This is a genomic window from Acinetobacter sp. YH01011 (assembly GCF_013420785.1).
GTDB classification, from domain to species: domain Bacteria; phylum Pseudomonadota; class Gammaproteobacteria; order Pseudomonadales; family Moraxellaceae; genus Acinetobacter; species Acinetobacter towneri.
Genome location: NZ_VOYG01000005.1, coordinates 57672 through 115342 on the forward strand (window position 1 = coordinate 57672; position 57671 = coordinate 115342).

Here is a 57671-nt window from a genome sequence, read left to right on the forward strand (position 1 = left end):
TCCACTACACCCTGCTCCATTCAGTTGTAGAAGATGTGCCATCATTGATAAATCATACTTTACACATCCCAAAGAAAAACTTGATGTAAAAAAACAAAAGCCCAAAAGTTTTTCACTCATGGGCTAAGAATTGAGTTGAATCAACAATTAACTTGCTCTGATTAAATGATAATTTTGCGAAGGTAAGGGATTGCTTTTAAAGTATTCACGATTATTTTCTGTTGCAATCGCAATTTTGTTTTTATCCATAATTAAATTATGGTCTTGATCAACATTATAGTAAAAGTTCACCCCAGAGGCGCGTGCCACCACAATTTGATGCGCGTCTTCATCATAGAACCATAAATCTTTGCGGTATTTTTTTTTATTGTCGTAACTGATTTGCCCCGCATTGACAAAAATACGATGCGCTGTCCCATCAGGCAATAAGGTCAGAATATAATCGACTTTTCCGCTTTCGCACATAACAAACTTATCTTCACAGCTAATCTGAATGGTATAGCGTCCCACATAAGTCAGATGATTCTCGGGAATATGATGTTCCGTTGCAGCCGTTTGTATGGGTGCGATTGCCTGCCCTGCCACCTCAGTCAGTCTTTTGGTTTCTGCCTGTTCTGTATATTTTTGCACGGCAGCTTGCTCAAGTTGTGAATCATCGCATCCAAGCAATGCCACTGCACTCCATATTGAAACTGCGCAAATATTTGATTTAGCTGACACACTATCCCTCATATAGAGTGACCAGACTGAATACTCAGTCCTATTCAAACCACTGAATAGGCAGCTCGATGTAAGCCATGCTTTTCCTCAATCCTTTGTGGTCAAGCGCTTACTCTGCCCATCGCTTCTTTAGGATATTTTAGGTGGATGCTGGTTTAAGCAACACCAAATGTTACATAACTTTACTAATTGCCTTGCTTACCGCCCTTTAAAAACCCAAGTGCATCACCATTTTTATTTTATATATAGATGATGTGCTGTGAAGCTAAACATCAGCCTGTATTTATTTTGAATTTTAGATCTCTTAAGGAGAATTAGATGGCCAATGTTGGTTTATATCGCTCTAACCGCTCAAATATGATTGCTGGGGTCATGGGTGGTATTGCTGAACGTTTTGGTTGGAACGCAAATTTACTGCGCTTAATTTTTGTGATTGTTTCCGTGATGAGCGCTGCCTTTCCTGGCATTTTGGTGTATTTGGTGTTGTGGTTGGTGATCCCTAAACAAAACCAGTCGAATACAACAAACTATACTCAGGGCTACACAAGACCTGTGCGCACGGTCAATCCTGATCAAGACCGATAAACGGTATTGAAATTTGAAAGACTGACCATATTTAAAGATTCATAGGCTTGAATCATTTACCGATTCACTTGTAGACACCACCCTATTCACACAACTTTCTTCTTTTTCGCTACGATTGCTCCCCCAAGCATCGTAGCTTTTTTTTGCCTTTCAACCTGCAATATATTTTAAAAGTCACAGCATTTCAGGATTGAGTCGTGTTGAATACACATCGACAATGCGAGTCTATTAATTGGTCTTTACAGCAAGCTGTTGATTCAAGACGGCAATCATATCGGCACGGCTAATGATCCCCACCAAACGCTGCTGCTCTACCACAGGAATGTAGTTAAAAGAGCGCTCGACAAAGTACGGCACAAGGTCTTGAATACTTTGTTGCGGTTGCACCGTGACCACTTGGCGTAACATGATATGTTTCACTTGATGTTTCCAGCTATACGGCAAATCTGTTGCGTGTTTAAACCATTCCACTACTTCATACAGCGCCAAAGTTCCAACCAAATGTTGCTCTGTATCAATGACAGGTAAACTCATTAAATTCATGTGTTTGAATTTTTCTAAAGCACTGTGAATATCCTCATCTTGCTGCAAACTGACCACATCTTTACTCATAATATCGGCACAAGTCAGTGCTTGAGTTTGTCGTTCACTGGCTTTGTGTTGCGCTTCTAAAATGATTTTTTGTAAGTCGTATTCACTAATATCTAGCAACTGGGTTTGTGCATCTAAAACATCTTGAATATCTTGCGGCTGAATAGTGGCTTTTTGAGTAGGCGTTGGGTCTTGGGTACGTTGATTCAACTGTGGCGTTTGAGGATAAGGCTTGCCAATCATGCGGTTAAATACAATTGCAATCACCATCAGCAAAACTGAATTAAGCAGCACAGGATAAAAGATGAAGTGATAACCCAGCTCACGCACGGCATCTCCGCCAAGCACTGCGGTAATGGCCACTGCTCCACTCGGTGGATGCAGCGAATCGGTGGTCATCATCAAGAAAATAGATAAAGCCACAGCCACACTAAAGGCTTCGGTTAAATTTGGAATATATAAAGCACAGCTCACGCCCATAATTGCTGCAATACTGTTCCCAACTACAATATTCCACGGCTGCGCCAAAGGACTGGCAGGCACAGCAAACAACAATACCGAAGATGCACCCATTGGCGCGATATACCATGCGTTAATATCGCCCAACACCCACCAACTGATCAGGGAAGATAATGCCAAACCCAATAATGCGCCCAAACCACAAAGTAGGCGTTCTTTTAACGGCAATACTTTAAAATTGGGTTTCAGCGTATTCAGCCAATCAAGTTGTGAATGAAACACGGGCAGGCAATCCAGTGGTGACAATTGGACAAGATTATAAGGCAATCATTCAGTAAGATGTATTTGTTTTATATCTTTCATTTATCAGTGAATTTGTAAAACCCCAAACAACCAACCGCTAGTTGTGCTTTAACCTTTGCCAGCACCCCGCAAAATCCTTATAATTGAGCACAATTTTTCTCTAATTTTAAGTGGATGACCATGAGTCGCGCCATATCGCATATTGATACCTTTCAAGGCTTAATTCTTGCCTTACAAAACTACTGGGCGGAGCAGGGCTGCGTCGTTTTACAACCTTACGATATGGAAATGGGTGCAGGGACATTCCACACTGCCACTTTCCTACGTGCTTTAGGTCCAGAAACATGGAACGCGGCGTATGTACAACCATCTCGTCGTCCTAAAGATGGTCGTTATGGCGAAAACCCGAACCGCTTACAACACTACTATCAATTTCAGGTGGTGCTGAAACCAAACCCAGACAACATTCAACAGTTGTATTTAGATTCTTTAAAAGCAATTGGAATTGACCCATTGGTGCATGACATTCGCTTTGTAGAAGATAACTGGGAATCTCCAACTCTTGGCGCTTGGGGCTTGGGTTGGGAAGTATGGCTAAACGGCATGGAAGTGACTCAGTTTACTTACTTCCAGCAAGTCGGTGGTGTTGAGTGCTACCCTGTAACAGGCGAAATCACCTACGGTCTTGAACGTCTGGCAATGTACTTGCAAGGTGTAGACTCAGTTTACGACTTGGTTTGGACTAAAGGACAGTTTGGTACTGTAACGTATGGCGATGTGTTCCATCAAAACGAAGTTGAACAATCGACCTATAACTTTGAATACGCACCTGTAGAAAAAATGTTTGAACTGTTTGACTTCTATGAAGTAGAAGCGAGCCGTTTAATTGCAGCAGAATTACCGCTACCTGCTTATGAGCAAGTGATTAAAGCATCTCACTGCTTTAACCTCTTGGATGCGCGCGGTGCAATTTCTGTGACTGAGCGTCAGCGTTATATTTTACGTGTCCGTACTTTGGCACGTTCTATTGCACAAAGTTATGTGGCTGCACGTGCAAAATTAGGCTTCCCAATGGCTGAACCACATTTACGTGATGAAGTCTTGGCACAATTAAAAGCACAGGTTGAAGCGGAAGCCAAAGCGCAAAATACTGAGGAAAGCAAATAATGTCTAAACATACAGTTTTATTTGAACTCGGTTGCGAAGAACTCCCACCGAAAAGCTTAAAAACCTTACGTGATGCACTACTTGCAGAAACTGAAAAAGGTTTAAAAGATGCAGGCTTGGCTTTTGATGCAATTGAAGCCTATGCAGCACCACGTCGCTTGGCACTTAAAATTGCTAATGTTGATGCCGCACAAGCAGACACACAAAAACGCTTTGACGGCCCTGCTGTTCAAGCTGCTTACGATGCCGAAGGCAAACCAACCAAAGCCCTTGAAGGCTTTATGCGCGGTCAAGGCATTACTGTAGATCAAGTATCTACATTCCAAGCAGGTAAAGTTGAAAAAGTGTGCTACTTAAAAGACGTGAAAGGTCAAAGCCTTGATGCGTTATTGCCACACATTTTACAAACAGCATTGGACAACCTGCCAATTGCAAAACGTATGCGTTCTGCTGCAAGCCGTACTGAATTTGTGCGCCCAGTAAAATGGGTCGTTTTACTTAAAGATCATCAAGTAATTGAAGCAACGATTCAAGACCATCAGGCAGGTAATGTCACTTATGGACATCGTTTCCATGCACCTGAAGCAATCACCCTTGCACATGCAGATGAATACCTTGAGAAGTTAAAAGCAGCGCACGTTGTCGCTTCTTTTGAAGAGCGTCAAGCGATCATTGATCAGCAAGTAAAAGCGTTGGCAGATGAAGTTAATGCGATTGCGATTGTACCAAGCGACCTACGTGATGAAGTAACTGCATTGGTTGAATGGCCTGTTGCCTTACGTGCCAGCTTTGAAGAGCGTTTCCTTGCTGTGCCGCAAGAAGCTTTAATTACCACCATGCAAGACAACCAAAAGTATTTCTGTTTGGTCAATAGCGACAACAAATTACAGCCTTACTTCATTACCGTTTCAAACATTGAGTCTAAAGATCCGACTCAAATTATTGAAGGTAATGAGAAAGTGGTTCGTCCACGTCTGTCAGATGCTGAGTTCTTCTTCCTGCAAGACCAGAAACAGCCATTAGCTTCTCGTAAAGAGAAACTGGCCAACATGGTATTCCAGGCACAACTGGGTACTTTGTGGAACAAGTCTGAACGTATTGCTAAACTGGCTGTCGCACTTGCTCCGATTACGGGTGCAAAAGCTGAAGATGCTGAAAAAGCTGCCCTGCTTGCAAAATGCGACTTAACTTCTGAGTTAGTAGGTGAATTCCCAGAACTTCAAGGCATCGCGGGTACTTACTACGCACGTCTTGAAGGTGAAAATGACGAAGTTGCAGAAGCTTTAGGTGAGCAATATTTACCTAAATTCGCGGGTGACGTTCTGCCTAAAACCAAAACGGGTACAACGATTGCCCTTGCGGATCGTCTAGATACTTTAACTGGTATTTTCGGTATTGGTCAGGCACCTACAGGTTCTAAAGACCCATTTGCGCTACGTCGTTCTGCCATTGGTATCCTGCGTCTAGTGACTGAAAATGAACTTGATGTATCTATCGAAGACCTGATCAAGCTGGCATTGGCTGCTTATGGCGATGTATTAAAAGATCACGACAAGACTTTGGCAGATGCAGTCGCATTCCTTGAAGGTCGTTACCGTGCGAAATACGAAGATCAAGGTGTTGCGGTAGATGTGATTCAAGCCGTTCAAGCTTTATCACCAAAATCTCCACTAGATTTTGATAAGCGTGTGAATGCAGTAAATCACTTCCGTGCCTTGCCTGAAGCGGCTGCATTGGCTGCTGCAAACAAGCGTGTTGCCAACATTTTAGCCAAAGAAACCGCGCCTGAAGGTACTGTCGTTGAAGTAAACTTGGTAGAAGATGCAGAAAAAGCATTATTCGCTGAACTTGCAAAAATCACACCTGTGGTTGAGCCATTATTGGCAGCAAAAGACTACACCACTGCACTTTCTCAATTGGCTGCATTACGTGCGCCTATTGATGCCTTCTTTGACAGTGTCATGGTGATGGCAGATGATGCTGAGTTGAAAGCCAACCGCTTACGTTTACTCGCGCAGTTACGTGATTTATTTACACGTGTTGCAGATGTAAGTGTGTTGCAGCACTAAAGTCTTAATTACTTGTAAATTAAAAGAAACCCCGCTATAAATTAGTGGGGTTTTATTTATGTGGGTAAAAATGAGTAAGTTAGAAAAGGGTGAAATAGCTCTATTTAAATATAATAAATTAAGATTTTCTTTTGCAAATTTAAACGCTGGTGATCAACAAATATTAACTAGTGATCCATGGTCGTTAATTAACTCACATCTCCAACAAAAAATATCAAAAAGCCGTGGTGAAAATAAAGTTTTTCTCGAACGTGCATTATATTTTTCTTCTCTTGCAGAGTCCTTTTACAAAGCAGCTAATAGTGTCTTACTGCCTACAAGAGCCACTCTTTTATACTATGGAATGCTCAACTTAGTTAAATGCTTCCTTTCTTATAACAAAATTGAGCTTGAAACAGTTCATGAGCATCATGGCTTAAACTTACCTCTTGGCACTGAAGGAGTAATTCAGGTAAAACCTAAAACCAATGAAGGCGTGAACATATTTGCTATATTTTCAGAAATACTTGGTAAAAAAATTAATCACCCATTAAACATAAACTTTCGTCAAGCTGTAACAAATATTCCTGAAATTCACAGCCTCTGTCATAGCTTAAACTTAATAAATAAAAGAAAACTTTTACCCATTAATGTAGAGATTCTAACCAATTCAGAACACAATAAATTATTTACTGAAGTGATAATTGATAATGAACAAAAAACAAAAGTGGATATAACTAAGTTTCTCAAGGAGAAACGACTTAATTATTTTAAAGATGGATTCCCTCGTGAAGGAAAAATTGTATATAGATCTAAATACAGAAAATCATATACAAGAGAAAATACAAATACAATCTATCAAAATATCTTAAAAGAGTATTGTCAATTTGACATTACGCCAATCCTAACCAACACAGGCTACCGCTATTATGTTGATTTAAAAGCAGCTGATTTACCTCATCTATCCTACACGTTGTTATCCATGTTTTATCTTGGCACGGTAGCACGTTACAGACCTAGTGAAGCCAATGAACTATTGCAGGGTACGTTAAGACCTGTAGTAAGTGAGTTTGTAAATATTTCACCCAATCAATTCCTTTATCAATTATGTTCTATCTTATTAGAAAAAGAATGCGTAATGCCTTTTTCATCTATTACCCCTATGAGTACTATATAAATCAGGAATAAACACCTCCAAAGAATACTATAGGCATTTCACTTCAGATTCCCTATACTCAACCTAACAACACTCAACAAGAAAACGAGCTTATGAAACTTAAAACACTCATTTTATCGGGTTTAACTTGCCTTTCTCTTAGTGCGTGTACTTCTGCACCTGTTATTCCGCAGCTTACTGCAGGTGTTTTACAAGAAGTGAAAAATATTGAAGTTTACCCAGACACTGTCAATAACAGCGCCAAACTCACAAAATTTATTGATAAATGCGTGATCGAATTTACAGGCACACTGCAAGCAGGTCGTTCTATTGAACAATGGGCATTTAAAGGCAATGCATTAATTTCAGCTGGTTCTGCAACATTTGCACAAGATGGGACTAGCATAGCAACTCACTTTGACTTGCATGATGCAACTGTGCAAAAGAACTTCATCACCTTACGCAACCATTTTCATAAAGATGCGCTTGCACAATGCAACTAAGCTAAAAACAGCTTTGAATGTATCTTGATGTAGCAAGATTGTTGGACTTTCAATATAAATACAGCATCGCTTGATATTTCAAACTAAGATGATAAAAGCAGTGTAGCCATTGCTGCCCTGCTTTAACAACTCTCCAGAGTAACAAGACCCACAATTTTATGTGGGTCTTCTTCTTTAAGTCTGAAACTCTGCCATAGTTTCAAGCACTTTAAAGTCTCAAACACTGTAAATTTCACCTAAAAACACATCATACTTGCGAAAAATAAACACTGCAGATCATCTAGGCTTTATACAATGCAGTACATTCCATTCAAAACCTTTCAACGACCAGTATTCGGCATCCTAAGAGGCACAGCACAATGAAAAAGATCAATATCAGCATTTGTATTGGACTATTGTTCAGTAGTGCTTCGGTGTGGGCACAAAGTAGTGCTGCACAAACTCAAAGTAATAAACCAATTCAGCCTTATGCAGACAATCCAAACCTCTTACATGTTTGGGCATATAAAACTCAGGAAGGTGTGATTCAGGCAGCACAAAAAGTCGGTGAAGTAACCGAAAAAGGTATTGAAAAAATTCGCCCATCGGCACATCAAGCTTTAGACAACGCCAAACAATTGGGCAGTCAGGGTGCGGCTCAAGCCAAACATACTGGGCAGCAACTTGCCAACAATGTAAATACTAAAATTCAGGAAACCAAAGAAGTGATTACAGGACAAAGTGATCATGCCGTGCCTATCTATCAAGCACCATTAAGCGCGCCTTCGCAGAATATCGCCCCTGCAGCCACCATTGCCGCACCTACTCAAGAAGCACAGACTCAGACTCCACCAAGTACAGATACTGAAGAAGAAATTAAAGTGATTAAGCTATAATTTTTTTGATTTATTGGTTTGCTCAAAATTATAAAAACAACTCAGTGCAAATAAAAAAGCCTGCATTTAATCTGCAGGCTTATTCATGTGATAGCGTATCGATTTTTGAATTTGTCGGAATACATAAGCGCCTAATCCCAACAATACCAACAAACCTAAAGCAAAAAATAGATAAGCCTTCGGCTCAGGCGCATCTGCAAACAAAGTCGCAGATAAAATGAAACTGGACAGCAAAACAAGCACAGCAGGCATCAACAACTTGGTCATACATACTACCCTTGGAATGATCAACAAAACCATGTTTTAAGATCATCTTAGCCCAATGGCAAAACAATACAAGTGTCTAAAATTTAAACCTTCTAAATAATGGATCAAACTTTGCAGCTTACTGTTCCAGTTCTAGGGTAAATTTGGCAGTATCTGGCAAATCTTCCACAAAGTCGTTGCCGCCAAACTCATCACTGCTCAGGTTCAAATCTTTATAGCTCAACACAAAATAGTCGCTATATTTTTTCAATATTAATGGGTGCATGCCTGCAGCAAGTGCATCTTGTTCTTTGCATAGTTTCATGACATGACGATCATTCATACTAATTAAATAGCGTTCATCATTCAGATAAATTTGCACCAAACCACTGCCCTTTGCATAAATCGGAATCAGGAATTTATGGTTTAAGGCAATTGCATGTGCGGCATAGCTCTCAATTTTTTGGCTGATGATGTTAAACACCAAACCATGACCAAAATGGTCGAGCAAGACATTACGATTTTCATACGGTAACTGAATTTGTAAGCCAAGTTTGTTTAAATCGTGCTGATCGACCTGTTTATTGCTAAGCAAGGAGCGAATCAGGTTTTGTTTCAACTTGGCATCAAAAAAGTTACTGTCTAGCTGTAAGTTATTGTATTTTAAAATACGACCTAAAGACCAGCGATGGTTCGGCAAGACATTTTCAATCACTTTACGATAGTAAAACTTGCTGTTTTTTTTCACCTTGCGAATTTTTTGGTAAAAGAACGGCGCATCAAAAGGATGGGTTAAAAAGTCATTCAGTAATTCAGAGTTGGCTAAAATCGCAATTGCATCATGCCCTGTAAATGGCAAATGTAAGGTATGTAAATGCGGAATTAAAGGCTGAATTTTTAAATAATGCCCACGATCTTCAGCATAATATTGGTCATAGACCACAATATATTCACGCTGTGCCGATACATCTTGCGCTTGAATGCGCATATTGGCATTTAAGTCTGCATGATAAAACATGTTATAGCGTGGGTCATGAATATCTTCAGGGTCAATTGAATATTGCGGCACCAAAGCCACAATGCGGTTTAAATCCAGCAAATTGGAATATTTAATTGCCGCATAGCCACCCATTGAGCCGCCATAGCCCACGCGAATTTTAAACAGAGCAATCAGGTCTTGAATGGCTGCCAACATGGCACGCATAGAAGCTTCAGGAAACCATGATTTTTCCTTAGGCATGACCCCAATCACATTAAAATGAAACTTTTCCAGTGATTTTTCGGCATTAATAGACGTTCCTTTGGCCCGTGTAATTAAATCGCCAAAAGAAAAAATCAGCTCCTGAGATGAGCCTTTCATGAAAATAGCGCGGATATGTCCGTCTTCAAAAATTATGTGTTTGTCCATTCCCACACCGGCGCCAAGGCGCTGAATTAAACCGTTACTTTAAACTTGAATACCCTGTACGCAAGTCCAAAAGTGAATATGTTATTTTATAGATGCACAGCAGATTAAAAATCGCAAAATATGACACAATCTCTACATCCTGCCGCACAACAAGGTTTTGCTTTAGGGGCAAACCTATATCAACAAGTTCGTCCCAGTTACCCGCAAGAAGTCGATGTTTTCCTGCAAGATCAGCTCCAAGTTCCACTTAATAGCAATATTGTAGACTTGGGTTCTGGCACAGGAAAGTTCCTGCCACATTTGCTCAAACTGACAACTCAGCTTATAGCGGTAGATCCGATTGCCAGCATGTTAGCCGAATTAGAACAACTTTACCCACAAGTTAAGACAATTCAAGCACGAAGTGAGCAATTACCACTGCACGATCAATGTGCAGATTTGGTGAGCTGTGCGCAATCTTTTCATTGGTTTGCCAATCTGCAAAGTTTAAAGGAAATTCACCGAATCTTAAAACCGCAAGGTCATTTGCTGTTAATTTGGAATCAACGTGATATTTCAGTCAATTGGGTCAATGCACTGGCACAGATGATTTTGCCTTTTGAGGGCGATACACCGCGTTTTCACAATCAGGACTGGCGTCAGGTATTTGCCGATACAGATTTATTCCAACTTACTCACGAGCAGAAATTTCATCACACGCATGTTGGTACAGTTGAACAAGTCGTGTCTAAGCGTTTGCTTTCGACCAGTTTCATTGCTGCAATGCCAACTGAACAGCAACAACAACTCAAAACACAATTTGAACAATTAGTATTAGAATATACGAATAAGCATGTGCAAGATGAAATTGAATTTCCCTATTGTACACATTTGTATGTCTATCAAAAAGTTGAATGAGAGGGAGCAAATAAATGCAAATAACCTTTAAACACGCGATTGCTCCCTTAACAATTTTTTTGGCGTTCTCCCTCAGCGCTTGCGAGCGCAGCAAAGTAGAACATGCAGACAAACTCAGCCCTGAAGATCAAATCATGCAAACTCAGGTCGAGCAAGCCGCGATTCAGCCCTTTGAAATGACTGCGGATGACCCGCATGATATTCAATTGCTGATGGATTATGAACAACGCCATGACCAAATGAGCAATGATTTGGAAGATGAGTTAGAACGCTTGCATGAAAGCCAACAACTCGATGCTGCATTTGCACAAAATCGCCTGCAGGACAACATTCAATCTGCCTTGAGTATGCTCAAAGAACTGGATTTAAAGACACCGCAAGGGCGTTATATTCAAGGCCTAATGAGTCATTATTGGGAACAGCAAGCGCAATATCTAGCAACTCAAAATACAACTTCTGCACCTTATCCTGTCAGTAAAGAACAACGTCAGCAAGGCTTAGCAGACTTGCTACAGGCGCAGCAACAACTAGAACATTGGCGTGGGCAATATCCACAACTTGATGAATAACGTGTTTTACGGACGCTGCTGTAAATACTGATGCACTCCTTCAGCGGCAGCGCGTCCTGTAGCAAAACAGGCTGTCAGCAAATAGCCGCCCGTTGGCGCATCCCAATCCAGCATTTCACCACAGAGAAAAACGTGTGGATTGGAATTTAACTGCAATTGTGCAGATAAAACCTCACGTTTGACTCCGCCCGCACAGCTAATTGCTTCTTCAATAGGACGAAAACCCTTTAAAGGCACCGTTAAATTTTTAATCTGCTGCGCCAATTGCATAGGTTGCTGCCAAAGGGCTTTATCCACCAACTCACGCACGACTGCAGACTTCACGGCATCCAAACCTGCCTTACGCCAAATATTGCTTACAGACTGTTTTTTGGAAGGTTGCAACTTTTGGTAGAGTTGCTCAACGGTTAAATCGGGTAGCAAATCGAGTTGTAACTGCAGCGGTTGTTGAGCGTGCTGCAACTGTCGCAATGCTCGCCCTTGCTTATAAATTAAGCCACTTTCCAAACCATAATGGCTAATCACAATATCGCCCATGCTCGCTTCAGCGCCTTTCACCCATGCTTGCACACGTTTTAAAGGTTGTCCAAAAACTGGCTGCATATAGTTAGACCAGTGACATTCCACCCCTGCATTGCTGGCTTGGAAAGGCTGAATTTCATTGGCAGATAACCAACGCTGCCATGCACCATCACTACCCAATTTCGACCACGACACTGCCCCACATGCCATCACAATGGCGGCAAATTGCTGTTGTTCAATGTGACCTGTACTTAGATTTTGAATACTGAGTTGATTATTATTTAAATCACATACCTGATGCCGATAATGAAACTGCACGCCTGCATCAACCAAGCGTTTTAACCATGCGCGCAGCAAAGGTGCGGCTTTCATTTCTTGTGGGAAAATCCGCCCCGATGAACCTACATAAGACTGAATCCCTAAACTCTGCATCCAGTTTTGAATCCAAGCCGCATCCCATTGTTGAATCCACGGCGCCAACCATTCCGTCTGATCATAACGCTGAACAAATTGTGCAATCGGTTCGGCATGTGAAATATTCAGACCTGTTTTACCCGCCATCAAAAACTTACGTGCCGCGGAAGGTTTTTGCTCATAGACATGCACATCATAGGCATACTGACTCAGCACTTCGGCAGCCATTAGCCCTGCTGGTCCTGCTCCTATAATTGCAATGCGCTGTTTCATGCCTGTTTACTCAGTTGTTGCACTTGAGTCTGCAGAAACTTTCGCCTCAACTGCAGCAGGTGTTAAAGTTGGCTGCTGTCCTTGCAAAGGCTGAAAATCATCAAAACGGGTTGTATAAGCCGCAGGTTTGGTGATCAGCAGTTCCTGACAACGCTCACCACGTGCTAAATATTTGATTTCAAAGTGAGTGCGTGCTGAATCTACTGGAACATCCTGCTGAATAAATGGCAATTTCCACACTTCAATCAGCTGTTGCTGTGCTTCTGCAATATATTCAGGAATATTACTTACTAAAGTAATACTGCCGCCTGCTTTTAAACGCGACAATAGAAACTCAAAAAACGGCATATTCAACCAACGCTGGGTGGCATTATGTGGTTCTGGATTCGGATATAAAATAAAGAATTGCTCGACTTGAGCAGGAAATAAAGCATGCACAATCCATGGAATCGCATCGGCATGAACAATCTGTAAGTTCTGCTGACCTTCAAGCTGATGCTGTTTTTGCATCGCCAAAAATTTTTCACGGGTGCGCTCAATTGCAATCAACTTGTGCTCAGGATGCTGCCCACTAAATAATAAAGCATGCCTGCCTTTTCCCGCACCAATTTCAACACAAATCGATTCATTGGCAATGGCTTGAAAATCACGAGGGGCATGCATACGCTGGGCTTGAAATTGACGAATTGGCATAATCAGATCAAACTTACAAAATTCGGCACAAGTCTACCAAGTCAGGTGCTATTTGCCTAATCCAATCCTGTATTTTTCATAGGAGTTCAGCATGCCACGTACTTTCCCTTGCCCACGTTGTGGCGAAGCTACACAATGGGAAGACAATCCTTTTCGTCCATTTTGTTCCGAGCGTTGCAAGTTAATTGATTTAGGCGCATGGGCAAATGACGAGTATCGCTTACCCACCCAAGATGCTCCGCAAGCAGAAAACTCTGAGGAATAAGCAATAAATTTCCACGCCAAATATTGCCTAAAACTACACACAGTTTCATGGAATTTTTCACATTTTTAGAAAAATTATTCAAAATTTAGTTGTTCTATAATTGCTTTCAGCAGAATTAGCACAGGTTATACTTTGCACTATTCGTGACTCCGTCACTGCACATAACAATAAAGAAAGCAAAAAAATAACCTAGGAACATTTCACCATGGAAATCATGTTAAAAGGAATTGTAATGCTGTGTATTTTACTCTCTACCAGCAGTTTAGGCTTTGGACTGTACGCGCATGATTTACTCATGCTGTGCATAGGCATCTTACTGACAATTTTCACAATGCTGTTTGCAATTGAAAGCAAACAAATGCTGAATAATCCCTTTCGCAAATAAAAAAGTCAGCGACTGCTGACTTTTTCTTAAAGCATAAATACACACTGCTTTTAACCTGCTTGCCCCGCCACAAAAGGGTTGTTCTGTTTTTCAAATCCAATGGTACTGATGGGACCATGCCCCGAAATAAACTGAGTGTCATCGGGCAAACTAAAACACTCGCGCTGAATTGAATCTAATAATTGTTGATGATTCCCACGTGGAAAATCGGTGCGTCCAATCGAGCCTTTAAATAGCACATCGCCTGTCCACAAGACGCCATATTTTGCATTATAAAACATCACATGGCCTGGGGTATGCCCTGGTGCATAACGCACTTCAAAGCTTTCTTGACCCAATTGCAGCACTTCACCACCCTCTAACCACTGTGTAACCGTGACTTGTTCAGGGATAGGAAAACCATAACGTGCAGACACTTCTTGCAGTTGATCTAACCAAAAAGCATCTTCTTTCTGTGGACCAATCACAGGAACATTCCAGTAATGTTGCAACGCACCAACAGCCCCCGCATGGTCTAAATGTCCATGAGTGAGCCACAAAGCTTTCACCGTTAAACCCAACGCTTCAACTTCGGCTTTCAGCTTTTCAGGCTCACCGCCTGCATCAATCAAAATTGCTTCTTTGCTTTCTGCATCCCACACAATCGAGCAGTTTTGCTGAAAAGCGGTGACGGGAACAATTTTGACTTGCAACATGGTGGCGAACCTCAAAAATTAATGGCTTAGGTTAAGCTTTACAGCATCAAGATTAGCTTGAAGTAAATGTTTGAGCAAATCCAAATGATCGGCACGAGTATTCAGTGCAGGAATATAGGCATATTCTTTGCCACCTGCTTGTAAAAACAATTCTGCGTTTTGAATTGCCAATTCTTCTAGCGTTTCCAAACAATCTGCAGAAAAAGCAGGACTCATAATTTGCACCGACTTCACGCCCTGCTGTCCCCATTCTTCAAGTAAGACATCGGTATAGGGTTTGACCCATTCCTGTTTGCCAAAACGTGACTGGAAGCTAATTGCCCATTGTTCATCATTTAAATTTAAAGCATCGGCAACCAATTGTGCAGTGATACGGCAACGCTCGGCATAAGGGTCGCCCTTATCAGCATAGGGTTGTGGAATGCCATGAAATGACATCAATAATTTTTCTGCCACACCATGTTCGGCCTGAAAGTCACGTACACTTTGCGCCAAAGCCTGAATATATAAAGGATGCTGATAATAATCACGAATGATCGACAGCCCAGGTAAATTACGTTGCTTCGGAATCCAGTGGGCAACGGCATCGTACAAAGGCGCAGTGGATGTAGCTGAATACTGCGGGAACAGCGGAAATAAAATCACATGATCAGGTGGGTTTTGACTCAAACCTGCCAATGCTTGCTGAATCCCAGGATTGCCATAGGTCATTACAGGCACAATCTCTAATTCAATATCTGAATACTGTGGTATCAACTGTTGCTTTAAAGCCGCAACCTGTTGCAACAAAATTTCCCGCATGGGTGAATCTTGCTGCCATACCATAGCATAAGCATGTGCAACACGCTTAGGACGAAATGGCAAAATGAATAAGTTCAAAATGATTTGCCAAATCGGTTTGGGAATTTCAATCACGCGCTGATCAGACAAAAACTGCTTTAAAAAACGGCGAACCGCTGCTGCAGTCGGTTCATCAGGCGTACCTAAATTGGCTAAAAGAACGGTTACTTTGGGTTTTGCTGTAGACAACATCCAGCCCTCGTGTCTGATGATTGAGCCCGACTACTTTAACAGTTTTTTCACTCTGTATTGAGAGATTAATACGGTGTTTTAAATGAATAAACCCGATCGGTATCTAGCAAATTGCTCTCTAAAAGTTTTTGCGCTTTTGCCGTGGTTTGCCACAACATCCGCTGACGATCATCACGCCCCGCCTGCACAATCCAGTCATTTTGACGCATTTGCATTTTAATCTGATGCAAGGCCCGAATATTGATTTGGGCACGTGCAACTGCATGCGCACGTGGCATGATCCGACGTGCATCCTCCAAACCAGTTTCATTCAAATATTCATTCATGCGTTTCGAAAAATATTCTTCAGGGGTTGGATGAATAAAAGTATTGCCTAAAATTGCCAACAACTGCGCCCAACTTAAACTTCGCTCAACTTTCAGCTCTCTAAAGTTACCATCCTGATAGGCATGCATGCGATATTCAAAACGATATGATTCATTCATCGACACTTTAGATACGCTTAGAAACGGGTCTGCTTCGCGCTGTCCCACATCGGTTTCCAGCTGACGTAACTTACTTTTTAAACGTTCAATTTCATCATGCAAAGCTTGTGTATTTTGCGGGCGCACCCAACCAGAAGTCGGATAACGCTCTAGCATTTGCGACATATTAAAGCGGACAGCAAGCTCTAAATCACGCAGAGTGCGGTAGCTAAACACCTGATCGACTTCTTGTTGTAATAATTTACGGAACTCTTTGAATTTTTCACGCAATTCAGGTTTTTCATCATGTAAAGATGAATCACGTGAATCTGGGTCTTCGTGCATAAATACAATGATCGGCTTTTGCTTGGTGACTGCATAAATATACTCTAAATGCATATACCCCACGCCCGACACCGATTGCTCACCGTACTGGCTGCCCAATAGAATCACCACATAATCACAATCATCAATTTGACGGCGTGCAAATGCAGTGCTGAGTGGGGTACGTTGTTCTAAACCCCACGAAAAAAAACCCATTCCCACCAATGTTTGTGCCAAGATCACTCGTTCTGGCTGCATATCTGCCCCAGACGTCGAGATAAAGACCTGATAGCGCTTATCGAGCATTGGTTTCCCCTCTCCTATTGCCATTACAAGTCGGTCACCGTCTACTTGTAATGCCTTTCCCCAATCATAAAAAAATTATCTTAAAGTCAGTCCACAGTACTCACATTTGCGATACTCCAAGAAATATTGCCTGGAATAAGATGCTGCAACACGGGCTTTAATTGTTCTGCATTGTTCCCGCTGACATAACACGCAATTTGTAAAGTATCTGCCAAACTTTGTTCAAATAATAACTCATTTTTAATTAAAATGCGGGAAGTTTGACGCGCAACGGCAATTCCTGAGTCAATTAATGTCAGTTTCTGACCAAAAATGGACTCAATCGCAGGTTTTAGGAAAGGATAATGGGTACAACCGAGCACCAAATAGTCCGCGCCCTGATCGACCACAGGTTGCAAACTCTGCTGTAAGGAACTTAAACATGCCTCACTCATTTGCGCCCCTTGCTCAACAAAAGGCACTAAATCTAGATTGGTGACATTCAAGACTTGCACTTGAGCAGGAATCGCAAAACGCTGCATCACATCTTTAATAAGTTGTCCGCGAAAAGTCGCAGGCGTCGCAAGTACAGCCACAGTTTTGCTTTGGCTATTTAATACGGCAGGCTTTAAAGCAGGCACTAAACCAATAATGGGAAAATCTTCGCCGTAATGATCGCGCAGATAATCTAGACTAAAAGCAGAAGCAGTATTACACGCCACGACCGCAACTTTACAACCTTGTCGATATAACCATTCGATTGCAGCTGCAGTGAGTTCTCGAATATTTTGATCATCACGTGGGCCATACGGCACATGTGCAGTATCGGCATAATAAAGGATGCGCTCATTGGGCAAATATTCTGCAATTTCAATGGCAACTGACAAGCCTCCTATGCCCGAATCAAAAATACCAATTGGCGCACTGGCTTGTGCTTTTGGCATGGCTTGATTTAAGGGAGAAACAGGATGAATGGCTGTCATAGCAAGAGATTCAGCAATACAAAATGGGATGAATAAAGCTTAAACCTCAGCTGCTTAAATGCAAGTGCAAATCACCACTTTTCAACGATAAAATCGTTTCGCCCTGCGCATTTTCACTCAGCTCGCCCAATTCCACCAAATGTAAAAAAGCCGCACGCTGAATCAGGGCATTAATACCAAAACGCACATGCACATAAGGACGCAGCTCACCTGCATATTCACGCATAAAAATAGGATGCTCGGCATCAACAATCACAATATCCTGATGTGTAGTGATAAGTTGAATATAATTTTGCTGTCCGATTTCGACCACATCAACCTGATTGATGAACAAAGGCTCATCTTCTACCTGGATTTCAATTTGTTCCACTGGGGTTTTTAAATAAAACTTGCCCTGCTCTTTCCATAACACACTAGAAAACAGATCAACCAATGCCTGACGTTTGATCAATTGACCTTCGTGCCACCATTCTCCATTGGCTTTGACCAGCAAATCCATTGCTCCACAATGCTTTGGATGCCATTGCTCCAAAGGAGGGATTGATCTTTTGTGACCTGACTGTCCAGTTTTTATATATTGTGCAATGTGCATTAAATTTTTATTATCAGCCGTAGCTACATTTTCTGTCGGTTTGATTGAATTATCGTCATGCTTCATGCTGCAGTACCTTACTGACGGAAAAATAATACGATTCAGCCAATTGGCTAAGACTCGGTTTAAAACTATACTAGCTCACAATACTTACCCATACTGTAAAAGACACGATTAAATTTGTGTCTGGCAACTAAAAATACTCATGGCAGCACCGTTGCTTGATGCGGTTGCCACCTTCAATTATATGAGGAGTCCTACATGGAACACATCGAACGTGAATCGATGGAGTTTGACGTAGTCATCGTAGGCGCAGGCCCTGCGGGTCTTTCTGCTGCGATCAAAATTCGTCAACTTGCAATTGAAAACAATTTAAATGATCTGTCCGTTTGTGTGGTCGAAAAAGGCTCTGAAGTTGGTGCGCATATCCTTTCGGGTGCAATTCTTGAGCCTCGCGCCATCAACGAGTTATTTCCTAACTGGAAAGAAGAAGGTGCGCCTTTAAATGTGCCTGTGACTGAAGATAAAACTTTCTTCTTGATGTCACCTGAAAAAGCTCAGCAAGCACCGCATTGGATGGTGCCTAAAACCATGCATAACGATGGTAACTACGTGATCTCGTTAGGCAACGTGGTGCGTTGGTTAGGTCAAAAAGCCGAAGAATTAGAAGTTTCTATTTTCCCTGGCTTTGCGGCATCTGAAATTCTTTACCATGCCGATGGTACGGTTAAAGGCATCCAAACTGGTGACATGGGCATTGGTAAAGATGGCGAGCCAACGCATAACTTCACACCGGGTTATGAACTACATGCCAAATACACCATTTTCGCAGAAGGCTGTCGTGGTCATTTAGGTAAGCGTTTAATCCAGCAATTCAATTTGGATAAAGATGCCGATCCGCAACACTACGGGATTGGTATTAAAGAACTTTGGGAAATTGACCCTGCAAAACACAAACCAGGTTTAGTCATGCACGGTGCAGGCTGGCCATTAAGTGAAACAGGTTCGTCAGGCGGTTGGTGGTTATACCACGCAGAAAACAACCAAGTGACTTTGGGTATGATTGTGGACTTGTCGTATACCAACCCACACATGTATCCATTTATGGAAATGCAGCGCTGGAAAACTCACCCTCTAATTAAACAGTATCTAGAAGGCGGCAAGCGTATTTCTTATGGTGCACGTGCTGTGACCAAAGGTGGCTTTAACTCATTGCCAAAATTCACCTTCCCAGGTGGTTCTTTAATTGGTGATGATGCAGGCTTCTTAAACTTTGCCAAAATCAAAGGCTCTCATACCGCCATGAAGTCTGGCATGCTTTGCGGTGAAGCAGTATTTGAAGCGATTGCTGCAGGTGTCGCAAAAGGCGGTGACTTGGCGATTGCTCGCGTAACTGAAGGCGAAGATTTCTTTGTGAAAGAGCTAACGGCTTACACTGAAAAATTCAACAACAGCTGGCTGAAAGAAGAACTTTATAGCGCACGTAACTTTGGCCCTGCAATGCATAAGTTTGGTCAATGGATGGGTGGTGCGTTTAACTTTATCGACCAGAACGTGTTTAAAGTACCATTTACTTTGCATGATTTAGTGCCTGATTTCAGCGCACTCAAAACTGTAGATGCAACCAGCTTTAAACCGAACTATCCAAAACCAGATGGCAAGCTGACTTTTGACCGTTTATCTTCAGTGTTCGTATCGAATACCGTACATGAAGAAAATCAGCCAGCACACTTAAAGTTGACAGATACCTCTATTCCAGTGAACGTAAACTTACCTAAATGGGATGAGCCTGCACAGCGCTACTGCCCTGCGGGTGTTTATGAAATCATGGAAAATGATGATGGTTCAAAACGCTTCCAGATTAACGCAGCCAACTGTGTTCACTGTAAGACTTGTGACATTAAAGACCCATCACAGAACATCACTTGGGTAACACCTGAAGGTGGCGGTGGTCCGAATTACCCGAATATGTAATTGCGAATCGCAATTGAGAAACCCAAAAGCAGTGCCTCGGCACTGCTTTTTTATACACAGTTTACAAAATTACCAAGGTCTCATAATCCCTTACATTTTTCAGGTATTTCTCTATTCAAAAGCAGGCGATTGAATAACTTTCCTTGTTATGCTGTTTTTGCTTATTTTTTATCTTTTCTATTTTTAGTTTTTTATTTCGTTTTTTTCAGACTTGAACAACCGAAAATGTTGTTTTGTCAGCTTTTATACAATGCTATTCGGCATTTTATGCAGCACTTAGCACGGTAGCAAAATGTTGTAGATGCTGACTAAAACTGACTTGAGTGGAGTATAAAGCAGTACTTTGAGTTTTATCTTGCTCAAGCATTTGGTTGTTCTTCTTATTTTCATTAGAAGAGGAATTCCAACATGCTTAATTTAACAGACACCCTCAACCAACTTAAAAATGTGCAGGCACAACCTGCAGTCAGCTTATTTCTACCCACACATCGTACCTTTCCAGACAATCAGCAAGATGTGATTGCTCTTAAAAACCAACTTAAACAACTCGAAGAACGCCTGTTGGCAGACTATGACAAACGTCTGGTGGCACAAATTTTAGAACAGATTCATCATCAAACCAAAGATTTGAATCCCAACTACCATTTAGACAGTCTGGCTATTTTTGCCACAGCCGACAGTGCACAAGTACTGCGTCTGCCATTCCCTACCCAAGAACGTATTGTGATTGATCAACAATTTTCAGTGCGTGATTTTATTCGTGAGCTATCTTATGCAGTGCAATACTATGTGGTAGTGATCAGTCGTGAAGTTGGACGTCTGATTAAGGCCTCCAATGATCGTGTAATCCATGAGTTATCTGTAGATGACAGCGACTTGAATGAACGACTGCCACATGGTGCATTTCCTGTTCAAAATGATAACTTATATAGCACCAGCGGTGCAGAACGTGCCACAGCCGCCAATGAAGACCGTTTACTCAAAGAGTTTTTAAACCGTGTCGATAAAAATGTGCAAACTGTACGTGCCAGTGAGCCATTGGGCTTGGTCATTGTGGGTGATCGACGCAATATCAGTTTTTATGAATCTATTTGCGACCAACCCAATGCCATTATTTTCAGTGTAGATAACGTCACTCAGCTAGAACAAGGCAGCGCACAACACATTATTGACAGTATTCAGACCGAGCTAAAAAGCCATCAACAACAATTGCATCAGCAACATGCGCAGCAACTGGATGAACTCTATGCCAGTGACCGTGTTGTGACCGATCTGCAGCAAATTTATCAGGCAGTGTTGCAAAATAATGTCGATACTTTATATGTTCAACAAGGCTACATGCAGACAGGTTGGGTCGATACCGACCAGCAACGAATTTATCTAGATCAAGCGCACGCACCTGACAGCGCACAAGCCACAGACGATGTGATCAACCATATTATTGATGCAGCACAGCAACACGCTGCCAATATCGTATTTATTCCTGCCGATTATTTACAGTCCAAAGCACCACTGACTTTAATGAGTCGCTATGCGGTCTAAAACTCAGTCCATTTGACTGTGATCTAAAAAACAGCCATGCAGATTTATCTACATGGCTGTTTCAATCAAGATTCAAACTTCTCATTCATACGCAAATCTACGCTTTTTCATGACTTTCTCATGAATAAAACGATCAATTAGAATCGAGTCGTTACCGCCAACTGTACCCGATGACTGTCGCTATGTGATCGCCCGCTATATTCATAATTCAAATTGAGAAAACTATGTTGTCCAAAGTGAAGTTGTGAACCTAAGGCAGCATGATATTGACCTTGATCGGCATGCCATGCATCAAACTTCAGTTTCTCCGCTGTGCCTACATAATGGGTATCTAAATATGCTTTTTCCTGAATCGGTTGGCTGTAATACAAGCTGCCTTGCAATTGCCATGCTGGATTCAACTGGTAATTGGCTTGCAAACCTGCACCAAAATTCCAGCGCTGCATCACCAAATCATCTAAGCTGTTGACACCATCCTGCTGAGTTTGTTCGGCATGAACATAATGTTGGAACGAAGCGTCTAAATACGGTTGAATCTGCATTTTTTGACTGAGTGGATAGCTATAATCTAGACGCAAACCTGCGGCATACATTTGTCCATCAAACTGTATTTTTTGTGCTTGAGCATGACCACGCTGCGCGTCAACATCCACCTGCATGCCTTTTAACCATGCCGCGACACTTAAATCACGATTAAGCTGCTGTGCTGTCCCCATAGTTAGTGCATAGGCTTTGCTCTGACTGCTATTTTTTGAGCCTGTTTGTACGGCATCATCTAAGTTCAGTTGACTGAAATCGGCCTGCGCTGCCAAGGTCATCCCTGCCAGTTTTGTTGCCACACCAACACCTTGATGATGACTACGGCGCTCACTATTTAAGCCGACATAATCCATATCATAACTTTGGTAATCACCCGAAAACCAAAGCTGTTTGGGTTGTGCGGTTGCCAAACGCTGTGCAAACTGACGTTCTTGCTTGCTGCTTTCTTCTGCGACATTTAAAACGGTATTGGCATAAAAACTTGGATCAAGTTGATGAAACAGTTGATTCAATGCCTGCGTAGAAACTGTACTTTCAGCAGCATTGCTATAACGTATAGTTTGAGCAAAATTGTTAAATAAGCGATTGGCAAAAACTTTTTCAGCATCTTCCAGCGTTTCTAACTGTTGTTTCTGATCAAGACTTGCTAAAACTACATCTAAATTACGGGCAACCTGAGTACGTCCTTCAAGTTCAGCAGCAAGAGCCGCCACCGTTTCAGTCGATTTACGCTTTGCCGTAATCACCACATCGGTATTGATTGTATCTGCCGCACGTACAGGCTCGCCCGTTGCATTCAGTTCAGGACGATAACTAACTTGTGTCAACTCAAATAATGGATTGCTTGAGCGATAAGCATCGAACTCACGCTGTACGCCTTGTTGCGCACGTAATACGGTAGTTTGTGAACCTTGTGCAGTAATAAGTGGCTGATCAAGTGGCACTTCATCAAACAGGTTCAAAGTCCCTGCCAAATTGGCGGTTCCCGTTACCGTCAGCAAATTGCCAAAACGTGCTTTAAAACCCGCATGTTGCTGCTGATCTGCAGCAATCTGCATCGAATAGTTGCCTGTGATGGTTAAATTGCCTTCCTTTCAAGAAATGCACTGCCTGTTTCGACTTCTAAAGTGTTTTGTGAGGGTTCAAGTTCTTGAATCGTACTACCCATCTCAACTTCAGATGTATCTTGTGGTACTTCAATATCTTGAATTGCACTATCGACCAAAACGGTGTCGGTTAAAGCAGGCTCTACTGCAGGTGGAGCTACCACATCGACTGGTTGCTCTACTTCTGACGGAGGTGATTCAAGTGTAGGTATCGTATCAGGCTGATTGACATCATTATTTTCTAAAACGGTAGCATCATCGCTAGGTACAGCATCATTGCTGTCTAAAAGTGAATCTTCAGTTGGTGATGTATTGCCATGATCTGTACTGCCACCACTCAAACCACCACCATTGGATGATACATCGCCATGATCTAGCTCTAAATTCACAGGAGGTTGATCGGTAATGGGGGCAGATGGTGCGACAGGTTGCTCTACTCCGCTGCCAATGCCTTCATTTGTAGTCGGTTGATCTTCTTGGCTGACATTTTCTGCCCCCAACACATCAGTGACTTGAACCGTGCTTGACTGAGAGCCTGAACCCGATGAACAGCCTGAGATACTCATGGCCAATAAACACGCCACACTCAGTGGCTTTAAAGAAAAGTTTTGCTTTTTATCTAAAATCATACCGTACTCAATCAAAATGATGATAACGCAAGATTTATTGATGATTGATCACGTAAAAAATTAAGCAGATTTTGCTCAGTCTAAATGGCATATTTTTTTAAGATAAAGACAATCAGTTAAGCCCCCCAAAATTATTTTTCTTAACTTGACTACTTTAATGCGACAGCTTAATCAGCTTTTTCAGCCTTATAAAACATAAACACTGCCATATAACATTCAAACCAAGCAAAACCCCAAATCTGCTTAATTTTATCCCCAAATGTTCTGCAATCGAACTCAATAAACTGATCGCATTATAGGCTAATTTTTCCATATATTAAAAAATATTTAAAATAATTTTGTTAAAAATCAATAATTAAACAATAGACTAAACTCACACTCTAAAAATTATTTCTTATACAACACACAGAGCTTTGTTAGATTTTGCACAAGCACACAACTTGCCCTATAAATGCAGAAAAGTTGAAAAGTCCCTTAAAAAATGTGTAGCAGATAACGCAACTCGTGGATCGTTTCGCCATTTTTTAACTCAAACTGTGAAGCAGGTTGGATTGATGCAAAATTGATGAAAAATTAAAAATAAAGTTGAACGTCATGGCTAAAAACACAAAAGGCATATTTCAACTTGCATGAAATGCAAATGAAATATGCCTATATGGATCACATGACTATTTTATCGTGTTTAAATTATAGTGTTCTAAAAGTGCTGAGGCTAATTTTTGCCTATTAGCCTTTTTTCACCAAATAATGAAATTCTTTATTGCCTTGCTCATCTAAGCGTTCTTCTTGCAATAACAACTCATGCCCCAAATGCATGCAAAATTTTGGAATATCCCAAGACGTCGAATTGTCAGTTGCAAACACTTCAACCACATCGCCAGACTTAGATTTGCGAATGGCTTGATGCAGCATCATCACAGGTTCAGGGCAACGCAAACCGCGGGTATTCAGTTGAATACTAGGTGTGACAGGAAGTTCAGACATGCACAGACTCGATATTAAAACATCGGGCTAGTTTAGCATAAAGCGCAGCCTTGTTTTATGTGTTCCCGCTACGCACAGCAACACATCTCGTGACGTAATTGCCGTCATTTTCTCCCAAGATTAGCAATAGACAACTGTATTTTCTAAGGTATGATTAAGCTAAGTTTTTTAGATATAAAGAGTCTTTAGGAAAGATCATGCACGAGGAATCAGGCCCATCGTGGGGTATGCGTGGCCTAAGAAAATGGTTAGGCACTGCACCAGAAACCCGCGATGAATTGCTAAAATTAGTACAAGATTCACGTCGTTTTTTAGAACCCGATACGGTGGCAATGCTCGAAGGTGTTCTGGATTTACCTGCCACCAAAATCCGTGAAGTCATGACCCCACGTACCGCCATGATTAGCTTACAAGAAGATGATGAGCTACTCGACATTTTGCATGTACTGGTCGAATCGGCACATTCACGTTTTCCTGTGTTCTCATCTGACCAACCCGACAACGTAGTGGGGATTTTATTGGCAAAAGATTTATTGCCTTTACTGACCGAACAAAGAACCAAAGTCGATATTCGCGCCTTAATGCGTCAGCCGTTATTTGTGCCTGAAAGTGCTCGTTCAGACCAAGTATTGCGTATGCTCAAAAACACCCAAACCCATATTGCAGTGGTGATTGATGAGTATGGCACCACTTCGGGCTTGGTTACTTTAGAAGATATTTTAGAAGAAATTGTCGGTGAAATTGAAGATGAACACGACAATATTGACGAAGAAGCAGAATACATCATCCCCGATCACGACCCAAAAACGGCAAATACTTGGTTAGTACAAGCACTTACACCAATCGAACATTTTAATAATGTTTTAGATGCAGATTTTTCTGACGATGAAGTAGAAACTGTGGGCGGTTTATTGCTTCAGGAAATTGGTTTGGTGAGTGATTTGCAAGGACAAGTGATTGTGATTGGCAACTGGGAGTTTACCATTCTTGAAGCAGATGCCCGCACTATTCATCTGATTCGAGCCGTACGTCAATGAGGACTTTTTTTTCCAAGCTGTCTAATCCTGCAGAACATCAACAACTGCCCTTAATTTATCCATTAATCATTGCCCTATTGGCAGGTGCAGTGTTTAGTTTGGCACTTGCTCCCTATCATTACTGGTGGATTGCCTTACTTTCACCTGCTTTGCTGTATGCGACTTTAAGCAAACGCACCCCGAAACAGGCCTTTTTGATTGGTTGGTCTTACGGGATTGGGTTGTGGTTTGTCGGAGCATTTTGGCTCTATACATCCATTCACGTCTATGGCGACACCAATGCCTTTTTAAGCGTGCTGATGATTGTCATTATGGCGCTGTTGATGGGTTTGTTTACTGCCGTACAAACGTGGTTATATCGTCGGTTTTTCCCTGAAACACCACTGACTTTTGCACCGCTATGGGTATTTTTTGAATGGGCGAAAACTTGGGTCTTTACAGGTTTTCCATGGCTGTTTGCAGGTTATGCCTTCACCGAACGCTTTTTGGATAGCTATGCACCGTTGTTTGGTATTTTCGGGGTGTCTTTTGTGGTCATCTTGCTGGCCTGTGCGTTGGTTGAAGTCCTTAAAAAGCGTATCTTCTGGCTGATTCCATCGGCAATTTTACTTTTGGGTGCATGGGGTGCAGCACAACTCAGTTTTGTAACTGCAAAATCTGAAAAGCCACTCTCGGTTTCTCTGATTCAAGGCAACATTCCTCAAGACTTAAAGTGGCTAACCGAATACCAAATTAAGACCTTGGAAATTTATACCCGCTTGACCCGAACTGAATGGGGACGCGACATTATTGTTTGGCCTGAATCATCCATTCCAATGTTCCAGACCGATATTGAACCGTTTTTGGATGCCATGAAAACACAGGCTGAAAAAACGGGCAGTTCGTGGGTGACAGGTATTCCGTATTGGGACTTGCCTGAATCACAAGTGCAGCAACATCCAATGTATTACAACAGCATTATGGCAACGGGAGATGCGGCTGAAGGCTTGTATAAAAAGCAGCGTCTGGTGCCTTTTGGTGAATATATTCCGCTTTCAGGCTTACTGAGTTGGGTACTACCTGCGATGCAAAATGACCCATCCATGAGTGGTTTTTCACGTGGAGCGTCTGAGCAAAAACCGCTTGCAATTAAACAGCATCATTTGGGGGCAGCCATTTGTTATGAGGTGGCTTATCCGAACCTGACCCGCCGCAATGCTAGCCAAAGTGACTTTTTGGTAACAGTATCCAATGATGCTTGGTTTACGGGTACTGCAGGGCCATTGCAACATTTACAAATGGTACAAATGCGCGCCAAAGAAAATGGACGCTGGTTTGTTCGTGCCACCAATACAGGTGTGACCGCATTTATTGACCATCATGGGCATATTGTCAAACAAGCGCCAATGGATCAGGAATTTGTGCTGCGTGGTGATCTGCCTGCCATGCAAGGTCAAACACTGTATACCCAACTCAGCGATTGGCCTGTGCTGATTTTCTCATTGCTGTTGTTAATTATGGGGTGGATTTATCGACCACGTCAGGTGGATGTGTCGTTTAAATCACGTCGTTAATAGTACTGTTCAATAGCGGCTAGAAATAACCATTCATAAAAAAACCGAGCATTAAGCGCTCGGTTTTTTTTGGAGTTCACTGAATCAATATATAGACTCAACTCATCTTCTATTAAGGCTGATAATAAATGTCGGCATCGGTACCTTCACCACCCTGCTGACCATCTGCACCAAAAGAATATAAATCAAATGGACGACCTTCTGAACCCGGAATCACATATTGGATGTCATTATCCCAACTGTCTTTCGGATAGCCCCCTTTCACATAACCGCCTGGCAACCAGTTTTTAGCCGAAGCAGGCTGATTCACCAAGGCATCTAAACCACCGTCTTGCATTGAAGGATATTTTTGATTATCGAGTTTGTATTGATCGAGTGCGCCAGCCACACCTTTTAAAGTAATAACCGTAGTATCTACTTTGGCTTTTTCACCACGTCCCATTACGTTCGGTACGATTAAAGCCGCCAACACACCTAAAATTACAATCACCACCATGACTTCAATCAGGGTAAAACCAGACTGTTTACTCGGTTGCTTCTGTTTCATTCAATCTCTCTCATTTATTTATATCAATTCGACATTTATTTTAGATTCTGTTTGAAGAACGATGCTTCAAAACGATTTAAATCATATTGTTCATATTCACAATTGGCAGCATTACCGCAATCACAATCACCAGTACAATACTCGCCATCAGTACCAACATCAACGGTTCTAATAATGCCAACAGGGTAGAAATCAGTGTGGTCACTTCACGGTCTTGCATGTCTGAAGCACGTGACAGCATACGGTCTAACTCGCCCGAGGCTTCACCACTTTTGATCATTTGTACCATCATCGGTGGGAAATAACCACTGCGCTCTAATTGCGTCGCCAAGTTACCACCTTCAGTGACTTTTTCTGCCGCCAAATTGACCGCATCACGAATGACCCAGTTGTTACTGACCGCAGCACCAATATTTAGCGCATCCACCAAAGGCACACCCGACTGAGTCAAAATAGACAAGGTACTGGCAAAACGCGCGGCATTAATCCCACGTGATAATTTTGCAAATAACGGCAACTTTAAGGTTAAACGGTCAAAGGCATAATGCCCTGCGGTGGTGCGTAAAAAACGCACCAACAACAATACCCCCACCACAGAAGCCACCAGTAAAAACGGCCATGCAACACGAATAAAATCACTGGCTTTCATTAATGCCACGGTGATCCACGGCAAGGCATCTTTGCTCTGATCAAAGGTTTTAACAATATCGGGTACGACATAAGTCATTAAACCCATCACAATCGCAAAAGACATCAGCATTAAAATGATGGGATAAATCATCGCCCCTTGAATTTTTTTCTGCATGGCAAAGCGGTTTTCGGTGTAATCTGCCAATTGTTCCAGAATTAAATCCAAATGCCCCGAACGCTCGCCTGCGGCAATGGTGGCAATATATAAGTCTGGAAAACGCCCCGATTGTTGTAAAGCATTGGCCAGTGAATAACCTTCCAAAACTTTGGAACGCACCGACATCAGCAAATTTTGCACATGGGCTTTTTCACTTTGTTTACCCACAGCGCGAACGGCTTCTTCCAAAGGAATCGCAGCAGCCACCAAAACCGATAACTGACGGGTCAGCAAAGCCAAATCATAGGCGGTGATTTTTTTCTGAAACCATTGTTTGCCACTGTGTTTATCTTTTTGTTCAACGGTATCGACACTGACAGGAATCCATTCTTTGTCACGTAATTGCTGACGGATTTGTCGTGCAGAATCACCCTCTAAAACACCTTTTTGCTGCTTCCCTGAAGCGTCAATGGCAGTAAATTGATATGCTGGCATTGTAATGCTCTAATTTTCCAAAATTTCTTGCAACGCAGTTGCGTCTGACCACTAAAATCATTCATATTCTTAGATATAAATTCTGTGCTCACTCTAACACATGCCAAAGTCGAGCACGAAGCCATTTTTCACAGGACGATACGACTTTTTCTATGCCAGATTCCACTTTAGACCCACAGCCTGTTTATCGTATTCGAGTGGCTGTACCCGTATATCTTTACGACTGCTTCGATTATATGCTCAGTGCAGCACAATATCAGCAAGCAGAAGTGGGCGCGCGGGTCTTGGTTTCTTTTGGTCGGCAAAACTTGGTCGGAATTATTGTCGAAAAACTGGCACTCGACACCCCAATTGATCCACGTTTTAAACTCAAAGCCATTAGCGAACTGTTAGATGAGCAAGCGATTTTAGACCCTAAAGTTTTAACTTTGTTGACATGGTCGGCACAATATTATCAATTCCCGATTGGTGAAGTGATGCAAAGTGCCTTACCTAGCTTATTGCGCCAAGCCAAACCCTATAATTTATTGGCACGTACTTGGAAATTGTTGGATGCACATGCCGAAGCTAAAATTACACGCTCAGAAAAACAACAAGAAGCCTATAAAATTTTAAAGCTGCATCCTTCGGGAACTTCTGAAAATATTTTAAATTTAGCAGGCATTGAAACCGCAACCCTAAAAGCCTTGGCGAATAAAGAAATTTGCGCATGTGTTTTGGAAGCCCAAGATTTTAGCCCAATGCCAGTGACTTTGGCGCAAATGCCTTTAACCCCTAATCCAGATCAGAAAAAAGCCATCGACAGCGTACTTAAAGTACGGCAGCAATATAAGGCATTTTTACTGGATGGTTTAACGGGTAGCGGTAAAACTGAAGTGTACTTACACATCATGCATGAGGTACTAAAACAGGGCAAACAAGTGTTGGTGTTAGTACCTGAAATTGGTCTAACGCCACAAACCATTAGCCGTTTCCAATCGCGTTTTCACTGCCACATCGCCCTCTTACATTCAGGTTTAAATGATTCCAAGCGTTTGCAGGCGTGGCAAGCCGCACAAACGGGCAAAGCCTCGATTATTTTAGGTACACGTTCTGCGATTTATACCCCATTGCCAAATTTAGGCTTGATTATTTTAGATGAAGAACACGACCTGTCTTTTAAACAGCAGGAAGGTTTTCGCTACCATGCCCGTGATGTTGCGCTCTATCGTGCCCATCTGGAAAATTGCCCTGTTATTTTAGGTTCGGCAACTCCAAGCATTGACAGCTATGCACTAGTCGATCAAGGCAAAATGCAATGTCTGGAATTAAATCAACGCGCGGGCACGGCACTCATGCCCAAAATCCACCTGATTGATTTAAAAATTGCCAAAAAACAGCACGGTATTAGCCAACAATTGATTGATGAAATCAAAAAACGTTTGGCTAAAAAAGAACAAGTTTTGGTGTTTTTAAACCGACGCGGCTATGCACCTGTATTGATTTGTGAGAGCTGTGCATGGCAAGCCAAATGCCCAAATTGTGATGCCAACTTTACCTTGCATCATCAACCTTATACACATTTGCATTGCCACCACTGCGGTACGATTCATCGTAAACCTGAGCAATGCCCTGCCTGCAACCATGCAGAACTCAAACCAATTGGCATGGGCACTGCCAAAGTCGAAGACAGTTTAAACGAGCTGTTTCCCAATGTAGATGTGATTCGGGTAGATCGTGACTCAACCAGTCGTGTTGGCAGTTGGCAAAAAATTTATGACCGTATTCAACGCAGCGAACCACTGATTTTATTGGGCACGCAAATGCTGGCCAAAGGGCATCATTTTCCGTATGTGACATTGGTGGCAATTTTAGATATTGATTCAGGCTTACTTAGTGTGGATATTCGCGCACCTGAACGCACGGCTCAACTGATTGTGCAAGTGGCGGGACGTGCAGGGCGTGGTGAGCATAAAGGTGATGTTTATTTGCAAAGTGTGCGTCCTGATCATCCACTTCTCACCACATTGGTCGAGGGAGATTACCGCAAGTTCGCCAAACAAAGTTTAAAAGAACGCAAAGCTGCACAATTACCGCCTTATCGTTACAGTGCTTTGATTCGCTGTGAATCTAAAAATCAGGAATTAAACCAGCAATTTTTACAACAACATGCACAATGGCTTAGAGAACATTCAGAACAATTAATTGAAATTTGGGGGCCGATTCCTGCGCCAATGGAACGTAAAGCAGGACGTTTCCATGCACACATGGTGTTGTTGTCTAAAGATCGGGCACGCTTACATTTTTATATCAGGAACTGGTGGCAAAATATGTTGCATGAAAAGCCATCCAGCATGAAACTAAGTTTAGATATAGATCCGCAAGAATTTAGCTAATACTGTAAATTGAAACTTAGCTGTATCAGCACTTATTTCAATAATCCACCGCTTTAAACTTTGGATGACCACATGTCCTTATTGTTACAAATAACCATTTTTCTAGGCGCTTCATTGGTTTTGGTTCCCTTACTAAAACGCTTTGGTATTGCGACCGTATTGGGCTATTTGTTTACAGGCATTTTGCTAGGGCCTAGCGTATTCAATATTGCCAGCGACCCCGATGATATTCAGGAACTGGCAGAATATGGTGTGGTGTTCCTGATGTTTATTATTGGCTTAGAACTGCGTCCACAACGGCTGTGGGAAATGCGCAAGCCCATTTTTGTTTTGGGTAGTTTACAGGTCGGCATCACGGGTATTCTACTTGCAATCTTGGCTTTTTTTGCCTTACAGCAAGGCATTGCCTCAAGTGTGGTGATAGGTTTTGCACTGGCACTTTCCTCTACAGCCTTTGTGCTACAAATGTTGCAAGAAAAGCAGCAACTCAACAGCAGTTATGGACAACAATCCTTTTCCATTCTGCTGTTTCAAGATATTGCCGCCATTCCTTTAATTGCCATCATTCCCATGTTAGCAGGTGCTGAATCTACCCACCATGGTATTGCCTACTTTGCAGCCATTATTGCCACCTTTAGTGGACTGTTTTTATTTAGCCGTTATCTAATGCGTCCCTTCTTCCGTTTTGTGGCCAAAAGTGGTGCACATGAACTGATCACGGCAGTAGGTCTATTCATTGTGCTCGGCGTGGTCAGCATTATGGATGTGCTGGGCATTAGCACCACTTTAGGCGCATTTTTAACGGGTGTCTTGTTGGCCGACTCTGAATTTCGTCATGAACTCGAAGCCAGCATTGCACCCTTTAAGGGTCTGTTACTGGGCCTATTCTTTATGACTGTAGGTATGAGCACCCAGCTTTCCTTGTTGGTGGAACAGCCATGGTTGATTATTGGCGGTGCGTTGGGCTTAATGCTCATCAAACTGCTAACCCTAACGGCCATTGCACGTTATTTTGAATATTCTTGGCGCAATAGTTTGCTCTTGGCAACGTGCTTGGCTCAAGGCGGTGAGTTTGCCTTTGTGGTGCTGAGCGTTGCGCAAAGTGAAAGTGTGCTCAGTCAAGCCATGCTGCAACCGCTGACTTTGATTGTGACGTTGTCGATGGTACTGACCCCAATTTTATATTGGTTGATGAGCAGTCAAATTATCCCGCGTTTGGAGCGGGAAAAAATACCTGTGTATGATGAGATTCCCGATGCGCATCCGCCAATGATCATTGCAGGCTTTGGCCGTTTTGGACAAATCATTGCCCGTGTGGCGCATTTACAGCATCAGCACTTTACCGCAATTGACAGTAATATCGACAAAATTGATTTTGTGCGTAATTATGGCGGCAAAGTCTATTATGGCGATGCCACCCAACCTGAAATTTTACGTGCCGCAGGCATTCAACATGCCCAAATTTTTATTTTAGCCATTGATGATATTGAAGATTCAATGAATGTCGCACGACATATTCGCCTGAATTATCCTGAATTGAAATTATTGGTACGTGCCCGTGACCGCCATCACGTGCATTTATTACGTGATTTAGGCGTGACCCATATTTGGCGGGAAACCTATTTATCCTCCTTGGGCATGGCCTATCAGGCTTTGCGCGATTTGGGCATTAATGAAAAAGATGCCTATAAAAGCATTGAGTTGTTCCGTGATTATGATGAACAACTCTTGGCACAACAGCAGCACATTTATACCGATGAACAAAAAGTATATGAAACCCATCGTAACGCTTTGGCAGAACTGGAACACCTGTTTGAAAGTGATGCACAAAACCGTGAAATGCCCTTGGGTGTCGATTTAAAACGCGGCTTGCATAGCAGTCATATTGATGTAACACGTGATGCAGCAAACTGACTTGTGTTTTACAATATTGCCACCATTAAAACAGGGTTATGGAGAATTTTATGTCTGATTTACGCCAACGCTTTTTTATTGAAGATAGCCCTGTTCGTGGTGAAGTAGTTCATCTCGAAGAAGCTTTGCAAACCATTTTGAAACAACGTGATTATGTGCCTGCGGTACAAGTGTTGTTGGGAGAAATGCTTTGCGCCACTGCCCTACTGGCCAGTACCCTAAAAATTAAAGGGCGTATTAGCTTACAAATTCAGGCATCTGGCACATTTAAATGGGCCATGGCGGAATGTAACCACTTGGGTGAAGTGCGTGCGTTGGCAGACTACGAACAAGACCCGCGCTTTTTAAGCGCTGAAGACAGCAGTACCGTCCTGAAAAGTTTGGTCAGTCCTGTACTGTTTATTAATATCGAGCCTGAATTTGGTGAGCGTTATCAAGGTATTGTGCCTTTGGACAAAGCCAATTTAGCTGAATGTTTAATGCAGTATTACGACTTATCGGCACAAATTCCAACTCGTATTGTGTTGGCAAGCAATGCCGAACGTGCGGGCGGTTTGCTGATTCAATTGTTGCCGCGTAACAGTGAAGAAGAACAACAACGGGTCGATGAAGATTTATGGCCGCGTGTGACCATGCTGACTGAAACCTTAAAAGCGGAAGAATTGACTGATTTAGACGTCAATGAAATTTTGTACCGTTTATACAATGAAGAACAAGTGCGTTTGCCTGAAGTGGAAGCCTTACGTTTTGGTTGCACTTGCTCCAAAGAGCGCTGTGCCAATGCCTTAATGCAAATTGGTGTTGCTGCGGTACGTGAAACTTTGGAACATAAGAACCCTATTACTATGGATTGTCAATTCTGCAGCACACAATATAGCTTTAGTGCCGAAGAAGCCTTAGGTTTATTTGGAGAACATCTCAGTTAAATGGCATGGTGAATACCATGATTAATATGTGATGCAATGCTGAAAATTCATCAAAAATGAGCAGTACATTCTGCTCATTTTTTATTTACGTGATGACCATCGTCAAAACCTATTATTTTATTACTTTTCATGTGATTAATTTCACAAAACTTTCATGCAATTACTAGAAAATACCGCGTAAATTGGGTATAAATAATCCCATATTTTTTTTATGCCTTTATATATTTTAGGCTGCTTCTTCTCTGGGATATTGATTTTATGAACACCCTGTTCTTTTCTCGTTTAGCATTCATCAGCGCGATTTGCTGTTCAAGTTTAGCTTATGCAGCCAATGCAGACCCACTTTTGGGCAAATGGAAAACATTAGACTACCGCACAGGTTTTTCATTGTCTGACGTAGTCATGAGTAAAGATAAACAAGGTGCGTATGCCGCTACGATTATAGAACTACGTGCGGTTCCTGGCGCACCGCGTTTGGAAAATTGCACACTCTGTACGGGTAAAAATAAAGATAAGCCACTGTTAGGTTTTGTGCCATTAAGTCACTTAAAAGCTACGCCAAGCAATCAAATTGAATTTTATGAAGGTGACTATTTAGACCCGCGCACAGGTAAACAATATAAAACTCGTGCACGTTTAAGCAGCAATGGCAAACATTTAACCCTTTATAATGTAGACCTTGCCACCAATGCCAGCCGCAAAATGACGTGGGTGAAATACTGATTTTATTCCTCACCAATGCGATAAAAGCTGTGTTCTGCACACTTTTATCGGAATGATTAGATTTAAATTACCAACTCCATAACACTTATATCTTTTCCTGCCTGACATCTCACACTGCTCAATTTGCTTGTTTATTACATTCTTGCTATAAAACCCGAAATAGAATTTTTACTCTATTTTTTTAAAATAACAATTTTGGGGATGCTGTTCATGAAAATAAATTTCAGAGGGATTTTTGCGGGTTTCGTTTTAACAACCCTCTCAAGTGTTGGCTTTGCAGAAAGCGATCTACTGGTCGGTAAATGGAAAACCATTGATGATCGCACAGGTTATTCACGTGCCGATGTCGAAATTCGCAAAAAGCCAGATGGCACTTATGAAGGCATTATCGTGGAAACCCGTAATATTCCGGGTGCAGAAAAAATGGTGATTTGTAGCAATTGTCCAGGTAACTTAAAGAATAAACCTTTTATTGGCTTGCCATTTATTTGGGGCTTTAAACAAGATGCTAAAAACCCACGTGAATTTAACCAAGGTCATGTTTTAGACCCAATTGGCGGTAAAGTTTATAAAGGCAAAGCTCGTTTAAGCGCTAACGGTAAGCGCCTCACCTTACGTGGCTATGTAGGTGTTTCAGTGATTGGTCGCAGCGTGACTTGGGTAAAATACTAATTCCAAAAACTAAGATATTGATTTACAGGGTTCTTTTTAAAGAGCCCTTTTTATTACCAAATTTTGAAACAATCCTTTTAAACACCGTACGACCGTTCAATCCAAAATATTGAAATAAAGGATGGCATTGAATAAAAAATAGACTAATATCTATAAGACATCTATACGCACAAGCCAAATTGACACATCAATATAACAGGCGTGAGCACAGCAAAGGGTTGGCTGAATTTCACCAAAGGAATACAAATAAAAGATTCTATTACAGCGTACACAGGCTAAATTAAAGAGAATCACTTATTGGATATCCACCAATTATTGATGTAAAGCAATCCCTCATTTCAGGCGAGCCAACTCGTTTGAATTCGATCAGAAGGAGTATGCCATGACCACTATTTTATATCGTGAAATCACTTCAGACGGACAGCACACAGAAATTATTGAAGAATTTACCCAGTTAGATTTAAAAAAATTTGCCGAAGCGTGTGGGCAAAGCCCTGAATGGGTCTTACAACTTTTAGAATATGACATCCTGCCTTCCCGCCCTGCCGAACGTATCCACCAATTTTTTGGTGAAGATATCAACCGTGCACGCCAAGCCTATCGGCTGCAACGTGATTTTGATGCCAGTTTTTCAGCTGTCGCCATGATGCTTGACCTGATTGATGAAGTGCAAAAATTACGTAAAGAAGTTAAACATCTGAATTTTCAACATAGTTAATCCTCACGCTCTAGTTGTGTGATTCATCACCTTGCTAGAGCGTTTTTCTTTCTATGCCCGTAAATTTTTTTGATGAGAATGATCTACACAATGAAAACTAAAGACTGCAACAAGAAGATTAAAAATATGTTTCCTGAGTTTCGTGATTTAATTCAGGGATTACGCGACAGCAATCCACATTTTTCAAAAATTTTTGAAGATCACGAACAGCTAGACCGTGAAATTAGCCAGTTAGAGCTTGATCCTGTGCATCAGATTAATGATGACATTGAAGCGCTGAAACGCAAAAAATTAAGACTGAAAGATGAAATGTATCACTTGCTGCTTAAAGCGCAAAATGATCAATTAGCTTAAAAGCTCATACAAGTCTAAACCGTACATCTAAATGCAATGATATGCAGGACACAGCAAGAAAAGGCAAAAAGCAAAACAAGATGGCGTATTCAAGTCTGAAAACAGCATTCAAAAAACTGCCATCTTGAGCTAAGTGTCTGCCTATCTGGTTCAATCTGTGGATAAGCTTATCAGTCCTATGGATAACTTTTGAGGTCTGTGGACAACTTTTATCAACGAATTATCTTGTGACATATATTGGATGTGGAACTCAATTTATCACCACATCTGCAAGTCTATCTTCTGGATTATTTAATTTTAGTCAGTTTTTCGACTTCTTTAATGGTGCCTTTCACGGTTTGCTTAATGGGTTCATAGTCTAAAAACCAAAATAAATTCATGGGTTGGTCATTATGTTGCTGTGCCAACATATCAATCACACTTTTTTCACCCAGACCGACAAGGTGCCTACGATAAAAATAATACAGCAACAACAAAGTAGTCATCACCATTACCCCAAGCATGATCCAAAAGGCCTGTGCGTGTTTCAGCCCCGGCATAAACTCAAAGTTCATACCATACACCCCTGTAAATAAAGTCAAAGGTGCAAAAACTGCGGTAATGATGGCTAAAATCCGCATGTTTTCATTGGTCTGGTTGGCAATAGCAGAAAAATGCAGATCAATTGCGGTTTGCACTGCAGAGCGTAAGCGAATGGTATGCTTTTGAATTCGTTCAATGTGACTGGTCAAATCATCCAAACGTACCAAAATAATATCCTGCCGTTCACTACGTTTTTTGCCACGTAAATGTGGGTAGTTATCGACAATTTCATCACGCAATTCCTGCAAGGCTTCTATTTGCTCTTCACATAAATTTTCAACTTGCTGAAACGCCATATTTTCTTGCAGCAATTGATGCCAACGGGTAAAACGACGATGTCCCTGCAACAACTCTTGTTGCCAATATTCCACACGGCGGGTTAGCGGCATGCGAATATCCAAGTAATCATCCGCTACCAAATTCAGTAAACGCAACGTTAAATCTAATGGTGTTGCTGCCAGTTTGCGTGCTTTATTCTGTTCTTCAATCGGGCGTTGTACCGCTGCTTCCACACGTGACAAATAGCTTTCCATGACTTTATTGCCCTGTTCCCGCACACTAATCAAAATCTGCGGTGTCATAATAAAGCTCATCGGCGTAGTGGCCAGTCCAAAAATCCGTTCATGTTTCTCCCCGACTTGTTGCCCTGTTGCAATACGGTCTTCGGGTGTGATCAGTTTACGGAAAATCAATAAGTCATAATCATCTAAAGTATCAAACGCACATGGATGCTCTATATTTAAAATATCGCGCACATGATATTCATTGAGCGATAATTGACTGTACTGAAAAATCTCTTGTTGCCACTGTTCTGCACGGTTAAGCACATCATCACGGGTGCAATCAATCCAGATAAATTCAGGCTCAAGCCCTTCAATTGGCTGTTTTTGCACATAAATATTGGTTTTATGATTGGTATGCAGATAAAAATAATAACTTTGCATAGAACGGGCACTCTATTTCAGTTTTCTTGTACGGTTTTTTGAGATTTTAAGATGTACTCAGTTTAAACCTCAACGTTAGCACTTTATTAATTAACCATATGTTTCCACTAAATAAATATTAATTAGATTCAATGAAATAATTATGTTGTTTTGCTTTTAACACATCAAAAAAACAACTCAAGTTAATTATCCATTCTTGCTGTGTAGGCAAATAAGTTTCATGCAATTTCTGAGGAATTACTAGTTGTAATTTTTTTGATTTCATTTCATTCGTTTGTTGCTCAGAAATAGCTGTTTCCAATGTTAATAGATGCTTTTCTTTAACTCTTTCGGCTTCCGATAGCACTTGCCTCCAACGATCTTTGCATGTTGACTTCACACCAAGCATGGTTAGCCCCGATGTATTAAAATTTGGGTCATGATAATGATCTATACTAGGAAAAATAAAATCAGGCTTTACTTTATTTTCTGTAATTTTATTCCTGCTATAATTTAAATTGTTAAGTTGTAATAAAACTTCTATATGATTCTCTAATGTAAGACCAACTCTACTTTTACGACGATTCTGAACGGACAATGAAAATTCTAAAAAGCCATCGACATTAAGATTATTCTGTTTACAGCTCCCGAATCCTTGCGACAATCTTTCCGAGATCAAATAACGCTCAAATGTACGAAATAATATTTCTTCTCTTTCCATCCAAGCCATTAATACAACATCAGGATCTTCTTTAGGATCAATATCAACAGTTCCACGTGCAAATTCTGAAAAAACTTTTGTAGTTGGAAACCTTGCACCAAATTGATTAAGCATTTTTTCAAGAAATGTTTCTTCTGAAGTTTCTACAGCAATTCCTATACTTTCTAAAATGAAACAAGATGCAAACTCAATTCTATCTTGTTCTGTTTCTAATTCAGATTTAATCGAAAATCCAGGGTGCGCTATTGTATTAAACCCAAATAACCATTCAATTTGTCTTGCAATACTTGAACCACTTTCAGCGATAATCATAAGAAGGCTTTCATCAAGTCGCTTAGCAATTACAAGTAAATCTCCTTCATTAGCATTTTGAGATACCAATGTTGTTTTAAAATACAGCCTATGTTCGGAACGTGTTGGATGCTTTTCACGAGCATCGTACCAAGTTAAGGTACTCTCTTCGACAATTGGCTCATCCTCAAAATCCGTTAAATACATAATCTTAGCATCATATATTCTACGTTCTGTTCCTAATATTTCACGTAACTGCTTTATGCCGTTAAACTCGTGTTGATTAGAGCTAAGCACATTTGCTTCAACCAAACTAAGCTTTTTTGCCGCCACTCCCATAAAATATTCGGATAAATATCCCTTTTTCATACGTACACCTAAGCATTTAAATCGGTAATGGTATTTGCTTTAATGTGATTTCCTCATTTTGCATTGTAAGAATATGTGGAAGCATAATACGAGCAATTTCATTAAAGACTGGTGCAACAACACTATTGCCAAATTGACGATAGGCTTGAGTGTCACTTACAGGAATTCGAAAAGTATCAGGAAAGCCCATTAATCTCGCACACTCTCTAGGTGTCAATCTCCGAGGTCGCTTATTTTCCCCTTGATAAACTAATATTTCAGAACCATCTTTATAATATCGTGCTGATAAAGTTCTAGTAACACTGTCTGGATAAGCCATTCCAAATCCAAACCCATTTCCTGCAGCTCGATGTTTTTCTGCATAATTTTGTAGATAAGTCCACAAATTAGGGGTCAAAGTATATTTAGATTGCACATTTTTCCCATGGTGATCAAAGAAACGATTATCATCCCATTCTAAATAAGGTTCAGTCCCATCAGTTTTGTGTAAAATATCACCTAAAACAGGTTTCACTTCAGGGAAACACATATCTTCCCATGAGAAGTTTACTTTTTCTCTAAAACCTATAATTACAATACGCTCCCTGTGCTGCGGTGTAAAATGCTGTCCATCTATCACTTTATAATAAACATGGTAGCCGAGCTCATCTCTCAAAGTTTCAAGAATTACCTTAAAAGTATTTCCCTTATCATGCGAAATAAGATTCTTTACATTTTCTAATAGAAATGCTTTAGGACGTTTTTTTGCAATAATTCTTGCAACATCAAAAAAAAGTGTACCTTGTGTAGTACATTCGAAACCATGTGGTCTTCCAAGAGAGTTTTTCTTGCTGACACCCGCAATACTAAATGGCTGACAAGGAAATCCGCCTAACAATACATCATGGTCAGGTATTTCTTCGGCTGGAAATGGAACAATATCGCCAATAAACGGGTGCTGATCACCATAATTTTCGATATAGGTTTTCTTAGAAAAATCATTCCACTCACTTGTAAAAACACACTCTCCATGGTTTTTTTCAAAACCCAAACGTATACCGCCAATTCCTGCAAATAAATCTATAAACTTAAAAGCTGGCATATTTGAGTGATTCTGCGGTGATTCGGGCATTCCCAAAATATTACGTAACGCAGGTTCTAACATGACGGGACAAGGTGTTTCTCCTCTTTCCCAACGTCCTAAAGTTTTAATATTTTTACCTAATTTACTTGCTAATTCTTTCTGTGTAAATCTCTGTCTAGCTAACTTTAATAAATCAAATGATCGAACACTACCCATTTTCACATCCAGGTTGATTTTAGGACATTATGACCTATGAAAGGACGTGATAATAGTACTAACAAGCTTATCTTTATAGCAATGCGACACCAGCTGTCACTTATTAAACAATAACACTGAACTCTTCATACAAAATCACTTGCCTGCAGCTATATTTATTGTTAATTACGAATAGGTCTTTTAGCTTTAGATTTGAATGGTGCACTATAAATTTATAGCAATAGTTATTAAAACAACAACCAAGTAACAAAAGCTAAATCATTTAAAATTCAGTATAAAAAAACCCGCATTCAGATTGAATACGGGTTTTTTGACCATTTCAGATCATCAACACAGCATTACGCTTGTTCGATATCTTTCATAGTTAATTTGATACGACCACGGTTGTCTACATCAGCAACCTGTACTTTCACTTCCTGACCTTCTTTCAACACGTCTGCAACGTTGGCAATACGCTCATTTGAAATTTGAGAAATGTGAAGTAAACCGTCAGTACCCGGAAGGATATTTACGAACGCACCGAATTCAACAATACGGATTACTTTACCTGTGTAAATTGTACCCGGCTCGATTTCAGCAGTTAAAGCCTGAATTTTTGCAACAGCAGCTTGTGCAGCAGCTTTGGTTTCACCAAATACGCGCACTGTACCGTTGTCTTCAATATCAATTGCCGCTTTAGTTTCTTCAGTAATTTGGCGGATGGTAGCACCACCTTTACCAATCACGTCACGAATCTTGTCTGGGTTGATGTTAATCACTTGGAAAGTTGGTGCATGCATTGAAATTTCTGGACGCGCACGTGAAATCACTTGGTTCATTGCATTTAAGATATGCATACGACCTGCATAAGCTTGGTTTAATGCAACTTCCATGATTTCTTCAGTGATGCCTTCAATCTTGATGTCCATTTGCAGTGCAGTAATACCGTTGGCAGAACCTGCAACTTTAAAGTCCATGTCGCCAAGGTGGTCTTCATCACCCAAAATGTCAGAAAGTACCGCGAAACGCTCGCCTTCTTTCACTAAGCCCATTGCGATACCCGCAACTGGTGCTTTCAATGGAACACCTGCATCCATAAGTGATAACGATGCACCACAAACAGACGCCATAGAAGATGAACCGTTTGATTCAGTAATGTCAGATACGATACGAATTACATACGGGAAGCGATCTGCTGCAGGAAGAACAGCTTGCACACCACGACGTGCCAAACGACCATGGCCAATTTCACGACGTTTAGGGCCAGACTCACGACCTGTTTCACCTACAGAGTATGCAGGGAAGTTGTAGTGCAACATGAAGTTGTCAGTTTTAGTACCCGATAAGGTATCAACCATTAAGGCATCACGTGTATTACCTAAAGTGGTGGTAACCAAAGCCTGAGTTTCACCACGGGTAAACAATGCAGAACCGTGCGCACGGTCTAGAACGCCAACCTGTACGTCAAGCGCACGAACGGTTTTGGTGTCACGACCATCAATACGTGGTTTACCAGACAAGATGTTGTCACGTACGGTACGGTATTTAAGATCTTCAAAGAGTTCGTTCAAGTCATCTGCAATGCCAGTTTCGTCATTTTCAGGAACGAATTGCGCAACGGCTTCTGCTTGAAGTGCATCTAATGCCGCATAACGGTCTTGTTTGATGGCAATGGTATAAGCTTCAGAAATTTTTGCTTCAAACGCTTCTTTTAGTTTTGCACGAAGGTCTTCGTTTTTCTCAGGAGCAGTCCAAGTTGACTCAGTTGCACCAGCAGCTGCAGCAAATTCTTTGATCGCTTGAATCGCGATTTGCATTTCGTCATGACCGTAAAGCACTGCGCCTAACATTTGGTCTTCTGAAAGTTCTTTCGCTTCAGATTCAACCATCAATACAGCAGATTCTGTACCTGCAACCACAAGGTCAAGGTCAGATTGCGCCATTTGTTCAAAGTTCGGGTTCAGTACATATTCGCCGTTAATTAAACCCACACGCGCCGCACCAATTGGGCCACGGAACGGTGTACCTGCAATTGCAAGTGCAGCAGAGGTACCTAACATTGCAGCAATGTCAGCTTCCATTGTTTTGTCAGAAGATACAACAGTCGCAGTGACTTGAATTTCGTTGTAGTAACCTTCTGGGAACAACGGACGAATTGGACGGTCAATTAAACGTGAAATTAAAGTTTCTGCTTCAGAAGCACGGCCTTCACGCTTACCATAACCACCTGGGATACGACCTGCAGCATATTGTTTTTCTTGATAGTTAACAGTCAGTGGGAAGAAATCTTGACCCGCTTTTGCTGTTGGTTGAGCAACCACTGCAACCAATACAGTCACGCCGCCCATAGTAATCATCACCGTGTTGGCTTGACGCGCTACACGACCAGTTTCAAGTACAACTTGGTGCTGACCAAATTGGAATTCTTTACGAATAATATTAAACATCGACATGTTTTATTTTTTCCTAGTTCTTGTGAACAATTATTCTCGTGGAGACCCCTAAGGTTTGGCATTCACAATACAATTGTTTAGGTAAATGACAAAGCTTAGAAGCCGACCTCACTCGAATGAAACACGATTTTTAAACACAAAGAAGGAGCGAATCATTCGCCCCTTCCACTGATCTAGCCAAGGCTAGATATACTTTAGTTTTCAGTAATACAGCATTCAACATGCAATAGTCCGAAAATAAAAGCTTAAATCGAATTAACGACGTAAACCTAAAGCAGCAATCAATGCGCTGTAACGAGTCACATCTTTGCCTTTAAGGTAGTCAAGTAACTTACGACGTTGGTTAACCATACGGATTAGACCGCGACGGCTATGGTGGTCGTGTTTGTGCTCTTTGAAGTGACCTTGTAAGTCATTGATTTGAGCAGTTAAAAGTGCTACTTGAACTTCTGGTGAACCAGTGTCGTTTTCAGCACGAGCAAATTTAGCAATGATCTCTGCGCGATCTGCGTTTGTTAAAGCCATTCGATTTCTCCGAGATGCTTAATAAAAAGATTTGATACCGATCAATTGATTGCTCAATTGACTGCCGTGCATCACTACAGCAAGGGGATTATTTTAAGGCAAAAACGTGCCGATTGCAAAACAGAACGACAAACAAGCACTTTTAATTTTGAGATGTACCAATAAAAGTATGATTTATGCTAAGGGTATACACATCATGTTAGGTATAAAGTGTCTAAGGAAAATAAATATACAATTGTATATGATTGATAATATGTAATATTTTGCCAACTGCTTTTCATCCACTGGAATATTTTGCCGTTAAAATAAAACAGCCCGAGCATAGCTCGGGCTGTTTTTTGCGCTGTAGTTTCTTGTCTTATTATTCTTATTGTCTTGTTTATTGTGGTTATTTGCGCGTTTTCGCGTCTTATTCTCTGAACATTCCTGTTCTTGCTTTCACGTCCTTGTGTGGTAGATTTTGCCACAATACTAAAGTGAAAGAAGTCGTATTTCTCGTATCTGTTTGTAAGCTTTTTCTTACAACAGGTAAGCATTGTCAGCATTTTGCAAATCACCCAAACTTACAGGCATAAAAAAGCCCTGTAGTCTCTCCCAAAACTACAAGGCTTAGCGGCTGTAAGTTTCCTCTTCTCACTCACGTCCTGTCAGTTCGCTGTCTTTCGACATTTATCGTTATTATTCTGCGATTATGCTCAACTATCCCTATTGAGCTTTTTATGTGAAGTCATCTTCTCAAAAAGATCTTGAAATCTCTATGCGCAAATTTCTCGAATCAATGTAAGCCATTTCGTACAAAACCATCTCTTATTCAGTTTTACTTAACAATCCAAAGCGTCATTAATTCTGGCTAATAAACCACTGCTGCGACGGGTACGAATCATCAAAGCTTGCTGCAAAGCTTGCGCATCAACCAACAAACTTACGACTTTTTTAGCACGGGTAATGGCAGTGTAGATCAGCTCCTTACTCAGCAAGTTTTTTGCCGCAGCATCCAACACCACAGCTGTATGAGTAAATTCAGAACCTTGCGATTTATGAATAGTAAGTACAAATGCGGTTTCAATATTTTTAGGTAAGCGTGTTGCAGGCACCCACTTATTTAAACTTGGAAAATATACTTCAAACTGGCGCTGATCATTCTGCTCTCGCATAAAACAGATGCCAATATCACCATTCGACAACCCCAGTTGATAATCGTTATAGGTCATCATGACGGGGCGTCCTGCATACCAATCGCCATGTTTGGTTTGTTTTAACTGTTGCAACAAGCGTTTTTCAATCTGCAAATTCAGTTGTTGTAAACCCAAATGACCATGACGAATTGCGGTTAAAATACGGTAATCATCAAATACATTCACCACATTCTCAACATGCGCTTGAAATGCTGTACTTGATTGTTCCAAGCCCAAAGTATGTGCTTTTAATACCGCTACATAAGCCTGATAACCATACATCAGCTGATCATAATAATGCGCTAAATTTTCCGCTGAAATTTGCCCATTTTGCTGAGGTAAATATTGCAGTTGTAGGGCATCTATTTCGACTTGCTTAAATTGAATTGGCTTTAATTCACCTGCTGCCACGACTTGCTGTTCAAACTCAGCCAAAACCTGTGCAGGAGAATGTTCTTGCTGAATAAACTTCGCCATTGCGCCAATTTTTGCACCTTCAGCAAAACGACGTGTGGTCACTAAATTGACACGGTTATTTGCGAGTTCAGGCACTTGCTGTAAATCGGCCAATACTGTACCGACATCGACTGAAGCCAATTGATTGGCATCGCCCAACAGAATTAAACGTGCCTGCGCAGGAATGGCAGCCAATAACATCTGTGACAGGCTTAAATCCAGCATCGACGCTTCATCGACCACAATCACGTCATAAGGTAGAGGTTGTTTAGCGTGAAAACGTGGCTTGCCTGTATTGCCTAAGCCCAATAAACGATGCAAAGTCACGGGTCGTAATTGACGTAAAGCATCGACATTAAACATTTGTAAAGCTTGACTATTCAAGGCATTTTGCAAAGCTTCATCCATCCGCTGTGCCGCTTTGCCTGTTGGTGCAGCCATCGCAATCCGAATATTTGGCAAAGCTTGATTAAGCACCGCAACAATATGCGCCAAAGTATAGGTTTTTCCTGTACCTGGCCCACCAGTGATAATACTTAAACTTTGAGTTGCCGCAGTCTGTAACGCTTTTTGCTGCTGTGGATCTTGCAATAAATTAAGCTGTTCGGCTTGTAATTCAAAGGACAAAGGCGGCTGCGCCTGAATCCGTAAAATATCGCTAGCAACCTGATGTTCCAGTTTCCAGTAGCGATACAAATACAAACGCTGCCCATCAAATACAAACGGTGCAATTTGTGGATCAGGATTTAAAGCGCTACGCTGCAAGTTCATGTGCAAATGTTGCAATGCCGCCACTTGTTCTGCGGTTGCAGGAATACAGCTATCCCCTTGCTGAATAGCATCGAGTACCTGTTGCATCAAAATTTGCGCTGAAGCATCAAAAGTGACATTGCTAAATGGCGGCTGACATAGGTAATCCATCCACGCCTGCATTGGCGTTTGAGCTGAATTTAAGTGAATATGCTTGTTTTCCACACAGTTATCCTCAAAGTTATCCACAGGATAAGCAATTGTTTTATTAAGTCGATAAGCTGACTTAGCGTTATTTTTTAAGTTCAAAGTAACCCAATATTTGATCTAGTTGCAGAATAAATTCCGCATCTGGCCGCCAATGACAAACCCCTTGCCCTGCTTGCCCCTGCATACCACGCAAATACAAATAACTGGCTCCACCCAAATGTTGCCGAATATCATAATCTTGCAAACGACTGCTCAAATAACGGTGCAACGCCACCAAATACAAGGCCGCTTGTAACCAATAACTCGATTGGGTCATGTTGTGTTCAAGGTTGGTTTTTTCATAATCGCGCTGATCGGCACCCAAATAATTACTCTTATAGTCGGCAATGTGATAACACTGCCCATCAAAATAAACCAAGTCAATTGAGCCTGTCAGATAACGCGCAGTAGCGGCTTCATTTAAATCTTGAATAGGATGTCCCGCATCTTCAAACAATTGCTGAATTGCTTGAATAAATAAGCGCTGATCTGCCAACGCCAAATAGAATGGAAACTCTGATAAATAATGTGCAGTAGATAAGGCGGAAAGCTGGAAAGTATCGTGCAAAGGAGTATTCAACACATCCTTCAGCCACTCGGTCATGTGCGCAAAAATATCTGCTTCCTGCACAGTCGCGCTGCCTTTGGCAGTGTCGAGTTTTGCAATCAAATCTACCAATAACACATCTGAATTAAACTCTTTGTCGTTATGAAAACGGCGTTTGACTTCTTCAAAAATGTCATCATGACTGGCTTGAAAGTCGATATATTCAAAGAGTTTATGTAAAAAACTCCCCGCTTGAGTACCACGCTGAAAATTAGCTTTGATCCATGCAATCGGTTGAGCCACCTGTACGATTTCCTGTTCCGTTTCGACAGGTTCCTGATTGATTTCGTCGGCAGCAGCAGCCTGCTCCTCGCTTGCCAATGCCAAAGTATCGCTACGCATGGCGGCAGGTAAATGTTGTGCCAAGCCACTAAAACTGGTTTTGGTTCGTGGATAAAAGCGACGCTGCGGAAAATCTGCAGCTTCAATCTTAATTTCTTGCACTTGTTCAAGTTGTAATGCTGCCGCCAATTGTGTCAGAGGTGCTTCATCACAGCTCCATGCTGCTGCAATTTCTGCTGAACTTGGCGCTTGTAAACGCCAGACATTTAAACCAGCAGATTTTGGTGCAGCCTCTTTTTTACCTTCTTTTGCAGGCGTAGGCTGTTTTAGCATCGCATAGACCCGATAACTGGCACGGGTGAGTGCCACATACCAAAGCCGATTCAACTCTGCCAAACGGCGCTCACTGTGCTGCTGCATTGCTGTGGCATCTATGTCTTTATGTTTAATGGCAATGATACGTTGCTCAATGCCTTGCTCTTCCTGCGTTGCAAACACCAAAGCAGACTTGTCAGATTTGGGCGGCTGATCTGCCGACATCAAAAAGACCACTTTAAACTCCAAGCCTTTGGACTGGTGAATGGTCATCAATTTCACGCCTGCCGCATTAGAAAGTTTTCGTTCAATTTCCCAATCGCGTTTGGCAGGTGATTCAACTTGCTGTAAATACCAGTAATACAGCATGTAAGCCCCTTGATGGCGTTCACTTTGACGACTCAGCAATTCAGTCAAATGACGTAAATTCACCACATGCCGTTCATTGTCAAAACTGCGTTTCGCCACCAAATTTTCCCAAACTTTAAATAAGTTTAGGCAGTAATTCCATGCGGTTAAAAAGCCTTTATTGACCCACATTTCCCGAATGCAGTCGAAGTCATAAATAAACTGACCTAACCCCTGTTGCTCAAGTTCAATCAACTGTTGCAGGTTATAACCCAATAAACGTGTCAGTAAGGCACGCTTGACCTTGGCTTCATCATAAGGATGTAAAATTGCAGTTAAAATTGCCGCCACATCTTTGGCTAAAAAGCCTGTAAAAACACTGCGCTGACTACTTCTATTGACCTGAATTCCAATCCGTTCAAGCTCGTATTGGGCTTGATCAAGCTTTTGATGACTGGTCGATAAAATGGCAATATCATCGGCTTGTAAAGCGACTTTGCCTGAAGAGTGATCAAAATATAAATCGCCTGCAATGCCTTGATTTAATAACTCGCGAATTTTTCGTGCAATTTGAATGGACTCATCCTGTTCATGTTCCACCGTTACCCAACGCAGCGGTGCGGGATTGGCCTGTTGCCGATCCATTAAAGCAGGATGAGGACGTGAACCTGCAATGACAGGTTCATAAATCACTTTCTCACCAAAAGCGGGTTGGCGTTGAAATAACTCATCCACCACACAGACCAACTCTTTCACTGAACGATGATTTTGTCTGAGTGAATAAATGCGACCTTGCTTTTTCAGCACGTCATCACGGGCATTGTTATAGGTCAGCATATCGCCACCGCGAAAACCATAAATCGCCTGCTTAGGATCGCCCACCATAATCATGCAACCGCGCGCATACCACTTCGGATTACGCCAAATTTGCGCCAGCATGTCGTCTTGATCTTGGTTAGTATCCTGAAACTCATCCACCAAAATCAGTGGATAACGGGTATGCACAAACTGCGCAAAACGCTGCCCACGTTCGCCCTGCAACGCTTCGGCTAAGCTGCGAATTTGTTGGGCAAAAGTGGTTTCCCCTTTTTGCTGTAAAAGTTGCGGTAAACGCTGCTTGACGTGTTGTACCAAATAGAATTTTAAATTGGTATCCACCAATTCAATTTGACGCTCAAAATTAAGTTTGGCATCCACAACTGCTTTAATTTTTCGGATTACAGGATGATCAAAAAAAGCATCTTGCACCTCTTGCGTACATGGCGCTTTCGCTTTGTTAAAAATAGATTTTCTGAGCTTACCGTCTTGATTCAAATATAGTGCAAAGACCGCATTAAACAATTCAGCAAGGTGTGAATTAAAATAATGTTCTAAAGGATTATGCTTAATTTTTTCAATCAGTTTTGGCAAAGCTTCTGTAAATAGTGGCTGCAACCCCTTCTTGTCACTCCCCGCGACATAATGGGAAAAATTAAAACTATATTCACCATCATAATATTCTTTTAATTCTTCAATTTGCGTGATGTTGATACTGGCTAAATTCTGCAACGCCTCTGCTAAATCCTGAACCTCCAACTGTGCCTGATCTATGCCCTGAATCTCTGCCGATGCAAAATTCAAACTGGTATTGACCAACCCCTCATAATCGGCTGCAGATTTCAACCGCCCACATAACAGCATATAGTCCACAACATGCTGAGGCTGTGCCTGAATCCATTCACGCAGCACATCATGCACCAATTGTTCGGTATAGACCGATGCTTGGTCAGTAATATTGGCGCGCTCAATTTTGCCACTTTCAAAGGAAAATTCACGCAATAATTTTTGGCTAAAGCTATCCAGCGTTCCGACAAATAATTCATCGAGTTGTGCAATCACCAACTTCAAACGTGAACTGGCATAGTCCAGTTTTAAACGATATTTCTGCAAAATATGTTTGAGTAAAGGGTCTTGTAGTTGTGTAATTTTCTCTGCAAGGGCACGCTGATCTAAAGACTGGTTTAAACACTGATCGATATATTGTTGGGTTTCAAGCAAACGTGCACGAATACGACTTTTTAGCTCGGCTGCTGCGGCACGGGTAAATGTGGTCGCAATCACCTGATTAGGCAAATAATCTTTCAGGAAAATCCGCACCATCAAACTAGATAAAGTATAGGTTTTTCCTGTACCTGCCGATGCTTCAATCCAATGCAAGCCTTTAAATTGCATCTCTTGAATTGGGTCATAACAAATTGGGAATGGGCTAGATGAGTTCACGCAGATTCCCCTTGTTTTTGAAGATTTTTCGCAGATTCATAATTTTCAATGATGGGCTGATACAGTCGATGGCTATATTGCTGAAATGCCTCAATCAACAACGGTTCAGTTTCACTGTCTTGAAAAATAAATGACCAGTCTGGATGATTTTTCTCACTTTCATCAATAAAGCTCCTCCTAGCACCGTCATGCCAATGTTTTACGAAGCTTTCCATATTCAAAACTTGATCGGACTGAGCTTCATCCCACTGAATTTCAAATTCTTTTTTATCTTTCATTTTTAAAACCAAAGCCGCAGGCAATAACACAGGATATTGCTGTGCGTGTTTCCAGAACTCAAACCACTGGGCTAAATACTCGTGTGCTTGCTGTGCATGGATATTGGCAAAATGAATCACCGCATCTTTACACACCACAATCCGCTCTAAATCTTGCTGTTCTGTGTTCTGATAAGCCACCCAGAACAGATATTCCAACCATACTTCGGCATATTTTTTTGGTCTGGCACTCGCTGCCACCACGCTACACCAAAGCTTTGTCGGCTGTTCAGGCACTTGAATACGGATATGCAGATGCGGATTCATTTTCCAAAGCTGTTGCGTTGTTGCGGTTGCCTCATCTGCAAACTGCTGCAGTATGTCACGTAAATATTGCTGTTCTTGCAGTCCCGTTTTAAACGTGGCATTTAAAGTTTTGCCCACAGGTAAAGTATCTTGCAACAAGCTTTCTGCATCTTGCTCGCCATGTTGCAGTAAAAAATCACGCACACTATATTTTTCCAAGCCATTTAAAATCAGTGGCTCATGGTTCATTGCAGCAGTGTCGGATTGTAAATTTTCGACTCCAATCGCTTTTAAATAGGCACGTGCAGGGAAACATACATCTCGAATCCATTGCATACTGTCGAGTACCACCACGTCTTGTGGCAATAATGGATATTCACCAAACCATGCTTCGCGTGGTGTGGTTTCTTGCTGCATTTGTTTGGCAACCCGATACCATTGATCTTTAAAGCGAACTTCACGGCTTTCGGCAAAACGCAGTTGATCAAAAGGTTGCAAACTATGTAAGTGATAAAGAGATTTCAATTGTGCGGGAATCTCGACACCATTCAAATTTAAGCGTGAATCGCTAGCTTCATCGGGATGTTTCACAATCAACTCCAAATGCTGCACAAATTCCTGCACCAGCACGGATGGATCACGTACCTCACCATCGCTGACATCAAAACCGTTATAAAATAACCAAACACTGTCTTGCGCCAACAATAAACTATCTAAAAATGCCCCTTGATCATCCTCAATGCGTGAACGATCTCCCAGTTGTGGTTTTAATAATTGCATCAAATCAAAAGCCAATTGCTGGTCACGACTTGGGAACACGCCATTGTCCAAATTCAGCATCACAATCAGCTTATACGGCAGTGGACGAATTGCACCAATTTGGCTAAAGGTAATGGCGCCCGATGGACTGGCTTGTTCGAGTTGGGTTTCGAGCTGGGCTGAAATTTCTTGCAGAATATAATCCAGCGGTAAGCTTAAATGACGCAAATCTTGACCCGACTGCACATCAAAATAACTGGCTAAGGTCAGCATACGGTCATGTTTTTGCACCAAACTAAACACCGATGCCAACACATCTACTCCTGCATCCTGAAACTCACTCAGGTCTTGCATCAGTTGTTTAAGCCAATATTCCACCGTTTTGGCTTGCCCCAATTCATGCTGAATTAGCCAATCACGGCGCTGTGCAAAATCCTGATAAATTTGAACCAGTTTAAAAATCAATTCAAAATCGCTACTTTGCACATCGGCATAACTTAAAGTGTGCTGAACCACGCAATGCTCTGGCACTGCAACGCCCAAAGCCAAACGATCTAAAGCAAACTTTAAGCTGAACCGATAATCTTGATCATCTGCACTCAGGCTGCGTTTTAAATGCTCGGCATCTAAACCACGTTTAAAACCTGCATTGGCCAACAACTCATTCATGCGCTCAATGTTGTTTAAATTCAAGGCATAACGCTGTTGTGTGGCAGCCAAACTCAACCAGTCGCCAAACTCCTCAAAGCTAAAACGTCCTTGTACTAGCGCTATACGCCCAACCACCGCACGCCAAGCATTATGAATGTCTAAAGAGCTGATGCCTGCAATTTGAATAGGCAAATACACACTATCTTGACTGAGTTGATGCCCTAAAGTAGCTTGATTCTGCTGTGCTTTTTGTTGTCCTTTCTGATAGAGATCACGCTCACTTGGCGGTGCAGCAAATACGCTGCGAATTAAAGACTCTTGTTCTTTGAGTTTCGGACTCAATACCAAAATATCACTGGCTTGGCGGCTGTCATCTTGTCCTAGCCATGCAATTAAACGATCTTTGAGTACCTCAAGCTGACGTAAACTTGAATGACACACATGAATTTGCAATGACTCATCGGCAGGATCTAAGTCATACGCCTGCGCGACTGGCTCAACCAAATTCAATACATCCGATTGAATTTTACCCAGTAAATGCTGCGGCTCTTCTTCAGGGAAAAGATCATACCACTCGCCTTCATCACCACTTGACAACGCCGCCAATAAAGAAAAGTGATCACGTGCCTGTTTACCAAAGCGTGTCAGCAAAGGATGATGTGACTCGCGCATATCGGCATTAAATTCGCCATTATATTTTTTGATATATGCAGCAATATCATCATCACTTACGGTTTTATTTTGACTTTCCATCTCACGAATAAAACGACTTTTGATTCGCGCATCCATGTTTAATTTCCACTTAGGATCGACCATGTCTGCCCAATATTCTTGCGATGGGTTGTAATGCAGAATAAAAATATCCATATACTGCGCCAAACGGCGGATAAACAGCAACTGACTTGGCGGCAAATCCAATAAGGTAAAAATCACCAACTGTTTGGGTAATTTGTTAATACACGAATTTGGATTTTCAGGCTCGCCCAAAGCTTGCCAAAATTGCAGATCAATCTCCTGCATTTTTTCAAAATCTGCATGAAAAATATGCAACCACAACCAACTTTGCCATTGCTCTAATTCTTCGGCTTGCTCTTGAGTAAATGCGGCTATTTCCAATGCCGCTTGTTTTTCTTCTTCGCTCTCAAAGTTTTTAGGGATATAAATTTGCTGCTTTAAGTTCAGGCGTTTCTGCTGTCCCCAAACCGCTAACCAATTGCTTTGACATTGGCAGACACCCTCGCAGCCTTTTTGGCAAAAACCACGATAAACCATGTAATTGCTAAATAAACGTGAAACTTTATCTGCCACCCAATACAGCATGTTTTGCTTTTTGAGCTGCTTTTCTAAACCCTGTGACAATTGCTCTGCGCTGTCATAAATTCGCTGAATCAAACGATGTAAAGCATGCTCGGCAGGAAGTGGGTTTTGTTCGTGTTGTATCCACGGTTGTAAGTCATAAAACACACGCCATTGCATCACAATACGCGGAATATTTGCCTGACGCACCCGATCTTTATCGTCTAAAACTGCCTGATAAGCGGCCCATTGAAAGGCACGAATACGATGATGAAATTCAGTATTGGCACTAATGCCTTTTTGCTCGGCTATTTTTTCCGTCAGCCACTTTTCTACTGCCACTGAAGGCACAATAAAATGCTGGGTTTGTAGCACCTGAAGCGGATTCGATGTCGGTTGACGTATGGTTTTCAGCATTTCATTGACTAAAACTTCTATACGTTGGCTTTGTATGACATGAATCGCCATAAGGTATCCTTTAATTTATTTTGAATAAGAATGTATTAAATGTACTAGAAGGCCGTTGATCTATCATTTGCCTCAAGCACAACAAAAGAATAAAGATTATTGGCTATACACTTACAACGGTGTATGACACTTTACAAGCATACTTTTATTGCCTACTTTATTCAAAAAGTGCTTTGAATAAAGTGGTTTAATTTACCAAACAGCATACGATTATCCGCCATTTTAAGGTTGTACTTATGATAAAAAGAGAGACAATTCCAGACAGTATTGATCCAAGCCTAGACTTGGAAATGATTCGTGCAGAATGCCTAGAACTGGTCAAAAAACGTGCCTATTTTTCTGCAGGTGCAGCCATCATTCCTGTGCCGTTCTTAGACGTTGTCATTGATGTGGGCATCTTGTCGCAACTGATTCCAGAAATTAATGCACGTTTTGGCTTATCTCCTGAGCAAGTCAGCGTGTATGATCCTGAAACCCGAAAAGTCCACTGGAGCGAATTGCGTAAACGCGGTGTGGAATTTTCAGGCTTAGTCGTGGCGCGTACTGCAGTAAAAAAATCCCTGAATAATGTCGCAGCCAAGTACATCACCAAACAAGTCACCAAGTTTATTCCATTGGGTGGACAAATGGTGGCAGCAGGTTTGGGTTATTTTATTATGAAAAAAATTGCCGAAACGCATGTTGAAGAAAGCTATAAACTGGCAAAAAGCATTCAGCTTAAACAAGCCAAAGTTGTGAATGCTTAATTTTTAAACTAAACAGGCTCAAATTCAGCTAACTTAACACGCAGTCTTTGCATCCTCGAGGCAGATTATTCTGCCTTGAGTTGTTTCAAGATGGTTCTTAAAATTTCCAAACGTGCTGCATTTTTGTCATTACTCGGAATGATGTGCCACGGTGCATATTCGGTACTGGTACGTTGCAGCATATCTGCCGCTGCCACCAAATAATCATCCCAACGGCTACGGTTGCGCCAGTCTTCATCTGTAATTTTAAAACGCTTATGTGCGGTTTCCTGACGTGCTTTAAAACGCAGCTCCTGCTCATCTTTACTAATGGCTAACCAAAATTTGATGACGACAGTTTGATGATCATTTAAGTCTTTTTCAAAACGGTTGATTTCGTCATAAGAACGCTGCCATTCCAGTGGGCTAATCAAACCTTCTACACGTTCTACCAATACCCGCCCATACCAAGAACGGTCAAAAATATTGATTTTTTCTTCAGGCAGAATTTTCGTCCAAAAACGCCACAAATAAGGACGACTGATTTCAAAGGCTTCAGGTGCACTAATGGTGTAAATTTCGTATTCACGCGGATCCAGTTTTTTTACAATCCGTTTAATCGCGCCGCCTTTGCCTGCTGCGTCCATTCCTTCAAAAACAATGCTGACATTACGGTTATCTAAACGCAGTGCATCTGCCACTTTTTTCGTGAGTTTCTTTAACTCTGCTTTATAGTCATCCTCATTGACCGATTCAGATACAGGATTAAGCAAAACTTCTGGAATTTCTGCAGCTTGCCAAGTGATGCCCGAACTGGTCGGATGCACAGGACAATGCTCTAAAGCACGTAAAATATGCTGTGCAAATTGTTGATCGCGGATGGTTTCATCTTCGCAATCAATCATAATCCAGTCATCGGTAAAGCGTTGGCGCAGCTTTTGCAAGCTGTCATATTGCTTTTTATTGCGCCAATCCAAGCCGTGCAATTTATGCCAATGCACTTCGCTCGGTTCCATATCATCTAGTCGTTTTTGTAGTGATTTCCACGATAAATCGAACCAGATTTTAATGACATCCACATGGTTATTTTTTAAGTCTTCTTCATAGGCACGCATTTTTTCGACATAGTTATCAAACATGGTGTCATCAATTTGTTTAGACACATGCATGGCTGTGCTTAATAAGTCACTATACCAATTGCCAAACATCACCATAATTTGACCTTCGGCAGGAATAAAACGTGCATAAGGCTGCCAAAGTGTCTGTTTGGGATTAAACGGGTGTGGCGCATCGGCTTTTACCCTTAAATAACGCGGATCGACCCATTCCCTAAGTTGTTTGACCGACTCTCCTTTCCCCGCCAATTCAATGCCGCTCACTAAAATCAGCAAACTTTTGGCATTTTTTTCACCTTTGGTATTTTTTAAAGCATATTGGGCTTCAATTAGCTCGACTGAAAGTTGTTCTTCTTCCATGAGTTTAAATTCAGTATGTGCTTGTGACATCATCTACCCTATTATTGTGTTATTTAAGCTCTGCTGATCATTCGTCTATATTTACGATATTAGAATGAGCGACAGACTTTGATCAGTATACGAATATCGACCCATTTTTTAACAACTTTTCGCGTATTTTTGTAGATTAATCTCACACACTGACCTTTGCCGTTTGGAATTCTGTGTAATTTGTCATAGCGACGAGATCAAACTCACATTAAGATTTGCCCATTCAACTCAATAATGAGACACCCTATGTCTAAACTTGCTGCTTTAGATGAGCTGTTAGAACTGTATTATCAATTTAAATATCATAAAAATCCTATGCTTTTTCAACGCTTACAAGATGTTCAAGCATGGCAAAAACAGCGTATGCAACGCACCCATGCCACACAGTTTGCCGAAAAGCACAATGTCTTGATGGCTGAATATTTTTTAAACCGCTTATATGGCGGTCCAGATTTTGACGCTTTGGCAGGTCAAATTGCTCGCCTACTGAAATATGCACACAAAGCTGAAAAAATCATCCCTGAAAATGCAATAAAAACAGGGACTTCTGGGGTAAGTCTGGCGATTTTAGCAGTGCAGTTAGATGAACAAGTCGCGATACAATTGCTACAGGACTATCCTGAAAATATGCCTTTAAATGATGAGATGATGCGTCTGACTTATTTAAAGCTCGATCAGGGCGAAGCACGCTTAAAACAATTAAATATGTTGGATGAACTGGGTAAAAACCTAGATAAATATATGCGCTCTTTTGTGGTCTATACCGCTTTTAAAATGTGTAAAGGCGCGGCGCAAAAATACAGTTTTCAAA

At 41.5% G+C, this 57671-nt stretch carries 47 protein-coding genes (1 of these 47 only partly in view); 22 read left to right on the top strand and 25 right to left on the bottom strand.

Annotated elements, in window-relative coordinates; genetic code table 11:
- Positions 1–147: 147 nt before the first annotated feature.
- Entirely contained in the window at positions 148–675 is a 528-nt protein-coding gene (locus FTT78_RS04255) for a hypothetical protein (protein WP_225530221.1), read from the bottom strand.
- A 363-nt stretch (positions 676–1038) separates the two neighbouring features.
- Here FTT78_RS04255 and FTT78_RS04260 point away from each other — a divergent pair, with 363 nt between their 5' ends.
- Complete coding sequence (locus tag FTT78_RS04260) at positions 1039–1305, top strand: PspC domain-containing protein (RefSeq protein ID WP_131261073.1); 267 nt, start codon at positions 1039–1041, stop codon at positions 1303–1305.
- Between the two features lie 228 nt (positions 1306–1533).
- On the opposite strand, the gene FTT78_RS04265 is transcribed toward FTT78_RS04260, so the two are convergent.
- The gene (locus FTT78_RS04265; protein WP_131261074.1) at positions 1534–2637 is read right to left on the bottom strand and encodes an HPP family protein; all 1104 of its coding nucleotides are present in this window, start codon (positions 2635–2637) and stop codon (positions 1534–1536) included.
- 201 nt (positions 2638–2838) lie between these two features.
- On the opposite strand from FTT78_RS04265, the gene glyQ reads away from it, so the two are divergent.
- From glyQ to FTT78_RS04290, 5 genes are all read left to right on the top strand, one after another.
- Entirely contained in the window at positions 2839–3825 is a 987-nt protein-coding gene (glyQ, locus tag FTT78_RS04270; RefSeq protein WP_004976017.1) for a glycine--tRNA ligase subunit alpha, read from the top strand.
- Complete coding sequence (glyS, locus tag FTT78_RS04275) at positions 3825–5894, top strand: glycine--tRNA ligase subunit beta (RefSeq protein ID WP_180043914.1); 2070 nt, start codon at positions 3825–3827, stop codon at positions 5892–5894. The genes glyQ and glyS overlap by 1 nt, the downstream gene beginning before the upstream one ends.
- 70 nt (positions 5895–5964) lie before the next feature.
- A complete protein-coding gene (locus FTT78_RS04280; RefSeq protein ID WP_179997395.1) occupies positions 5965–7050 on the top strand; it encodes a YaaC family protein in 1086 nt (361 codons plus the stop codon).
- Between the two features lie 92 nt (positions 7051–7142).
- Complete coding sequence (locus tag FTT78_RS04285) at positions 7143–7532, top strand: hypothetical protein (protein WP_004976007.1); 390 nt, start codon at positions 7143–7145, stop codon at positions 7530–7532.
- A 359-nt stretch (positions 7533–7891) separates the two neighbouring features.
- Positions 7892–8407, top strand: a complete 516-nt coding sequence (locus FTT78_RS04290; RefSeq protein ID WP_154321091.1) for a hypothetical protein — start codon at positions 7892–7894, stop codon at positions 8405–8407.
- Positions 8408–8473: 66 nt separating this feature from the next.
- Here FTT78_RS04290 and FTT78_RS04295 read toward each other — a convergent pair whose 3' ends face one another.
- Positions 8474–8674 carry a hypothetical protein gene (locus FTT78_RS04295; RefSeq protein ID WP_131261079.1) on the bottom strand — a complete coding sequence of 67 codons (201 nt, stop codon included), beginning with the start codon at positions 8672–8674 and terminating at the stop codon, positions 8474–8476.
- A 118-nt stretch (positions 8675–8792) separates the two neighbouring features.
- Complete coding sequence (locus FTT78_RS04300; protein ID WP_180043912.1) at positions 8793–10061, bottom strand: hypothetical protein; 1269 nt, start codon at positions 10059–10061, stop codon at positions 8793–8795.
- 120 nt (positions 10062–10181) lie between these two features.
- Here FTT78_RS04300 and FTT78_RS04305 point away from each other — a divergent pair, with 120 nt between their 5' ends.
- Both FTT78_RS04305 and FTT78_RS04310 read left to right on the top strand, forming a co-directional pair.
- A complete protein-coding gene (locus tag FTT78_RS04305; protein WP_179989484.1) occupies positions 10182–10958 on the top strand; it encodes a class I SAM-dependent methyltransferase in 777 nt (258 codons plus the stop codon).
- Between the two features lie 14 nt (positions 10959–10972).
- Positions 10973–11527: a hypothetical protein gene (locus FTT78_RS04310; protein WP_096901318.1), complete on the top strand. Its 555-nt coding sequence runs from the start codon at positions 10973–10975 to the stop codon at positions 11525–11527.
- Between the two features lie 6 nt (positions 11528–11533).
- On the opposite strand, the gene FTT78_RS04315 is transcribed toward FTT78_RS04310, so the two are convergent.
- Together FTT78_RS04315 and FTT78_RS04320 are read right to left on the bottom strand one after the other, a co-directional pair.
- A complete protein-coding gene (locus FTT78_RS04315) occupies positions 11534–12736 on the bottom strand; it encodes a TIGR03862 family flavoprotein (protein WP_131261082.1) in 1203 nt (400 codons plus the stop codon).
- A gap of 6 nt (positions 12737–12742) precedes the next feature.
- Positions 12743–13435, bottom strand: coding sequence for a tRNA (guanine-N(7)-)-methyltransferase (locus FTT78_RS04320; protein ID WP_257221900.1), 693 nt, complete (start codon positions 13433–13435; stop codon positions 12743–12745).
- 85 nt (positions 13436–13520) lie between these two features.
- Between FTT78_RS04320 and FTT78_RS04325 the strand changes: the two genes are divergently transcribed.
- A complete protein-coding gene (locus FTT78_RS04325; protein WP_154321096.1) occupies positions 13521–13694 on the top strand; it encodes a DNA gyrase inhibitor YacG in 174 nt (57 codons plus the stop codon).
- Positions 13695–14129: 435 nt separating this feature from the next.
- Here the strand turns inward: FTT78_RS04325 and FTT78_RS04330 are convergent, their stop codons facing one another.
- From FTT78_RS04330 to FTT78_RS04350, 5 genes are all read right to left on the bottom strand, one after another.
- The gene (locus FTT78_RS04330; RefSeq protein ID WP_131261085.1) at positions 14130–14774 is read right to left on the bottom strand and encodes an MBL fold metallo-hydrolase; all 645 of its coding nucleotides are present in this window, start codon (positions 14772–14774) and stop codon (positions 14130–14132) included.
- A gap of 18 nt (positions 14775–14792) precedes the next feature.
- Positions 14793–15806 (bottom strand): ferrochelatase, encoded by a 1014-nt coding sequence (gene hemH / locus FTT78_RS04335; protein ID WP_180043908.1) that lies wholly within the window; start codon positions 15804–15806, stop codon positions 14793–14795.
- 65 nt (positions 15807–15871) lie between these two features.
- Positions 15872–16900: a DUF4062 domain-containing protein gene (locus tag FTT78_RS04340; RefSeq protein ID WP_096901324.1), complete on the bottom strand. Its 1029-nt coding sequence runs from the start codon at positions 16898–16900 to the stop codon at positions 15872–15874.
- An 86-nt stretch (positions 16901–16986) separates the two neighbouring features.
- Positions 16987–17862, bottom strand: a complete 876-nt coding sequence (murI, locus tag FTT78_RS04345) for a glutamate racemase (RefSeq protein WP_004975969.1) — start codon at positions 17860–17862, stop codon at positions 16987–16989.
- Positions 17863–17908: 46 nt separating this feature from the next.
- Positions 17909–18520: a DUF1285 domain-containing protein gene (locus FTT78_RS04350; RefSeq protein WP_004975967.1), complete on the bottom strand. Its 612-nt coding sequence runs from the start codon at positions 18518–18520 to the stop codon at positions 17909–17911.
- A gap of 195 nt (positions 18521–18715) precedes the next feature.
- Here FTT78_RS04350 and FTT78_RS04355 point away from each other — a divergent pair, with 195 nt between their 5' ends.
- On the top strand, positions 18716–20428 hold the full coding sequence (locus tag FTT78_RS04355; protein ID WP_004975965.1) for an electron transfer flavoprotein-ubiquinone oxidoreductase: 1713 nt from the start codon (positions 18716–18718) through the stop codon (positions 20426–20428).
- A 408-nt stretch (positions 20429–20836) separates the two neighbouring features.
- Entirely contained in the window at positions 20837–21970 is a 1134-nt protein-coding gene (locus FTT78_RS04360; RefSeq protein ID WP_180043906.1) for a hypothetical protein, read from the top strand.
- 137 nt (positions 21971–22107) lie between these two features.
- On the opposite strand, the gene FTT78_RS04365 is transcribed toward FTT78_RS04360, so the two are convergent.
- The 3 genes from FTT78_RS04365 to tusA form a co-directional block, all read right to left on the bottom strand.
- The gene (locus FTT78_RS04365; protein ID WP_131261087.1) at positions 22108–23568 is read right to left on the bottom strand and encodes an autotransporter outer membrane beta-barrel domain-containing protein; all 1461 of its coding nucleotides are present in this window, start codon (positions 23566–23568) and stop codon (positions 22108–22110) included.
- A gap of 20 nt (positions 23569–23588) precedes the next feature.
- On the bottom strand, positions 23589–24245 hold the full coding sequence (locus tag FTT78_RS04370) for a hypothetical protein (protein WP_180043904.1): 657 nt from the start codon (positions 24243–24245) through the stop codon (positions 23589–23591).
- 726 nt (positions 24246–24971) lie between these two features.
- The gene (gene tusA, locus FTT78_RS04375; protein ID WP_004975955.1) at positions 24972–25229 is read right to left on the bottom strand and encodes a sulfurtransferase TusA; all 258 of its coding nucleotides are present in this window, start codon (positions 25227–25229) and stop codon (positions 24972–24974) included.
- 197 nt (positions 25230–25426) lie between these two features.
- Between tusA and FTT78_RS04380 the strand changes: the two genes are divergently transcribed.
- Positions 25427–26266: a CBS domain-containing protein gene (locus FTT78_RS04380; protein ID WP_004975954.1), complete on the top strand. Its 840-nt coding sequence runs from the start codon at positions 25427–25429 to the stop codon at positions 26264–26266.
- Positions 26263–27819 (top strand): apolipoprotein N-acyltransferase, encoded by a 1557-nt coding sequence (gene lnt, locus FTT78_RS04385; RefSeq protein ID WP_004975952.1) that lies wholly within the window; start codon positions 26263–26265, stop codon positions 27817–27819. Before FTT78_RS04380 ends, lnt begins: the two co-directional genes overlap by 4 nt.
- Positions 27820–27931: 112 nt before the next feature.
- Here the strand turns inward: lnt and gspG are convergent, their stop codons facing one another.
- Together gspG and gspF are read right to left on the bottom strand one after the other, a co-directional pair.
- Positions 27932–28366, bottom strand: a complete 435-nt coding sequence (gspG, locus tag FTT78_RS04390) for a type II secretion system major pseudopilin GspG (protein WP_004975950.1) — start codon at positions 28364–28366, stop codon at positions 27932–27934.
- Between the two features lie 76 nt (positions 28367–28442).
- Positions 28443–29648: a type II secretion system inner membrane protein GspF gene (gspF, locus tag FTT78_RS04395; RefSeq protein WP_004975948.1), complete on the bottom strand. Its 1206-nt coding sequence runs from the start codon at positions 29646–29648 to the stop codon at positions 28443–28445.
- 152 nt (positions 29649–29800) lie between these two features.
- Between gspF and FTT78_RS04400 the strand changes: the two genes are divergently transcribed.
- The 7 genes from FTT78_RS04400 (at position 29801) to FTT78_RS04430 (ending at position 37330) form a co-directional block, all read left to right on the top strand.
- Positions 29801–32023 (top strand): primosomal protein N', encoded by a 2223-nt coding sequence (locus tag FTT78_RS04400; RefSeq protein ID WP_180043902.1) that lies wholly within the window; start codon positions 29801–29803, stop codon positions 32021–32023.
- A 72-nt stretch (positions 32024–32095) separates the two neighbouring features.
- Positions 32096–33937, top strand: coding sequence for a monovalent cation:proton antiporter-2 (CPA2) family protein (locus FTT78_RS04405; RefSeq protein ID WP_180043900.1), 1842 nt, complete (start codon positions 32096–32098; stop codon positions 33935–33937).
- Positions 33938–33987: 50 nt separating this feature from the next.
- Positions 33988–34863 (top strand): Hsp33 family molecular chaperone HslO, encoded by an 876-nt coding sequence (hslO, locus tag FTT78_RS04410; RefSeq protein ID WP_180043898.1) that lies wholly within the window; start codon positions 33988–33990, stop codon positions 34861–34863.
- A 258-nt stretch (positions 34864–35121) separates the two neighbouring features.
- Positions 35122–35586, top strand: a complete 465-nt coding sequence (locus FTT78_RS04415; protein WP_004975938.1) for a DUF2147 domain-containing protein — start codon at positions 35122–35124, stop codon at positions 35584–35586.
- A gap of 210 nt (positions 35587–35796) precedes the next feature.
- A complete protein-coding gene (locus tag FTT78_RS04420) occupies positions 35797–36258 on the top strand; it encodes a DUF2147 domain-containing protein (RefSeq protein WP_004975935.1) in 462 nt (153 codons plus the stop codon).
- A 382-nt stretch (positions 36259–36640) separates the two neighbouring features.
- A complete protein-coding gene (locus FTT78_RS04425) occupies positions 36641–36976 on the top strand; it encodes a chaperone modulator CbpM (RefSeq protein ID WP_096901332.1) in 336 nt (111 codons plus the stop codon).
- A 90-nt stretch (positions 36977–37066) separates the two neighbouring features.
- On the top strand, positions 37067–37330 hold the full coding sequence (locus tag FTT78_RS04430) for a YdcH family protein (protein ID WP_131261090.1): 264 nt from the start codon (positions 37067–37069) through the stop codon (positions 37328–37330).
- A 287-nt stretch (positions 37331–37617) separates the two neighbouring features.
- Here FTT78_RS04430 and FTT78_RS04435 read toward each other — a convergent pair whose 3' ends face one another.
- The 8 genes from FTT78_RS04435 to FTT78_RS04470 all read right to left on the bottom strand — a co-directional run bounded on the left by FTT78_RS04435 (position 37618) and on the right by FTT78_RS04470 (position 54630).
- Entirely contained in the window at positions 37618–38856 is a 1239-nt protein-coding gene (locus tag FTT78_RS04435; protein WP_004975927.1) for a magnesium transporter CorA family protein, read from the bottom strand.
- A 118-nt stretch (positions 38857–38974) separates the two neighbouring features.
- Positions 38975–40216 (bottom strand): type II restriction endonuclease, encoded by a 1242-nt coding sequence (locus tag FTT78_RS04440; RefSeq protein ID WP_179989494.1) that lies wholly within the window; start codon positions 40214–40216, stop codon positions 38975–38977.
- A gap of 16 nt (positions 40217–40232) precedes the next feature.
- Positions 40233–41495 (bottom strand): DNA (cytosine-5-)-methyltransferase, encoded by a 1263-nt coding sequence (gene dcm / locus FTT78_RS04445; RefSeq protein ID WP_179989496.1) that lies wholly within the window; start codon positions 41493–41495, stop codon positions 40233–40235.
- A gap of 338 nt (positions 41496–41833) precedes the next feature.
- Complete coding sequence (gene pnp, locus FTT78_RS04450; RefSeq protein ID WP_171257431.1) at positions 41834–43921, bottom strand: polyribonucleotide nucleotidyltransferase; 2088 nt, start codon at positions 43919–43921, stop codon at positions 41834–41836.
- A 261-nt stretch (positions 43922–44182) separates the two neighbouring features.
- Positions 44183–44452: a 30S ribosomal protein S15 gene (gene rpsO, locus FTT78_RS04455; RefSeq protein ID WP_004975922.1), complete on the bottom strand. Its 270-nt coding sequence runs from the start codon at positions 44450–44452 to the stop codon at positions 44183–44185.
- An 821-nt stretch (positions 44453–45273) separates the two neighbouring features.
- Positions 45274–47016, bottom strand: a complete 1743-nt coding sequence (gene recD / locus FTT78_RS04460) for an exodeoxyribonuclease V subunit alpha (protein ID WP_218945015.1) — start codon at positions 47014–47016, stop codon at positions 45274–45276.
- A gap of 109 nt (positions 47017–47125) precedes the next feature.
- A complete protein-coding gene (locus FTT78_RS04465) occupies positions 47126–50893 on the bottom strand; it encodes a UvrD-helicase domain-containing protein (protein WP_257234729.1) in 3768 nt (1255 codons plus the stop codon).
- The gene (locus tag FTT78_RS04470; RefSeq protein WP_180043896.1) at positions 50890–54630 is read right to left on the bottom strand and encodes an exodeoxyribonuclease V subunit gamma; all 3741 of its coding nucleotides are present in this window, start codon (positions 54628–54630) and stop codon (positions 50890–50892) included. The genes FTT78_RS04465 and FTT78_RS04470 overlap by 4 nt, the downstream gene beginning before the upstream one ends.
- Positions 54631–54866: 236 nt before the next feature.
- Between FTT78_RS04470 and FTT78_RS04475 the strand changes: the two genes are divergently transcribed.
- The gene (locus FTT78_RS04475; protein WP_218944916.1) at positions 54867–55376 is read left to right on the top strand and encodes a hypothetical protein; all 510 of its coding nucleotides are present in this window, start codon (positions 54867–54869) and stop codon (positions 55374–55376) included.
- Between the two features lie 65 nt (positions 55377–55441).
- Here FTT78_RS04475 and FTT78_RS04480 read toward each other — a convergent pair whose 3' ends face one another.
- Positions 55442–56860, bottom strand: coding sequence for a phosphate--AMP phosphotransferase (locus FTT78_RS04480; RefSeq protein ID WP_104852966.1), 1419 nt, complete (start codon positions 56858–56860; stop codon positions 55442–55444).
- A gap of 246 nt (positions 56861–57106) precedes the next feature.
- On the opposite strand from FTT78_RS04480, the gene FTT78_RS04485 reads away from it, so the two are divergent.
- A protein-coding gene (locus tag FTT78_RS04485; RefSeq protein ID WP_004975910.1) for a hypothetical protein crosses the window boundary here: on the top strand, positions 57107–57671 show its 5' portion. It continues 140 nt past the right edge of the window; 565 of the gene's 705 nt are visible here — the first part of the coding sequence; its start codon is at positions 57107–57109; its stop codon lies beyond the right edge, outside the window.

Excerpts from the sequence above, each read along its gene's own strand:
- FTT78_RS04260 (WP_131261073.1), top strand. The coding sequence starts at position 1,039 with ATGGCCAATGTTGGTTTATATCGCTCTAACCGCTCAAATATGATTGCT.
- glyQ (WP_004976017.1), top strand. The coding sequence starts at position 2,839 with ATGAGTCGCGCCATATCGCATATTGATACCTTTCAAGGCTTAATTCTT.
- glyS (WP_180043914.1), top strand. The coding sequence starts at position 3,825 with ATGTCTAAACATACAGTTTTATTTGAACTCGGTTGCGAAGAACTCCCA.
- FTT78_RS04280 (WP_179997395.1), top strand. The coding sequence starts at position 5,965 with ATGAGTAAGTTAGAAAAGGGTGAAATAGCTCTATTTAAATATAATAAA.
- FTT78_RS04285 (WP_004976007.1), top strand. The coding sequence starts at position 7,143 with ATGAAACTTAAAACACTCATTTTATCGGGTTTAACTTGCCTTTCTCTT.
- FTT78_RS04290 (WP_154321091.1), top strand. The coding sequence starts at position 7,892 with ATGAAAAAGATCAATATCAGCATTTGTATTGGACTATTGTTCAGTAGT.
- FTT78_RS04295 (WP_131261079.1), bottom strand. The coding sequence starts at position 8,674 with ATGACCAAGTTGTTGATGCCTGCTGTGCTTGTTTTGCTGTCCAGTTTC.
- FTT78_RS04300 (WP_180043912.1), bottom strand. The coding sequence starts at position 10,061 with ATGGACAAACACATAATTTTTGAAGACGGACATATCCGCGCTATTTTC.
- FTT78_RS04305 (WP_179989484.1), top strand. The coding sequence starts at position 10,182 with ATGACACAATCTCTACATCCTGCCGCACAACAAGGTTTTGCTTTAGGG.
- FTT78_RS04310 (WP_096901318.1), top strand. The coding sequence starts at position 10,973 with ATGCAAATAACCTTTAAACACGCGATTGCTCCCTTAACAATTTTTTTG.
- FTT78_RS04315 (WP_131261082.1), bottom strand. The coding sequence starts at position 12,736 with ATGAAACAGCGCATTGCAATTATAGGAGCAGGACCAGCAGGGCTAATG.
- FTT78_RS04325 (WP_154321096.1), top strand. The coding sequence starts at position 13,521 with ATGCCACGTACTTTCCCTTGCCCACGTTGTGGCGAAGCTACACAATGG.
- FTT78_RS04330 (WP_131261085.1), bottom strand. The coding sequence starts at position 14,774 with ATGTTGCAAGTCAAAATTGTTCCCGTCACCGCTTTTCAGCAAAACTGC.
- hemH (WP_180043908.1), bottom strand. The coding sequence starts at position 15,806 with ATGTTGTCTACAGCAAAACCCAAAGTAACCGTTCTTTTAGCCAATTTA.
- FTT78_RS04340 (WP_096901324.1), bottom strand. The coding sequence starts at position 16,900 with ATGCTCGATAAGCGCTATCAGGTCTTTATCTCGACGTCTGGGGCAGAT.
- murI (WP_004975969.1), bottom strand. The coding sequence starts at position 17,862 with ATGACAGCCATTCATCCTGTTTCTCCCTTAAATCAAGCCATGCCAAAA.
- FTT78_RS04350 (WP_004975967.1), bottom strand. The coding sequence starts at position 18,520 with ATGAAGCATGACGATAATTCAATCAAACCGACAGAAAATGTAGCTACG.
- FTT78_RS04355 (WP_004975965.1), top strand. The coding sequence starts at position 18,716 with ATGGAACACATCGAACGTGAATCGATGGAGTTTGACGTAGTCATCGTA.
- FTT78_RS04360 (WP_180043906.1), top strand. The coding sequence starts at position 20,837 with ATGCTTAATTTAACAGACACCCTCAACCAACTTAAAAATGTGCAGGCA.
- FTT78_RS04365 (WP_131261087.1), bottom strand. The coding sequence starts at position 23,568 with ATGCAGATTGCTGCAGATCAGCAGCAACATGCGGGTTTTAAAGCACGT.
- FTT78_RS04370 (WP_180043904.1), bottom strand. The coding sequence starts at position 24,245 with ATGATTTTAGATAAAAAGCAAAACTTTTCTTTAAAGCCACTGAGTGTG.
- tusA (WP_004975955.1), bottom strand. The coding sequence starts at position 25,229 with ATGTCTGAACTTCCTGTCACACCTAGTATTCAACTGAATACCCGCGGT.
- FTT78_RS04380 (WP_004975954.1), top strand. The coding sequence starts at position 25,427 with ATGCACGAGGAATCAGGCCCATCGTGGGGTATGCGTGGCCTAAGAAAA.
- lnt (WP_004975952.1), top strand. The coding sequence starts at position 26,263 with ATGAGGACTTTTTTTTCCAAGCTGTCTAATCCTGCAGAACATCAACAA.
- gspG (WP_004975950.1), bottom strand. The coding sequence starts at position 28,366 with ATGAAACAGAAGCAACCGAGTAAACAGTCTGGTTTTACCCTGATTGAA.
- gspF (WP_004975948.1), bottom strand. The coding sequence starts at position 29,648 with ATGCCAGCATATCAATTTACTGCCATTGACGCTTCAGGGAAGCAGCAA.
- FTT78_RS04400 (WP_180043902.1), top strand. The coding sequence starts at position 29,801 with ATGCCAGATTCCACTTTAGACCCACAGCCTGTTTATCGTATTCGAGTG.
- FTT78_RS04405 (WP_180043900.1), top strand. The coding sequence starts at position 32,096 with ATGTCCTTATTGTTACAAATAACCATTTTTCTAGGCGCTTCATTGGTT.
- hslO (WP_180043898.1), top strand. The coding sequence starts at position 33,988 with ATGTCTGATTTACGCCAACGCTTTTTTATTGAAGATAGCCCTGTTCGT.
- FTT78_RS04415 (WP_004975938.1), top strand. The coding sequence starts at position 35,122 with ATGAACACCCTGTTCTTTTCTCGTTTAGCATTCATCAGCGCGATTTGC.
- FTT78_RS04420 (WP_004975935.1), top strand. The coding sequence starts at position 35,797 with ATGAAAATAAATTTCAGAGGGATTTTTGCGGGTTTCGTTTTAACAACC.
- FTT78_RS04425 (WP_096901332.1), top strand. The coding sequence starts at position 36,641 with ATGACCACTATTTTATATCGTGAAATCACTTCAGACGGACAGCACACA.
- FTT78_RS04430 (WP_131261090.1), top strand. The coding sequence starts at position 37,067 with ATGAAAACTAAAGACTGCAACAAGAAGATTAAAAATATGTTTCCTGAG.
- FTT78_RS04435 (WP_004975927.1), bottom strand. The coding sequence starts at position 38,856 with ATGCAAAGTTATTATTTTTATCTGCATACCAATCATAAAACCAATATT.
- FTT78_RS04440 (WP_179989494.1), bottom strand. The coding sequence starts at position 40,216 with ATGAAAAAGGGATATTTATCCGAATATTTTATGGGAGTGGCGGCAAAA.
- dcm (WP_179989496.1), bottom strand. The coding sequence starts at position 41,495 with ATGGGTAGTGTTCGATCATTTGATTTATTAAAGTTAGCTAGACAGAGA.
- pnp (WP_171257431.1), bottom strand. The coding sequence starts at position 43,921 with ATGTTTAATATTATTCGTAAAGAATTCCAATTTGGTCAGCACCAAGTT.
- rpsO (WP_004975922.1), bottom strand. The coding sequence starts at position 44,452 with ATGGCTTTAACAAACGCAGATCGCGCAGAGATCATTGCTAAATTTGCT.
- recD (WP_218945015.1), bottom strand. The coding sequence starts at position 47,016 with ATGCAGGCGTGGATGGATTACCTATGTCAGCCGCCATTTAGCAATGTC.
- FTT78_RS04470 (WP_180043896.1), bottom strand. The coding sequence starts at position 54,630 with ATGGCGATTCATGTCATACAAAGCCAACGTATAGAAGTTTTAGTCAAT.
- FTT78_RS04475 (WP_218944916.1), top strand. The coding sequence starts at position 54,867 with ATGATAAAAAGAGAGACAATTCCAGACAGTATTGATCCAAGCCTAGAC.
- FTT78_RS04480 (WP_104852966.1), bottom strand. The coding sequence starts at position 56,860 with ATGTCACAAGCACATACTGAATTTAAACTCATGGAAGAAGAACAACTT.